The sequence below is a fragment of the Bradyrhizobium sp. UFLA05-125 genome (assembly GCF_059803515.1).
In genome coordinates this window covers 57532-113987 of sequence record NZ_JBANBJ010000003.1, presented here as the reverse complement: position 1 = coordinate 113987, position 56456 = coordinate 57532, and the positions used below count along the sequence as shown (strand labels likewise).

At 63.1% G+C, this 56456-nt stretch carries 59 protein-coding genes (1 of these 59 running past the window's edge); 9 read left to right on the top strand and 50 right to left on the bottom strand.

Going from position 1 to position 56456, the window contains the following annotated elements:
• The first annotated feature begins 168 nt into the window (after window positions 1-168).
• Window positions 169-822 (top strand): TetR/AcrR family transcriptional regulator, encoded by a 654-nt coding sequence (locus SO156_RS05705; RefSeq protein WP_458149883.1) that lies wholly within the window; start codon window positions 169-171, stop codon window positions 820-822.
• Between the two features lie 238 nt (window positions 823-1060).
• The gene (locus SO156_RS05700) at window positions 1061-4426 is read left to right on the top strand and encodes an adenylate/guanylate cyclase domain-containing protein (RefSeq protein WP_498534121.1); all 3366 of its coding nucleotides are present in this window, start codon (window positions 1061-1063) and stop codon (window positions 4424-4426) included.
• A 272-nt stretch (window positions 4427-4698) separates the two neighbouring features.
• On the opposite strand, the gene SO156_RS05695 is transcribed toward SO156_RS05700, so the two are convergent.
• From SO156_RS05695 to SO156_RS05660, 8 genes are all read right to left on the bottom strand, one after another.
• The gene (locus SO156_RS05695) at window positions 4699-4905 is read right to left on the bottom strand and encodes a hypothetical protein (protein ID WP_458149885.1); all 207 of its coding nucleotides are present in this window, start codon (window positions 4903-4905) and stop codon (window positions 4699-4701) included.
• A gap of 1 nt (window position 4906) precedes the next feature.
• Window positions 4907-6022, bottom strand: coding sequence for an ATP-grasp domain-containing protein (locus tag SO156_RS05690; RefSeq protein ID WP_458149886.1), 1116 nt, complete (start codon window positions 6020-6022; stop codon window positions 4907-4909).
• A gap of 378 nt (window positions 6023-6400) precedes the next feature.
• The gene (locus SO156_RS05685; RefSeq protein WP_498534120.1) at window positions 6401-7186 is read right to left on the bottom strand and encodes an ABC transporter permease; all 786 of its coding nucleotides are present in this window, start codon (window positions 7184-7186) and stop codon (window positions 6401-6403) included.
• Window positions 7183-7995 (bottom strand): ABC transporter permease, encoded by an 813-nt coding sequence (locus tag SO156_RS05680; protein ID WP_458149888.1) that lies wholly within the window; start codon window positions 7993-7995, stop codon window positions 7183-7185. The genes SO156_RS05685 and SO156_RS05680 overlap by 4 nt, the downstream gene beginning before the upstream one ends.
• Before the next feature lie 109 nt (window positions 7996-8104).
• Window positions 8105-9166, bottom strand: a complete 1062-nt coding sequence (locus tag SO156_RS05675; protein ID WP_498534119.1) for an ABC transporter substrate-binding protein — start codon at window positions 9164-9166, stop codon at window positions 8105-8107.
• Window positions 9167-9197: 31 nt separating this feature from the next.
• Window positions 9198-10505 (bottom strand): NAD(P)/FAD-dependent oxidoreductase, encoded by a 1308-nt coding sequence (locus SO156_RS05670; protein ID WP_498534118.1) that lies wholly within the window; start codon window positions 10503-10505, stop codon window positions 9198-9200.
• A gap of 14 nt (window positions 10506-10519) precedes the next feature.
• The gene (locus SO156_RS05665; protein ID WP_498534117.1) at window positions 10520-11233 is read right to left on the bottom strand and encodes an HAD family hydrolase; all 714 of its coding nucleotides are present in this window, start codon (window positions 11231-11233) and stop codon (window positions 10520-10522) included.
• A 34-nt stretch (window positions 11234-11267) separates the two neighbouring features.
• Window positions 11268-12347, bottom strand: a complete 1080-nt coding sequence (locus tag SO156_RS05660) for an ABC transporter ATP-binding protein (RefSeq protein ID WP_498534116.1) — start codon at window positions 12345-12347, stop codon at window positions 11268-11270.
• Window positions 12348-12558: 211 nt separating this feature from the next.
• Between SO156_RS05660 and SO156_RS05655 the strand changes: the two genes are divergently transcribed.
• Window positions 12559-13497 (top strand): LysR family transcriptional regulator, encoded by a 939-nt coding sequence (locus tag SO156_RS05655; protein WP_498534115.1) that lies wholly within the window; start codon window positions 12559-12561, stop codon window positions 13495-13497.
• Here the strand turns inward: SO156_RS05655 and uxuA are convergent.
• The 6 genes from uxuA to SO156_RS05625 all read right to left on the bottom strand — a co-directional run bounded on the left by uxuA (window position 13491) and on the right by SO156_RS05625 (window position 19707).
• Complete coding sequence (gene uxuA, locus SO156_RS05650) at window positions 13491-14681, bottom strand: mannonate dehydratase (RefSeq protein WP_498534114.1); 1191 nt, start codon at window positions 14679-14681, stop codon at window positions 13491-13493. The two genes, SO156_RS05655 and uxuA, sit on opposite strands and share 7 nt — an antisense overlap.
• Before the next feature lie 15 nt (window positions 14682-14696).
• Window positions 14697-15746: an L-idonate 5-dehydrogenase gene (locus SO156_RS05645; RefSeq protein ID WP_498534113.1), complete on the bottom strand. Its 1050-nt coding sequence runs from the start codon at window positions 15744-15746 to the stop codon at window positions 14697-14699.
• Window positions 15743-17149 (bottom strand): TRAP transporter large permease, encoded by a 1407-nt coding sequence (locus SO156_RS05640; protein ID WP_498534112.1) that lies wholly within the window; start codon window positions 17147-17149, stop codon window positions 15743-15745. The genes SO156_RS05645 and SO156_RS05640 overlap by 4 nt, the downstream gene beginning before the upstream one ends.
• A gap of 4 nt (window positions 17150-17153) precedes the next feature.
• Window positions 17154-17732, bottom strand: coding sequence for a TRAP transporter small permease (locus SO156_RS05635; protein ID WP_458148858.1), 579 nt, complete (start codon window positions 17730-17732; stop codon window positions 17154-17156).
• 117 nt (window positions 17733-17849) lie between these two features.
• Complete coding sequence (locus SO156_RS05630; RefSeq protein WP_458148931.1) at window positions 17850-18809, bottom strand: sialic acid TRAP transporter substrate-binding protein SiaP; 960 nt, start codon at window positions 18807-18809, stop codon at window positions 17850-17852.
• An 85-nt stretch (window positions 18810-18894) separates the two neighbouring features.
• Entirely contained in the window at window positions 18895-19707 is an 813-nt protein-coding gene (locus tag SO156_RS05625; RefSeq protein ID WP_458148859.1) for a FadR/GntR family transcriptional regulator, read from the bottom strand.
• 144 nt (window positions 19708-19851) lie between these two features.
• On the opposite strand from SO156_RS05625, the gene SO156_RS05620 reads away from it, so the two are divergent.
• Window positions 19852-21318: a mannitol dehydrogenase family protein gene (locus SO156_RS05620; RefSeq protein ID WP_498534111.1), complete on the top strand. Its 1467-nt coding sequence runs from the start codon at window positions 19852-19854 to the stop codon at window positions 21316-21318.
• Between the two features lie 17 nt (window positions 21319-21335).
• Here the strand turns inward: SO156_RS05620 and SO156_RS05615 are convergent, their stop codons facing one another.
• On the bottom strand, window positions 21336-21539 hold the full coding sequence (locus SO156_RS05615) for a hypothetical protein (RefSeq protein ID WP_458148861.1): 204 nt from the start codon (window positions 21537-21539) through the stop codon (window positions 21336-21338).
• A 139-nt stretch (window positions 21540-21678) separates the two neighbouring features.
• On the opposite strand from SO156_RS05615, the gene SO156_RS05610 reads away from it, so the two are divergent.
• The gene (locus SO156_RS05610) at window positions 21679-22089 is read left to right on the top strand and encodes a nuclear transport factor 2 family protein (protein ID WP_458148862.1); all 411 of its coding nucleotides are present in this window, start codon (window positions 21679-21681) and stop codon (window positions 22087-22089) included.
• Between the two features lies 1 nt (window position 22090).
• Here the strand turns inward: SO156_RS05610 and SO156_RS05605 are convergent, their stop codons facing one another.
• Both SO156_RS05605 and SO156_RS05600 read right to left on the bottom strand, forming a co-directional pair.
• Window positions 22091-22873 (bottom strand): MetQ/NlpA family ABC transporter substrate-binding protein, encoded by a 783-nt coding sequence (locus SO156_RS05605; RefSeq protein ID WP_458148863.1) that lies wholly within the window; start codon window positions 22871-22873, stop codon window positions 22091-22093.
• 275 nt (window positions 22874-23148) lie between these two features.
• On the bottom strand, window positions 23149-24213 hold the full coding sequence (locus tag SO156_RS05600; RefSeq protein ID WP_458148864.1) for a ketopantoate reductase family protein: 1065 nt from the start codon (window positions 24211-24213) through the stop codon (window positions 23149-23151).
• Between the two features lie 525 nt (window positions 24214-24738).
• On the opposite strand from SO156_RS05600, the gene SO156_RS05595 reads away from it, so the two are divergent.
• The 3 genes from SO156_RS05595 (at window position 24739) to SO156_RS05585 (ending at window position 27396) form a co-directional block, all read left to right on the top strand.
• Window positions 24739-25854 (top strand): DUF2336 domain-containing protein, encoded by a 1116-nt coding sequence (locus SO156_RS05595; RefSeq protein WP_458148865.1) that lies wholly within the window; start codon window positions 24739-24741, stop codon window positions 25852-25854.
• A 207-nt stretch (window positions 25855-26061) separates the two neighbouring features.
• A complete protein-coding gene (gene arsC / locus SO156_RS05590) occupies window positions 26062-26463 on the top strand; it encodes an arsenate reductase (glutaredoxin) (protein ID WP_458148866.1) in 402 nt (133 codons plus the stop codon).
• Window positions 26464-26811: 348 nt separating this feature from the next.
• Window positions 26812-27396 carry a MarR family winged helix-turn-helix transcriptional regulator gene (locus SO156_RS05585; protein ID WP_458148867.1) on the top strand — a complete coding sequence of 195 codons (585 nt, stop codon included), beginning with the start codon at window positions 26812-26814 and terminating at the stop codon, window positions 27394-27396.
• Window positions 27397-27402: 6 nt separating this feature from the next.
• On the opposite strand, the gene SO156_RS05580 is transcribed toward SO156_RS05585, so the two are convergent.
• Complete coding sequence (locus SO156_RS05580; protein ID WP_498534209.1) at window positions 27403-28362, bottom strand: hypothetical protein; 960 nt, start codon at window positions 28360-28362, stop codon at window positions 27403-27405.
• An 829-nt stretch (window positions 28363-29191) separates the two neighbouring features.
• Between SO156_RS05580 and SO156_RS05575 the strand changes: the two genes are divergently transcribed.
• Window positions 29192-29962: a response regulator transcription factor gene (locus SO156_RS05575; protein WP_498534110.1), complete on the top strand. Its 771-nt coding sequence runs from the start codon at window positions 29192-29194 to the stop codon at window positions 29960-29962.
• A gap of 106 nt (window positions 29963-30068) precedes the next feature.
• Here SO156_RS05575 and SO156_RS05570 read toward each other — a convergent pair whose 3' ends face one another.
• The 32 genes from SO156_RS05570 to flhB all read right to left on the bottom strand — a co-directional run.
• Window positions 30069-30524, bottom strand: a complete 456-nt coding sequence (locus SO156_RS05570) for a hypothetical protein (protein ID WP_458148869.1) — start codon at window positions 30522-30524, stop codon at window positions 30069-30071.
• Window positions 30521-31015 carry a flagellar biosynthesis protein FlgN gene (locus SO156_RS05565; RefSeq protein ID WP_458148870.1) on the bottom strand — a complete coding sequence of 165 codons (495 nt, stop codon included), beginning with the start codon at window positions 31013-31015 and terminating at the stop codon, window positions 30521-30523. Before SO156_RS05565 ends, SO156_RS05570 begins: the two co-directional genes overlap by 4 nt.
• Window positions 31016-31053: 38 nt before the next feature.
• Complete coding sequence (locus tag SO156_RS05560; protein WP_458148871.1) at window positions 31054-31539, bottom strand: rod-binding protein; 486 nt, start codon at window positions 31537-31539, stop codon at window positions 31054-31056.
• Between the two features lie 13 nt (window positions 31540-31552).
• Window positions 31553-31957, bottom strand: coding sequence for a hypothetical protein (locus tag SO156_RS05555; protein ID WP_498534109.1), 405 nt, complete (start codon window positions 31955-31957; stop codon window positions 31553-31555).
• A gap of 3 nt (window positions 31958-31960) precedes the next feature.
• Entirely contained in the window at window positions 31961-32713 is a 753-nt protein-coding gene (gene fliR / locus SO156_RS05550) for a flagellar biosynthesis protein FliR (RefSeq protein ID WP_498534108.1), read from the bottom strand.
• Window positions 32710-34791 (bottom strand): flagellar biosynthesis protein FlhA, encoded by a 2082-nt coding sequence (gene flhA / locus SO156_RS05545; RefSeq protein ID WP_458148874.1) that lies wholly within the window; start codon window positions 34789-34791, stop codon window positions 32710-32712. Before flhA ends, fliR begins: the two co-directional genes overlap by 4 nt.
• A gap of 78 nt (window positions 34792-34869) precedes the next feature.
• Window positions 34870-35136, bottom strand: coding sequence for a flagellar biosynthesis protein FliQ (fliQ, locus tag SO156_RS05540; RefSeq protein ID WP_498534107.1), 267 nt, complete (start codon window positions 35134-35136; stop codon window positions 34870-34872).
• A 3-nt stretch (window positions 35137-35139) separates the two neighbouring features.
• Window positions 35140-35556 (bottom strand): flagellar hook assembly protein FlgD, encoded by a 417-nt coding sequence (flgD, locus tag SO156_RS05535; protein ID WP_498534106.1) that lies wholly within the window; start codon window positions 35554-35556, stop codon window positions 35140-35142.
• Window positions 35557-35570: 14 nt separating this feature from the next.
• Entirely contained in the window at window positions 35571-35981 is a 411-nt protein-coding gene (gene flbT / locus SO156_RS05530) for a flagellar biosynthesis repressor FlbT (RefSeq protein ID WP_498534105.1), read from the bottom strand.
• Window positions 35981-36325, bottom strand: a complete 345-nt coding sequence (gene flaF / locus SO156_RS05525; protein WP_498534104.1) for a flagellar biosynthesis regulator FlaF — start codon at window positions 36323-36325, stop codon at window positions 35981-35983. The genes flbT and flaF overlap by 1 nt, the downstream gene beginning before the upstream one ends.
• A gap of 55 nt (window positions 36326-36380) precedes the next feature.
• A complete protein-coding gene (locus SO156_RS05520; protein WP_458148879.1) occupies window positions 36381-37427 on the bottom strand; it encodes a flagellar hook-associated family protein in 1047 nt (348 codons plus the stop codon).
• Window positions 37428-37429: 2 nt separating this feature from the next.
• The gene (flgK, locus tag SO156_RS05515; protein ID WP_498534103.1) at window positions 37430-38905 is read right to left on the bottom strand and encodes a flagellar hook-associated protein FlgK; all 1476 of its coding nucleotides are present in this window, start codon (window positions 38903-38905) and stop codon (window positions 37430-37432) included.
• A 34-nt stretch (window positions 38906-38939) separates the two neighbouring features.
• Entirely contained in the window at window positions 38940-40172 is a 1233-nt protein-coding gene (locus SO156_RS05510; protein ID WP_498534102.1) for a flagellar hook protein FlgE, read from the bottom strand.
• A gap of 104 nt (window positions 40173-40276) precedes the next feature.
• On the bottom strand, window positions 40277-40858 hold the full coding sequence (locus SO156_RS05505) for a lytic transglycosylase domain-containing protein (protein WP_458148882.1): 582 nt from the start codon (window positions 40856-40858) through the stop codon (window positions 40277-40279).
• Window positions 40809-42152, bottom strand: a complete 1344-nt coding sequence (locus SO156_RS05500) for a flagellar hook-length control protein FliK (RefSeq protein ID WP_498534101.1) — start codon at window positions 42150-42152, stop codon at window positions 40809-40811. Before SO156_RS05500 ends, SO156_RS05505 begins: the two co-directional genes overlap by 50 nt.
• Window positions 42149-43327: a chemotaxis protein gene (locus SO156_RS05495; protein ID WP_458148884.1), complete on the bottom strand. Its 1179-nt coding sequence runs from the start codon at window positions 43325-43327 to the stop codon at window positions 42149-42151. Before SO156_RS05495 ends, SO156_RS05500 begins: the two co-directional genes overlap by 4 nt.
• Complete coding sequence (locus SO156_RS05490) at window positions 43324-44649, bottom strand: MotB family protein (protein WP_498534100.1); 1326 nt, start codon at window positions 44647-44649, stop codon at window positions 43324-43326. Before SO156_RS05490 ends, SO156_RS05495 begins: the two co-directional genes overlap by 4 nt.
• A 6-nt stretch (window positions 44650-44655) precedes the next feature.
• Window positions 44656-45324: a hypothetical protein gene (locus SO156_RS05485; RefSeq protein ID WP_498534099.1), complete on the bottom strand. Its 669-nt coding sequence runs from the start codon at window positions 45322-45324 to the stop codon at window positions 44656-44658.
• Window positions 45321-46946 (bottom strand): flagellar basal-body MS-ring/collar protein FliF, encoded by a 1626-nt coding sequence (gene fliF / locus SO156_RS05480; protein ID WP_498534098.1) that lies wholly within the window; start codon window positions 46944-46946, stop codon window positions 45321-45323. Before fliF ends, SO156_RS05485 begins: the two co-directional genes overlap by 4 nt.
• A 306-nt stretch (window positions 46947-47252) precedes the next feature.
• A complete protein-coding gene (locus SO156_RS05475) occupies window positions 47253-48167 on the bottom strand; it encodes a flagellin N-terminal helical domain-containing protein (RefSeq protein WP_498534097.1) in 915 nt (304 codons plus the stop codon).
• 275 nt (window positions 48168-48442) lie between these two features.
• Window positions 48443-49348 (bottom strand): flagellin N-terminal helical domain-containing protein, encoded by a 906-nt coding sequence (locus SO156_RS05470; protein WP_458148889.1) that lies wholly within the window; start codon window positions 49346-49348, stop codon window positions 48443-48445.
• A gap of 244 nt (window positions 49349-49592) precedes the next feature.
• The gene (fliP, locus tag SO156_RS05465) at window positions 49593-50333 is read right to left on the bottom strand and encodes a flagellar type III secretion system pore protein FliP (RefSeq protein ID WP_458148890.1); all 741 of its coding nucleotides are present in this window, start codon (window positions 50331-50333) and stop codon (window positions 49593-49595) included.
• Complete coding sequence (locus SO156_RS05460; RefSeq protein WP_498534096.1) at window positions 50330-50773, bottom strand: flagellar basal body-associated FliL family protein; 444 nt, start codon at window positions 50771-50773, stop codon at window positions 50330-50332. Before SO156_RS05460 ends, fliP begins: the two co-directional genes overlap by 4 nt.
• A gap of 42 nt (window positions 50774-50815) precedes the next feature.
• Window positions 50816-51523, bottom strand: coding sequence for a flagellar basal body L-ring protein FlgH (flgH, locus tag SO156_RS05455; RefSeq protein ID WP_458148892.1), 708 nt, complete (start codon window positions 51521-51523; stop codon window positions 50816-50818).
• A complete protein-coding gene (locus SO156_RS05450; protein ID WP_458148893.1) occupies window positions 51524-52267 on the bottom strand; it encodes a MotE family protein in 744 nt (247 codons plus the stop codon).
• A 67-nt stretch (window positions 52268-52334) separates the two neighbouring features.
• The gene (flgI, locus tag SO156_RS05445) at window positions 52335-53465 is read right to left on the bottom strand and encodes a flagellar basal body P-ring protein FlgI (protein ID WP_498534095.1); all 1131 of its coding nucleotides are present in this window, start codon (window positions 53463-53465) and stop codon (window positions 52335-52337) included.
• Complete coding sequence (flgA, locus tag SO156_RS05440; RefSeq protein WP_458148895.1) at window positions 53462-53938, bottom strand: flagellar basal body P-ring formation chaperone FlgA; 477 nt, start codon at window positions 53936-53938, stop codon at window positions 53462-53464. The genes flgI and flgA overlap by 4 nt, the downstream gene beginning before the upstream one ends.
• 13 nt (window positions 53939-53951) lie before the next feature.
• On the bottom strand, window positions 53952-54743 hold the full coding sequence (gene flgG, locus SO156_RS05435) for a flagellar basal-body rod protein FlgG (protein ID WP_254098068.1): 792 nt from the start codon (window positions 54741-54743) through the stop codon (window positions 53952-53954).
• 17 nt (window positions 54744-54760) lie between these two features.
• Window positions 54761-55087 (bottom strand): flagellar hook-basal body complex protein FliE, encoded by a 327-nt coding sequence (gene fliE, locus SO156_RS05430; protein WP_458148896.1) that lies wholly within the window; start codon window positions 55085-55087, stop codon window positions 54761-54763.
• A gap of 2 nt (window positions 55088-55089) precedes the next feature.
• A complete protein-coding gene (flgC, locus tag SO156_RS05425; protein ID WP_458148897.1) occupies window positions 55090-55506 on the bottom strand; it encodes a flagellar basal body rod protein FlgC in 417 nt (138 codons plus the stop codon).
• A gap of 11 nt (window positions 55507-55517) precedes the next feature.
• Window positions 55518-55898 carry a flagellar basal body rod protein FlgB gene (flgB, locus tag SO156_RS05420; RefSeq protein WP_498534094.1) on the bottom strand — a complete coding sequence of 127 codons (381 nt, stop codon included), beginning with the start codon at window positions 55896-55898 and terminating at the stop codon, window positions 55518-55520.
• A 74-nt stretch (window positions 55899-55972) separates the two neighbouring features.
• Window positions 55973-56456 carry the final stretch of a flagellar biosynthesis protein FlhB gene (flhB, locus tag SO156_RS05415; RefSeq protein ID WP_498534093.1) on the bottom strand. It continues 602 nt past the right edge of the window, so the window shows 484 of its 1086 coding nt (coding positions 603-1086); its start codon lies beyond the right edge, outside the window; the stop codon is at window positions 55973-55975.

Below are 56456 nucleotides of genomic sequence, written 5' to 3'. Positions count from 1 at the left end.
CGACCATGCTGGGCTGCGCCGGAGCAGCGGTGACTTGCCGTCACTCTGTTTCCCTCATAATGTACGAACTAGTACGTTTACGCAAGGCCACATCGAAGCCGTGCCCGGAGTTGCGAAATTTGCCTTCACCTTCAAGGTGATCCATACAAACTGGCGGGAGAAACCGTGATGCTGAAGCGCATGCCCCCTGCCCACAAGCGCACCAACGACCCCGAGCGCACCAAGCGCGACATCATCGAAGTGGCAACGCAGGAATTCGCCTCCGAGGGCTATTCCGGCGCGCGGGTCGACGCGATTGCTGCACGCACCCGCACCTCCAAGCGGATGATCTATTACTATTTCGGCGGCAAGGAGCAGCTCTATCTCGCGGTGCTGGCGGAGGCCTATCGCAACATCCGTGCGCTGGAGGACCAGCTTGACATCGAGCGCTGCGACGCGCGCGAAGGCTTGCGGCGTCTGATCGAGGCGACCTTCGACCACGATGAGCGCAATCCGAACTTCATCCGCCTCGTCAGCATCGAGAACATTCACCACGGCAAGCATCTGAAGCAAAATCCGCAACTGCGCCAACTCAACGCCAGCGTGATCGCAACGCTCGACGGGATCCTCGCGCGCGGCCGCAAGGAAGGCGCCTTTCGCAGCGACGTCGACGCCGTCGACCTGCATCTTGCCATCAGCTCCTACTGCTTCTTCCGCGTTGCCAACCGCCACACCTTCGGCGCCCTGTTCGATCGCGATCTGAGCGAGCCGAAAATACTGGCGAAGAGCCGGACGCAGATCGTGGAGATGATTTTGGCGTGGCTGGCGAAAGCGAACGGTTAGCAATGCCGCTTGGCGGCCCGTTCGGGCGGCTTGCGTCGGAGCGGAAGAGCTTCTACATCCCAGCCGTCATTCCCCGCGAAAGTGGGAAATCCAGACACGCGGCACCAAAGCCAGCGAAGCTTTTAATTGCGTCAAATGCAGCATTCTGGGCCTTCAGGCTTAGCGGCTGGACAGAAAACTAGCTTGTTGGCAATTGAGTTCGACGGTACCGTGGGCACGGCTTTTCTTAGGAACGTAAATGATTTGCCCGAGGTGCCAGCACCTAAACGGCGCAGCGGCGAAGTTCTGCGAACAATGTGCTTTAGCGCTGACACGCGTTTGCACAAACTGCGGCACTGAGGTTTCACCGACGGCCAAGTTCTGTTCGCATTGCGGTCACTCAACGGGTCAGGGCGTCGCAAACTACCTGTCTGCGCACTCTCGGGCGGTGAGACCTCGGACTGCCCAGCTCATCCCTGACGACACTCTCACCGCCACCGCCGAACCCGCGGGTGAACGAAAGCAGGTGAGCATGCTGTTCGCAGACATCACCGGCTCACTGGCCCTGATATCCGGCCAGGATCCGGAGAGCGCGCAGGCGATCCTCAACCCTGTGCTCGAGCGGATGTGCGAGGCCGTCCACCGTTATGAGGGTACGGTCAACAGGATCCTCGGTGACGGTATCATGGCGATTTTTGGCGCGCCGCTCGCCCATGAGGATCATGCCGTGCGGGCTTGTTACGCCGCGCTGATGATGCAGGACTCCGTGGCCCAATTGGCGGACGATACCGAGCAGTCTGACCATGAGCCCCTCAAGATTCGCGTCGGGCTCAACTCGGGCGAAGTTGTCATCTGCGCAATCAGCAACGAGCTTGACATGGAATACACCATTGTCGGCGAGGCCGTGCACGTGGCTTCCCGCATGGAGCAGATGGCGCAGCCCGGCTCGATCTTGACGACGAGAAAGACCATCCGATTGGCTGAGGGATACGTCATGGCGCGGTCGCTGGGGCCGCTGCCGGTTAAGGGGCTTGCCGAGCCCGAGGAGGTCTATGAGCTCATCGGAGCGGGGCCGGCGCGCACTCGTTTGCAGGCCGCGACGCTTCGGGGCCTGACCCAGTTTATCGGCCGCGAGGCCGAGCTCGATGAGCTGCGTCGCGCACAGCAGCTGGCCGACGCGGGATCGGGTCAATCGGTGGCGATCATTGGTGAGGCGGGCGTGGGCAAGTCACGTCTCGTCTATGAGTTCACCCATGCCAATCGGCTGCTCGGTCTGCTTGGCTGGCTGGTACTCGATAGCACGTCGATCTCGCATGGCAGAGCGACCAGCTACTTGCCGGTCATCGCGCTTCTCAAGAGCTACTTTGGCATCCAGGACCGGGATGAGCTTCATGAGATGCGCCGAAAGGTGGTCGACAGGATCTTCGCCCTCGACGAAAAGCTGGAACCGACGCTTTCCGCGCTGTTGGCGCTGCTCGATATCCCGGTCGATGACCAAAGCTGGCATGCGCTCGATCCAATTCAGCGCAGACGTCGCAATATCGAGGCCGTGAAGAGTTTATTGCTGCGCGAGGCTTGCAAGCAACCGGTCCTCTTGATCTTCGAGGACCTCCACTGGGTGGATAACGAAACGCAGGAATTGCTCGATGCCTTGGTCGCTGCCCTGGGATCGGCTCGCCTCATGCTGCTTGTCAGTTATCGCCCCGACTACCAGCACAACTGGGGAAGCAAGGAAAACTACCACCAGATCCGGCTGAGCGCGTTGCCGACCCGCGACACGCGCTATCTGCTGGAGGCACTCCTCGGTGAAGATCCTGAGCTCGCGTCACTCAAGCAGCTTCTGATCGCGCGTGGCGGCAATCCCTTCTTCATCGAGGAAACAGTCCGCTCCCTGGTGGAGACCCAATACCTCGCCGGAGAACGCGGTCACTATCGGTTGTTGCGTCCGACTGGAAATGTTCAGGCTCCCCCTACCGTCCAGGCCATTTTGGCGGCGCGCATAGATCGGCTGCTTCCTGGTGACAAGAATCTGTTACAAATTGCTTCAGTTGCAGGCCGAGAAACTCCGTTGGCGGTCCTTCGCCCGATGGCCGACCTGACGGAAGGCGCACTGGACGATGCGCTGGATCGGCTGCTGGCGGCCGGCTTTCTCTACGAGTCCGGATTCTTTCCGGACGTGGAGTACTCGTTTGTGCACGCACTCACCCATGAGGTAACATATGACGGCTTGCTGCGGGCGCGACGGCGCGCGCTGCACGCGCGACTAGTCGGCACAATTGAGAATCTGTATCGGGACCGCATCGGCGAGCACATTGAGCGCCTTGCGCAACATGCGGTTCGTGGAGAGTTGCCGGACAAGGCTGTTCGATACCTGCGGCAGGCCGGACTGAAGGCGCTCTCGCGGTCGGCGCTCGAGAACGGGCGAGTCTGGTTCGAACAGGCGCTCGCGATCATCGAGAAGCTACCCGAAACCAAAGACAATATCGAACTTGCCATCGATATTCGCTTTGACCTCAGAAACGCACTTCATCCCTTGGGCCACCTTGAGAAATGCCTGGGCCAGCTTCAGAGAGTGGAGGCACAGGCGATACAACTCGAGGACAAGCGAAGGCTTGGTCAGGCATCATCGTTCATCTGCCAATACTACCGCTTGCTGGGCGAGTTGGGCCCGGCGATCGAGGCCGGCGAACGCGCGATGGCCATAGCGGACGAATTGGACGACCTGTCGCTTCGGACGATAGTCAGCGGGCATTTAGGGGCAGCTCTGACGGCACGGGGAGATCATCATCGTGCGGTACAAATATTGTCTGAGGCTGTTGGGCGCCTTCGAGGTGATCTCGCCTCCGACACGATGGGCACGACCGGGGTTCAAGCCGTTTTCAGGCGGGTCTATCTGGTGTGTTCGCTTGCCGAGCTCGGCGAGTTCGACCATGCCTTGCGCCTTGCGGAAGAGGCCATGGAAATTGCCAAAGTTGCCAACCACGTCTACAGCGTTGGGTTCTCCCTTTACGGAGCTGGCACCGTTCTGGCCCTTCGGGGCGAGGCGCCGCGAGGCATTAGCGTCCTTGAGCAGGGCCTCGAGCTCTGCCGCTCATGGATTCTGCCGCTGATGATACCGCTCATCGGCACGTCCCTTGGATATGCCTATTGCCTCTCCAATCGCCTCGACGAGGCCATCGTATTGTTGGAGGAAACCGAACGAGAATCGACCGCAATGCACCGCCTGGGCGGGCTCGCCATGACCCTGGTCCGGCTAGGCGAGGCTTACCTGCGAAAGCTTCGGACGGTCGAGGCTGAGCGGTGCGGTCAACGGGCACTGATGCTCTCACGCAAACATGGCGAGCGCGGCCACGAAGCTTATGCACTGCGATTGCTCGCTGAGCTTGGCGCGACAGACGCTGCTCACCTTGATGAATGCCAGACAAATTTTCTCGAGGCGCTGCGCAGGGCCGAGGAGCTCGGTCTGCGACCTCTTGCGGCTCAATGTCACCTCGGGCTCGGAAAACGCTACCGGTGGATCGGCCAGCAGACGAGCGCCGAACAGCACCTCAACATCGCCGCAGCCCTGTTCTCGGAACTCGGGATGCAATTCTCGCAGGAGGAGCATGCCGCGTGTGGCAGCTAGCTCAATCTTCCCGCGACTAAAGCGCGATGAGATTAGGATGAATCGTCATCGCGCTTTAGGTTGCCGTTTTTGAGCATGATCTCCGGGCAAACGCGGCCCTTCGGGTCCGGATCATCCCTTAGCGGCGGGCGGCGGTTTCGACCTCGATGCTGCTGATCTCCAGCCCACAGGATCGCGCGAGAGCTCGCAGCTCGAGCTGGATCGTCTCCAGCTGATGGCTATCGAGGTCTCGATCGATCGTGACCGTCGCGACGACCTGTTTCTCCGTTTCGCTACTTTGCAGCTTTCTTCTTTTTCTTTTTCTTGGCCTTTTGCGCATCGTGATAGGCTTTGGTCGACTTCCAATCTTTCTCAAATTCCCTGACTCCGGCCTGGAATTGACGAAGCAGTTTACGCGTCTCTGTGCTTTTGGGTGTGACTGCCACCCGGATAAACGTGCGACCCTTGTTAACTCGTTTGTAGACCTTGATATCCGCCATACTATTTGCCCCTTGCCTGCAAGCGGCCCCGACGGGGGCCTGCCCCTTGCCAAGGTTTCTTGATGTTATCTGAGAATTCGGAAGCATGGAAGATGCAGGGAGCGCCATCGATGCCTCTCAGCATGTACCAATCCGGAGCGGCGTCGTAACTGCTCTCAATATCGACCCGCACACCTTGCGCCAGCCGGACAAAGCTCGTGGCCATGTTGTGCTTTCCAACCAGGTCGAAGATGTTGGTTGCGGACGAAAACCGGCCTGCGTTGATTTCCGTGATGCAAGGAACGCCGTGTGCATTCTCTTTGAGATCGACGCTGAAAACGCCGGACACTTTTGCATCAAGCAATCGGATCGCCCGTGTACAGGTGTCGACGATCTTCGGTTCGAATACGGTCTTTGCGAGCGCTGCTACGGAAGACACCTCCGCTGGTTGGCTGCCCGTCCCGAGATAGGAAAGCCGTTCATACGTCTTGATCAGCACCAGTTCGCCATCCTTCCAAAGGCTTTGACAGCCGAAATCGCGGCCTGGCAGGTACTCTGAAAGCATAAACGAGGAGACAGGCACGCCGCGCATCTCCTTCCAGTACCGGATCCAGCTGCGCGCCTGCTCCGGCGTCCGGACCGGCAGCGCACCAAGCGCGCCGGCCCCGTCCCGAACACGGCACCATAGTGGCCTGCTGCCCCTCAATTCCTGAAAGATCCTGGTGATGTGCCTCAGATCCTTGACCTGATAGCTCGCGGGGGCGTCGACGCCGTTGTCGCGCAAGAGCGCAATGAGACGATTTTTGTCCCGGCAGATTTCGAGCACCGATGCGCGTGGCAGGAACAGGTATTCACTCAGGTGCTTACGCACGCGTGACAAGCTATCCGGGTCAGAATCAACCGTAGGAACAATTAGATCCAGGCCTTCTGTTTCGACGATCCATCGCAATGCCTTGGGCCATTCCGGATGGTCCACCGGCGGAACGAGATAGTGTCTGTCCGCGTCGGATTTCTTCAGAGTGAACTGGTCGTCATTACAACCGACTATGAAGACAGGCTCGGCCCCCCTTCGCAAGCTGCGGGCCAGATTGTTGCTCGGAGCGTGACCAGCATTCGTAAAGAGCAATCGCGCAGCCAACTAACCTCTCCTGTCTCTCACAGCGAAATGTCGTCCCCAGAAGACACTATGGATCATAAGGCATGAAATAGACATTTAATTTCCGCTGAGCCGTCGCCTCACCGGAGCGGTGTCTTCCGAACGATCCGCACAGCCACTCCTGTCATGCGGTGCGCTGAGGTTCGCGCGCCTGAACGGCTGCGATCGCCCGACGCTTCCGTGATGGCGCCACCCCATCAGCCTCACCGCATTGCCTGCGGCCAGATGCGTCTTTCGCGCCGTTCTGCCAGATGCGTCAATACCTTACGCCGCGCAAGGCACCCCCGCCGGCGAATCGCTGTTCTACTTTGCATGGGGTTGTTTTCGCAACTTTGGCTGCAAGCGCCCCGATGGGCCGCCTCACCCGCTCTTCCGCTGCCGGGCGCTCGCCAGCAGGACCAGCATGAAGGACGCCGCCGTCATCAGCGTCGAGATCGCGGCAATGGTCGGATCGATCTCGTCGCGAAGTGCGGTGAACATGCGCTTGGTCAGCGGCTGGTACTGACCACCCGAGATGAACAGCGCGATGATGGTCTCGTCCATCGCCGAGATGAAGGCGAAGATCGCGCCCGCCACCACGCTCGACTTGATCTGTGGCAGCGTCACCGCGAAGAAGCTGCGCAGGCGATTCATGCCGAGGCTGCGCGCGACCATCTCCTGCGCGGGATCGAAGCTTTGCAGGCCCGCGAGCACGGAGATGACGACGTAAGGCAGACCCAGCATCACGTTGGCGAGCACGAGGCCCGGCAGCGTCGCGACCAGCCCGACCCTTGCATAGATGAAGAAGATGCCGACCGCTGTAATGATGATCGGGACCACCAACGGCAAGAGCAGCACCATGTGGATCATGCGCATGACGCGCAGTTTCGACTGGCTGATCGCGTAGGCCGCGGCGACGCCGAGCGGCGTTGCGATCACGACCGTGAAAGCCGCAACGATCAGGGTTACCTGCGTTGCCTGCATCCAGGCAGGATTCGAAAAATATTGCTGGTACCAACGCAGCGACAGCGAAGGTGGCGGGAAGGTCAGGAAGCGCGCGCTGGAGAACGAGATCGGCACGATGATCAGCACTGGCAGGATCAGATAGATCAGTACCAGCGCGCAAGCCGCGATCAAGGCGATCCGGGTTGGCGAGATTGTTCTCATTTCTGCCCCAACACGCGATCGAGCGAGATGAAGCGGCTGACGACGAAGAAGATGAGGAGGACGCTGAGCAGAAGGACCACGGCGACCGCGCTCGCCGCACCGAACTGGTTGTAGAGCTCGACATTCCGGCTCACCAGCATCGACACCATCACCGTGCGTCCGCCGCCGAGCAGCTCCGGCGTGATGTAGAAGCCGAGGCACAGCACGAATACCATGGTCGAGCCGGCGAGCACGCCCGGCAGCGATAGCGGCAGGAAGACGCGGAAGAAGGTGAACGCCGGACTCCCACCCAGGCTCGCACCGGCCTGCATCAAATCGTTCGGAATCTTCTGCATGGTGGCGTAGAGCGGCAGCACCATGAAGGGCAAGAGGATGTGCACGGTCGCGACCACCGTGCCGAAAGTGTTGTGGACCAGCGCCAAGGGCTCACCGATCACATCGAGGTAGCGCAGGAACTGATTGATCACACCGGTGCGCTGAAGCAGCGCGAGCCAGGCATAGGCGCGCACCAGTACGCTGGTCCAGAACGGCAGCACGACCAGCGCCAGGATGACGACGCTCCACGCCCTCGGCACCGCGTTCGCGGCATAGGCCACCGGATAGCCGAGCACGAGCGCAAGCACCGTCACCAGAAGGCTGATCTCGAAGGTCAGCGCGAAGCTGCGCCAGTAGATGTCCTCGGTGAAGACGCGGCGATAGTGCTCGAGCGTAAAACCGTCGTGATAGATCGACTGCCAGGCGAGCCAGCCGACCGGCAGCACGATCAACAAGAGAATGACGAGCAGCGCGGGCGACACCAGAGCCAGCATCAGGCCGTCCTCGCGACGCTGATGTCTGAGCGAAGGATCTGGTTTTGATGTCGTCAACGCTGCCTCGCTGGTTGTTCGGCCCGGTTCGGCGGCCGCCGAACCGGCTGGCTCACTTCTGCATGAACGCCGCCCAGCGCTTCTCGGCCGCCTCGCCTGCCGGCGAGGACCACCAGGCGTAGGACATCAGCGCCTGCTTCGCGGCGTTCGCGGGCTCGCTCGGCAGTTGCGCGGCGCGCTCCGGCTTGATCACGCCGGTGTCGAACGCCTTCGGATTGCCCGGTCCGTAGTCGATGTTCAACGGCAAATTGGCCTGATGCACGGGATCGACGGCCTCGTTGAGGAACTTCACCGCCGTTTCGAGATTCGGCGCACCCTTGAGTATGCAAAGCGAGGTGCTCTGCAAAATGCCCTGGTTGTAGGTGAAAGTGACCTTGGCCCCCTCCTTCGCCACCGCGCTGACGCGGCCATTCCACGCCATCTCCATGTCGACCTCGCCGTCGTTGAGGAGTTGCGCGGACTGCGCGCCCGATGTCCACCACACCGTGATGTTCGGCTTGATCTCCTCAAGCTTCTTGAAGGCGCGGTCGACATCGAGCGGATAAAGCTTGTCGGGCGCGACGCCGTCGGCCATCAGCGCGGCCTCGAGCGTTGCAATGGGGTGATTGCGCAGCGCGCGGCGGCCGGGGAATTTCTTGACGTCCCAGAAATCGGCCCAGCTATTGGGCGCATCCTTCGGGAAGGTCTTCTGGCTGAAGGCGAGCACGCTGGAATAGAACTCGTAGGACACCGAATAGGGACTGCGATATGCCTCGGGCATCGCCGCGGCATTCGGGATCTTGGAGAAATCGAGCTTCTCGATCAGCCCCTGCTCGCCACCGCGCAGGCAATAGCCGGTCGGCGTGTCCACCACGTCCCAAATCGGCTTGCCGCTGCCGACCTGCGTCTTGATCGCGGGCCAGGCGTCGGGAATCGAGTCCTGGTTGATGGTGATGCCGAGCTTCTTGGCGGAGGGATCGAGAATCGCCACCGTCTGCGCCTGCTGATAGGCACCGCCTTGCGAGACGAAGGTGATCTGCTCGGCGGCATCGGCCGCCGTACCAGCTAGTCCAAACGCGCCGAGCGATGCGCCCAGGAGCGCGTGTCCAAACCTGAAGCCCAGTTTCGTCATCATCCTCGCCTCCTCTGTCGCCAAAAAAAGAAACTCACTGCCCGATCGCGTCCAGAAACTGGTACCAGCCGGCGACCATACGCACGGCGGGCTCGCGCAACGGATAGAACGGAATGACCTTGAGGCGGCTCGCATCGAGCAGCCCGACATTAGGCTTTTCGCCACGGACGAAGGCCGCCAGATAGCGGCCCATCAGGCTCGACATCGCAACGCCCGCGCCGTTATAGCCCATGGCGAACAGCGTGCGCTCGTCGAGCCGGCCGATATGCGGCACCGAGTCCAGCGTCATTCCGACGAGGCCCGACCATTTGAACGCGAGCGGCACATCCGCGAGATCAGGGAAGATGCCGACCATCGCCTTGCGCAGCGCGTCGAAGGCGGATTCCGAATCCTGCCTGCCGAAGGCGCCGCGGCCGCCGAAGATCACGCGGTTGTCGACCATGCGGAACCAGCGCATCATGCGCTTGGTCTCGGTGTAGGTGCGGCCCGTCGGCATCAGGCGTCCTGCGAGATTGCGCGGCAACCGATCGGTCGCGATGATCGCGCTGCGGAACGGGATCAGCGTGTGCTGCATGTGCCGCGTCGCGTCGGTCAGGTCGGAATAGCTGTTGGTGGCGATGATCGCCTGTTTTGCGCGCACCGCGCCTTGCGGGGTCTCAGCGACGATGCCGCCTTGCGCACGTCGCAGCTTGAGAACCGGCGTGTCCTGGAAGACGGCGACGCCGCGGCGCGCGACGCCGTCGGCGAGGCCGCGCACATAGTTGAGCGGATGGATGCCGCCCGACCCGGGATTGAGCACGCCGCCGACGAAGGTGTCCGAGCCGGTTTCGTCACGCACCTCGCGCTTATCGAGGATGCGGACCTCCGCATCGCCCATCTCGCGCTTCATCCAGTCGGCCTCGTCGATCGCGGCTCGGAGTGTCGTCTCATTGTGCGCGGCCTTGACCTGTCCGGTCCGCGTCAACGTCGCGCTGGTGATGCCGAACTCCGAGACCAGCTCCTCGACCATATCGGTGGATTCATGCGCGATCTCGTACATGCGCCGCGCCATCGCGCGGCCATGCGCGGCGTCGATCTCGCGGAAGGACAGGCGGAACTTTGCGGTGATCACGCCGCCATTGCGCCCGCTCGCGCCCCAACCGGGGCGGTTTGCTTCCAGCACGATCGGCGACAAGCCGCTCTTGGCGATGTGGTGCGCTGCGGAGAGGCCCGTGTAGCCCGCCCCGATGATCACCACATCGGCGTGATGCTCGCCCGACAGGACCGGAAATTCGCGAGCAGGCTCCGCCGTGCTCGCCCATAGCGAATTGGCGGATGGCTGCGCGGTCCAATTTCCTGTCATGCGTCCGCCCACGCTCACACCGCTCCGACGGCGGCATCCGCGAAGGCCTTCATGGTGGGAAAATGGAAGTCGGGCTTGGTCAGCGTCGGCACCTCCGGCGTTCCGCCGAAACCGGCGAGCCCCTGGCGCCGCTCGATCCAGCACACCTTGTAACCGAGCTTCCGCGCGATCCCGATATCGTGATACTGGCTCTGCGCAACGTGCAGGATGTCCGACTGCTTGTAGCCGAACGCCGACTGCCGCCCCTTGTTGTAGGCGAAGAATTCCGGATTGGGTTTTGCAGCGCCAGTATCGTCGGCGCAGACAGTGTCATCGAAGGGATTGCCGAGTGCATGCGCGTAGCAGGATAGCGCGACGCGATCGGCGTTGGTCATCGCGACCAGGCGGAATTTTGTGCGCAAGCGCTTCAACGCGTCGACCGAATCCGCGAACGGCGACCAACGCAGCACCGCGAGCTGGAACACGTCGCAGGATGCGTCGTCGGCCGGCAGACCCAGCTCCTTAGCGAGATAGCGATAGACGTGAAACATCACCTCGCTGGAGCGTTCGGGATGCGAATCGCGGCCGCGCTTGTACGAAGCGAAGATCTTGTCGTCGCTGAGCTCGGCCGGCGTCTTGCCCGAGATCCTGCGCACCGCTGAGAGCACGCCGGACTCGAAATCGATCAAGGTGCCGACGACGTCGAAGGTGAGGACCTTGAAATTGCTGAACGGGGCTTGGGACGACATTGGGCTTCTTCTCTTTGGTTGGAACAAGGGGGTGCTAGTCCACCCTCGGCACGACGATGGTGTCCTCGGGGTGAAGCGTGACGGTGAGGTTGCCGCCGACTGGAGGAATGCGGCGATAGGCCTCGTGATAGGTCGGCTGGCGCAGGCTGAGCGCAGAGCCGTCGGCAAGGCTGAGGAAGATGCGCAGGCTCTCACCCTGGTAGACGATATCAGTGACGGTACCGGTCAGCCGGTTACTGGCCCCATCGCCAGCGCCGTCGTCGATCAACAGCTTTTCGCTGTGCACCGCGAGCATCACCGCGTCGCCCGGTGGGATAGCTCGGGCGCTACGCAGCACGGAATTGCCGAGCGCGACGCTGCAAGCGTCGACACGGCGGACGGGCAAGAGCGTGGCTTCGCCGATAAAGCTCGCGACGAAGGAATCCGCGGGGTGATCGTGCAGGCGCGCGGGCTCGTCGATCTGGATCAGCTTGCCATCCTTCATCACGGCGACGCGATCGCTCATGGTGAGCGCCTCGCGCTGGTCATGGGTGACGTAAATGATGGTGGCGCCGATTCGCTTGTGCAGCGTGCGCAGTTCGATCTGCATGGACTCGCGGAGCTGCTTATCGAGCGCGGAGAGCGGCTCGTCCATCAGGATCAGGCTCGGCTCGAAGATCATGGCGCGCGCCAGCGCCACGCGCTGGCGCTGGCCGCCGGAGAGCTGCGCAATGCCGCGATGCTCATAGCCGGTGAGGCCCACCATGGCGAGCGCGGCACGCACCCTGTCGGGCCAGGTCGATTTCGGCAGGCGCCTGGCGCGCAAGGGAAAGGCGACGTTCTCGCCGACGCTCATATGCGGAAACAGCGCGTAGTTCTGGAAGACCACGCCGATGTCGCGCTTGTGTGGCGGCATGTAGGTGACGTCGCGGCCACCGAAATGGATCGAGCCGGAGGAAGGCAGGATGAAGCCGCCGAGGATTCCGAGCAGCGTGGTCTTGCCGGAGCCGGACGGGCCGAGCAACGACACGAACTCGCCGGCACCGACATTGAGCGACACGTCATCGAGGGCGCGAACCGCACCGTAAGCCTTGCTTGCGGACCTTATCTCGACGCTTTCCGCTCGTTTGTCCAACGATCGACCCTCGTCACACCCCTAGGTGGCGCGCCTCACTGCACGCCATAAGTTTGCTTTATACACTGACTGCAGATCAGCTTGCGATTGCAGCTTCAAGTGCACGCAATCTTCTCTCCCAAGCCTTGTCTTTAGCCTGTCATGCCAATGACACCAGAGTTGGCAAAACTCGGCAATTGCCAAATTGTTACTGGCCGCATAACATCAAGTTATGCCTGAGCTCCGCCGGATGCTGCCCTCCTCCAACGCCCTGTTCGTCTTCGACGCAGCAGCGCGCAACGGCAGCTTCACGGCGGCGGCGGCCGAATTGAACGTCACGCAGCCTGCGGTGAGCCGGATGCTCGGCCAGTTCGAGGATCATCTCGGCGTGCGCCTGTTCGACCGCAAAGCGGGGCGCGCGGTGCTCACCGAGGACGGCGAACTGCTGTATCGCCGCGTGCTCGAGGGCTTTCGCAGCATCGAGACCGGGTTGATCGAGATCGAGCGACGGCGCAAGGGCACCGAGACCGTGACGCTCTCCGTCTCTTCCGCCTTCACCACGCATTGGCTGATGCCGCGCATCGACAAGCTGCAGCGACACTTTCCGCAAGTCGACCTTCGCTTCCAGCTCATCTCCGGCGCGCTGCGCGGGCCGGTCGAGAACGTCGATCTCGGCATGCGCTTTCGCGACCGCGAGGAGCCTTACTCCGGCGGCACGCTGGTCATGAAAGAAGTCATGCTGCCGGTGTGTAGTCCCGGCTACATGAGCGAGGCAGAGCCCGCGGAGGGCAACACCGTCATCCGGCTCGCTGAGACACCGGGCGACTGGGCAGCGGATTATCCAAAGTTTCTTACCAGGCGCCGCGGCCCGGCCAAGGCGTTGAGCTTCACCGACTATGCCGTCGTGGTACAGGCCGCCCTGCTCGGCCAGGGCATCGCGCTCGGTTGGCTGACCGTCGCCTCGCATTGGCTATTGACCGGCGCGCTGGTGCCGGCGTCCGACGCCCTCACGACCACGCGTCGCATCTGCGAATTCTTGCCGCCGCGCAACCGGCCGATGCGGCCCCTTGCTGCGGAGATCCGCGACTGGATCATCGCGCAGATGCGCAGCGAGATCGCGGCAATCGACCAGCTGTATCCCAAACTCGACCTGATGGCCGCCTGCTATTGATGCGTGATCGCGCGGATTGCACCGCGCAGCTCTGCGAGGCCGCGCAGGCGGCCGATCGCGGTGTAGCCGGGATTGGTGCGCTTCGTCGCGGCGAGATCGTCGAGCATGCGATGACCGTGGTCGGGACGGAAGACGATCTGCTTGTCCGGCGCGCGCCGCGCGTTCTCCTTCAGGAGTGCCTTCAGCACGGCGACCATGTCGACGTCCCCATCGAGATGATCGGACTCGTAAAAGGACAGGCCGTCGGCCTCGCGCTTGGTCGCTCGCAAATGCGCGAATGCGATGCGCGCGCCGAAGCGTTCGGCCATCGCCGGCAGATTGTTGTCGGCGCGCACGCCGAGCGAGCCCGTGCACAGGCAGATGCCGTTGGCCTTTGAGGGCACGGCATCAAACAGCGCCTGATAATCGTCGGCCGTCGAGGCGACGCGGGGCAGGCCAAACAGCGGGCGCGGCGGATCGTCGGGGTGCAGCGTCAGCGACACGCCGAGTTGCTCCGCCACCGGCGCGACGCGCGCGAGGAATTCGGCGAGATGCTGGCGCAATATCTTTGGCGTGATGTCGCGGTACTGCTCGAGCCGGTCGCGGAATTGCGGGATGGTCATCGGCTCGGTGGTCGAACCGGGCAGCGCGCTGGCGATGGCCATGATGAGGTAATCGATGTCAGCCTGGCCCATTTTTTCGAAGAGCTTTTTCGCACGCGCTTGCGCTTCGGGCGAATATTCCTGAGGTGCAGCTGGCCGCTCCAGGATGTGCAACTCGAATGCGGCAAAGCGATCCCCGTCGAAGCGCATGGCGCGGGCGCCGTTGGGCAGCTCCCATTCCAGATCGGTGCGGCACCAGTCGACGACGGGCATGAAATTGTAGCAGATGACCTTGATGCCGGCGACAGCGACCGCCTCCAGGCTCGCAATCCACGCCTCGATCGAGCGTGTTGCCTTAGCCCCGAGCCGCTTCACGTCGTCGGGGATCGGGATCGACTCCACCACCGACCAGGTCAGTTGCGAGCGGCCAGGCTGGCCCTTCTCGATGAAATTCTTTCGCTCCTCGACGCCCTTGCGCGTCCAGGCCTCGCCGATCGGCACCTGATGCAGCGCCGAGACGATGTCCGTCGCGCCGGCCTGCCTGACATCATCGAGCGACACGGGATCATCGGGCCCGTACCAGCGCCATCCCTGCAACATCATGACATTTCTCCCGGCTTAGTTCGCGGTCAGCACGACCTTGACGCTCTGCGAGCGGTCGAGCGCGAGCCGCAAGGCATCCGGCGCGGTCGACAGCGGTCGCTCGGCCGTGACCAGCGACAGCACATCGACGCTGCCATTGGAAATCAGTTCCACTGCGGTTGCGAATTCAAATCCGAAGCGGAACGAGCCGCGCAGGTCGATCTCCTTCGCCATCACGGCATTTGCCGGCGTCGGAATCTGGCCGCCTGGCAGGTTACCGATTTGCACCACCGTGCCGCCACGGCGCACAATACCGATCGCGCTGGCAAGGCCCGCGGCCGTGCCGGAGACCTCGAAGGCGACGTCATAGGGACGCGCCGCCGCCTGTGCCTTCAGGCCCTCTTCGCCGGCCGAGACGTTCTCGACGTGAGAGGCACCGAGCCGGGTCGCGAAGGCAAGCGGCGCGGGCGCAATGTCGGCGACCGTGATGTCGGCCATGCCGGCGCGGCGCGCGGCGAGCATGGTGAGGAGCCCGATCGGGCCGGCACCGAAGATGATGCCGCGTTTGCCCTTGACGTCACCTGCGCGCGCGACGGCGTGGAGGCAGACCGCGAGCGGCTCGGCGAGCGCCGCGGCCTGATATGAGACGTGATCCGGGATCTTCACGCACTGTGCCGGGATCGCATCGAAGTAATTGGCAAAGCCGCCCTGCATGTGCGGAGTCTTCGAGGCCGAGCCCATGAAGAAGATGTTTTCGCAGAGGTTCGGCCGGCCCTCTCGGCAAGCAACGCAATGGCCGCACCAGCGCGACGGATTGACGGCCACGCGATCGCCGACCTTCAGGTTCGCCGCGGTTCCGGCGATCTCCACGACCTCGCCGGAAATCTCGTGTCCCAGCACCAGCGGGGACTTCACGACGAAATCGCCGGTACGGGCGTGGCGGAAGTAGTGCATGTCCGAACCGCAGATGCCGCCGGCGCCGAAGCGGATGCGCACCATACCTTCGCGAAGCTTCTCGAGCGGATGCTCGACCATGCGCAGGTCTTCGGGGCCAAACAGGGTTGCAGCGAGAGCGAGTGAGGTCATTTGGAGAGTCCCATATACTTAGGCAGCCAGAGCGTCAGCTCGGGAATGTAGGTGATGGCGATGAGCGCCAGGATCAGCGGCACCAGCCAGGGCAGGATCGCCATGGTGGTGCGTTCCACGGAGAGTTTTGCCACGCGGGCCAGCACGAACAGTACCATGCCGAGCGGCGGATGCAGGAGACCGATCATCAAATTCAGCGTCATGATCAGGCCGAAGTGGATCGGATCGATGCCGAGCTTGAGCACGATCGGCAGCAGGATCGGCACCAGAATCGTGATCGCCGCGATGGTATCGATGAAGCAGCCGACGAACAGGATCAGGATGTTGGCCAGCAGCAGAAACACCCATTTGTTGTGGGTAACGCTGAGCATCCAGTCGGAGAGCGTCTGTGCCGCCTGCGACACGGTCAACAGCCAGGCGAAGATCGACGCCGCAGTGACGATGAACAGCACCGACGCTGTGGTCTCGATGGTGTCGAAGGTCGCCTTCGCCACCGTCTTGAACGTCATGGTGCGATAGCGCACCATGCCAAGGAACAGCGACCAGATCACCGCTGCGACGGCCGCTTCCGTGGGCGTGAACCAGCCGAGCGTCATGCCGCCGATGAGGATCACCGGCGCCATCAGCGCCATCACGGCGGAGAAGTCGAAATACCAGTCGATCGCAAGCAGTGCGCCGAGACCGACGACGACCGCCATGTTGGTCGAGACGCCGGCGAGCGTCATCAGCCAGATCGCGAGCGGAAAGCTGAAGACGATGATGACTTCGAGTCCAGCCGAGCCGAGCTGCGGCCATGAGAACGGCGTGTCGCTGCCCCAGCGATTCCGATGGGCGAAATAAGCAACCGTCGCCATCATGAACAGCGTCATCACCACGCCCGGGATGACACCGCCCAGAAATAGCGCGCCGATCGAGACGTTGGCCATCATGCCGTAGATCACGAACGGCAGCGACGGTGGGATGATCGGACCGAGGGTGGCAGACGCGGCCGTGACACCGACGGAGAATTCGGTGGTATAGCCGTGGTCCTTCATCGCCTTGATTTCGATGGTGCCGAGGCCAGCGGCGTCCGCGATCGCGGTGCCGGACATGCCGGAAAAGATCACCGAGCCGATGATGTTGACGTGGCCAAGGCCGCCGCGCATCCAGCCGACCAGCGCCACCGCGAATTTGTAGATGCGCCCCGTCACGCCGGCGATATTCATGAGATTGCCGGCAAGGATGAAGAAGGGCACGGCGAGCAGCGGAAAACTCTCGACACCCGCAATCATGCGCTGCGCGAGCGTGACGTCGGGCGTCACGCCGCTGACGAGGATATAGAGCAGCGAGGACACTGCCATGGCGAGCGCCACGGGCAGCCCAAGCAGCATCAGGATCAGAAATCCTCCAAGCAACAGCAGCATGGCATCACCCTTCCGTTCCGTCGTAGGCGCCGGGACGTTCGAGGATCGAATAGCCCTGCCGCCAGTTTTCCACCGCCACCTGCACCGACCTGCCGAACATCAGCACGAAACCAAGCAGCGCGGCGTAGTAGACGTAGTTCTTGGGAAAATTGATCGTGGTCATCGGCTCGTCGCCGATCACCTGGATGTAGATCCAGACCAGGCGGATGGCGCAGCCGAAGAACGCGATGCGGATCAGGTCAATCACGGTCGACAGCGCCCGCGCCGCCATATGCGGCAAATAGCGGTAGACGAGATCGACCTGGATGTGGCGCGACAGCCGCACGCACATCGACGAGCCGATGAAGACCACGCCGATCAGGCAGTAGGTCGCGATCTCCTCGGTCCAGGCGTAGCTGTCATTGAGCACGTAGCGCGTGAAAAACTGGAGGAAGACGCAGAGCGCCATCACCCAGAAGATCCCGAGCGCCAGCCAGTCCTCGAAGGCGTAGACGCCCAGATCGACCTTCGCCGTCCCCTCCTCCTCGAATGTGTGAGCGATCTCGTCCGCGGTGATCTGCCGGTGCAATTCGGCGGTCGACATGTGTTTACTCCTCCCCAAGAGAACTGAACGTCGTTCCGGGGCGATGCGTGAGCATCGAACCCGGAATCTCGAGGTTCCGGGTCTGGTGCTAACGCACCATCCCGGAACGACATCTCGTCACTTCACCGCCTGGATGCGCTCCCAGTCGGCCTTGCGATAGCCCATGCTCTCGAACGAAACGTTCTTCATCACGGTATCGCGGAACTCGTTCTTGTCGACTTCGGTCAACGTGAGGCCCTTGTCCTTGAAGAAGGCGATCAGCTTGATCTCGTTCTGCTTGATTTCCTCAGTCGCCTTCGCGGCAGCTTCCTGGGCGACATCGGTGAAGATCTTCTTGTCTTCATCGCTCAGTTTCTTCCAGAGCGCGCCCGACACCACCGTGTTGAGGTGGTCGACGATGTGGCCGGTCAGCACGATGTGCTTCTGCACCTCGTAGAACTTCTTGGCCTCGATCGTGGTCAACGGATTCTCCTGCGCCTCGACGGTGCCGTTCTGGAGCGCGAGATAGACCTCGGCGAACGCAATCGGCGCGGTGTTGGCGCCGCAGGCCCGCGGCATAGCGAGATAGGCCGGCACGTCCGGGACGCGCATCTTGAGGCCCTTCATGTCGGCGCAGGTCTTGATCGGCTTGTTCGACGAGGTCTGGCGCACGCCGTAATAAGTCACCGCGATGATGTGATGGCCGCTCTTGTCCTCATAGCCCTTGGCGAGTTCCTTGAAGATGTCGCTCTTGGTGTAGGCCAGAAGATGATCGGCATCGCGGAAGGTGTAGGGATAGTAGGTCACGCCGATCGGCGGAAAACTCTTGGCGGCAAAGCTCGAGCCGGAGATGATGATGTCGACCGAGCCGAGCGAGAGGCCCTGGTTGAGATCGGTCTCCTTGCCGAGCTGGGAGGCCGGATAGACGTCGATCTGGTAACGGCCGTTGGTGCGTTTGCCGATCTCCTGCGCGGCCCAGACGGAGGCCGTATGGAACGGCTCCGAGGTCTCGTAGACATGGGCCCATTTGAGCTTGGTCTGCGCCATGCTGGCATCAGTGGCAGCCAGCATCGCCGCGACTGAAGCGGCCAGCACCATCGTCATCTTCTTGAACACTGATTTTTCCTCCATTGTCTAAGTCTGCTTCTTGTTTGCCCGGTCCGACGGTCCGAGCCGCCCAACGTCATCGCCGCCGCGTGCCGCTGCCCGCGGCCCGCTTTTTTGGCGGTCGTTTTGGTTTTGACGGAGTCGCTGTCGATCGTGCCGCCCGGTTGGGGGCAGGCGCCGGTGGCGCGCCGGCCTCGGCTCCGAAGTTTCGTGCAAAGCGCTCCTGCGAGCGCGCCAGATGATCGCGCATCGCGTCACGTGCAGTCGCGGGATCGCGCGCAGCAATCGCATTGCGCACGACGCGGTGCTCGTCGAGCGCGGCGCGCCAGGTGCGCGGGCTTTCGAAGTAATGCGCGAGTTGCGAGAAGTAGGGATTGAGGCGCTGGTCGAAGAGCTCGCCGACCACGCGCACCAGAACGGCATTGCCGAGACTGCCGGCGATCGCGACGTGGAAGGCGCGATCATGGACCATCGAGGCTTCACCGGGATGCTCGACGTTCTCCATCGCGATCAGGGAGGCGTCGATGCGTGCAATGTCATCCTTCTTCGCCACGCGCGCGGCCTGCTCGGCGATGGCGCCCTCGAGGAATTCGCGGGCACGCAGCAGCTCGAACGGGCCTTCGATCAGGGTTGCGGAAACGGACGCTGCAGGACTAGTAGGCTCGATCACGTAGATGCCGGAACCGACACGGATGCGGACACGGCCTTCGACCTCGAGCGCGATCAGGGCTTCGCGCACCGTCGGCCGCGAGACCTTGATCTGCTCGGCGAGCTCGCGCTCGGTCGGCAGCCGGCTTCCGACAGCGTACTCGCCGCTGTCGATCAGAGCCCGCAATTGATCGGCGACCTGGCGATAGAGCCGTCTCGCCTCCACAGCTTCCAGCGGCACGCTGGCCTCCCTGAGAGGGCCTGTCCGGTGTGACGGTACCCGGTGACCCGCCAATTTTGGAAAATTGGTCTTACCAATTGACCAGAGCATTGACCGACGATGGCCAGCATGTCAAGCAGCGGAAAAGCAAAGGGGGAGACAACCATGCGCATTGGCCGCGCCAATCTCGACCGGTTGCCGTCCGGCATCCGCCGCCCAACGTATGACCGTTCCCTCGTTACGCCCGGCATCGTGCATCTGGGCTTAGGGGCCTTTCACCGCGCCCATCAGGCCGTCGTCTTCGACGATTGCCTCGCCGCCGGCGCGCCCGCCTGGGGCATCATCGGCGCGAGCCTGCGCAGCCCCGACACGCGCGATGCGCTCTCCCCGCAGGATCACCTCTACACGGTCGCCGTGCGCTCGGCTGAAGGCACCGACTATCGCGTGATCGGCGCACTCGTCGGCAGCGAGGTCGCGCGTGAAGATCCTTCGCGGCTGATTGCGAAAATGGCCGATCCCGCCATCCGCATCGTCTCGCTCACGGTCACCGAGAAGGGCTATTGTCACACGCCGCAGACCGGTGATCTCGACGAGCGGCATCCAGACGTCGTGCATGATCTCAACAATTTCGACGCGCCGCGCTCGGCGCCCGGTTTCATCGTCGCCGCGCTTGCGCGGCGCAGGACACAAGGACTTGCCCCCTTCACCGTGCTCTGCTGTGACAACCTCGCCGCCAACGGTCACACCGTGCAGCGGATCGTGACGCAATTCGCGGCGCTGCGCTCGAAGGATCTCGGCAAGTGGATCTGCGAGAACGTCGCCTTTCCCTGCACCATGGTCGATCGCATCGTCCCGGAAACGACCGATGCCGATCGCGCAGCCGTCTCAACCGCGCTCGGGATGCAGGATGCATGGCCGGTGATGACCGAGCCGTTCACGCAATGGGTGGTCGAGGACCGCTTCTCCGCGGGCCGCCCCGATCTTGCCGCCGCTGGCGTCGAGCTCGTCACCGACGTCAAGCCGTTCGAGTTGATGAAGCTGCGATTGCTCAACGCCAGCCATTCGGCGCTGGCCTATCTCGGCTATCTCGCGAGCTACGAGACCATTGCCGACACCATGCTTGACCCGCACTTCGCGAGGCTGGCCGCGAGCGTGATGGAAGATGCTGCGGTGACGCTGACGATGCCGGCAGGCACGGATCTTTCCGCCTATCGCGCGTCGCTGTTGAAGCGCTTTACCAATCCGGCGCTGCGCCACCGCACCTGGCAGATCGCCATGGATGGCTCGCAAAAACTGCCGCAGCGGCTACTCGGCACGATCCAGGACCGGTTGCGCCGGGACCTTCCGATCGAGACGCATGCGCTCGCGGTTGCAGGCTGGATGCGCTACGTCACGGGAAACGACGAGCAGGGCCGCGCGATCGACGTGCGCGACCCGCTTGCGCGCGAATTCGCAAGTGTTGCGCGCGAGCAAGGCCCGGTTGCCGAGCGTCTGGCTCCGGCGTTGCTTGGTATCGGCAAGGTGTTTGGCCCGCTCGGCACTGAGCCGCGCCTGCGCGAGGCCGTGACTGACGCACTTGGCAAGCTCTATGCGCAGGGCGCGCAGCGGACGGTGGAGAGCTTTAACTCCTGATCCCAAAATCCTGACGGTCAGACGCCGAGCGCGGCTTCGCCCGGCTCACGTCCGGGGACGCTCAGATGGACCTCGTGCCCCTGACGGATAGCGAGCGAGGCTGCGGCGGCGGCCGACTCGAAGGCCGACTCCTTGGTTTCGTACTCGCCATTGATGTTGCCGTCATGCAGCACGCCCCATTGGTCGCGCACCGGCACGACCGCGTATTGAGCAAGTCCCATGGGTCCCTCTCCCGAGGCTCGATCCTGTTGCGTTCGCGGATACAACGCCGGCCATGAGCCGCTGTTCCGGCGGAACGCCACCGCCCAATCGGCGGAAATTGCTCTTGATTTTTGCCCGCGCTTGGCCCACCCGGGAGGCATGAGCAAAAGCGCGATCATCGCCGCCAACGCCGCCTTTTACGCCGCCTTCGCGGCCGGCGACGTTGCGGCCATGGAACGGCTGTGGGCGGACGAGGACGGCATCTCCTGCGTTCATCCCGGCTGGCCCGGCATCATCGGCCGCGCCACGGTGATCGGGAGCTGGCGCGACATCCTGCAAAACCCGAGCCGCCCGCAGATCGCTTGCGCGGAGCCGCATGCGATCGTCGAGGGCGACAGCGGACGGGTGCTATGTATCGAAATCGTCGACGGCACCGCGCTTGCCGCTACCAATCACTTCCGGCGCATCGGCAATGCGTGGCTGCTCGTTCATCACCAGTCGAGCCCCATCGCCCAGATCGTCGAGCAGACGCACGACGATCCACCGGGTCCGAGCCGCAGCTTCCACTAGATCACCAGCTCGGCAGCACGGCGCCCTTGAACTTGGTCAGCACGAACTCCTTGACCTCGGGCGTGTGGTAGCTGTCGACGAGGAGCTTGACCCACGGCTTGTCCTTGTCGGCGGCGCGCACGGCGATGAGGTTTACATAGGGCCCCTTCGGATCCTCGCGCAGGATCGGGTCCTTCACCGGATCAAGCCCGGCCTGTGTTGCGTAGTTGGTGTTGATCGCTGCTGCATCGACGTCGTCAAGGGCGCGCGGCGCCTGCGCCGCGTCGACCTCGATGAATTTCAGCTTGCTGGGGTTTTCGGTGATGTCGAGCACCGTCGGCTTGAAGCCGACACCGTCCTTCAGCTTGATCACGCCCTTGTCGCGCAACAGCAGCAGAACGCGCCCGCCGTTCGTCGGATCGTTTGGGATCGAGACCTTGCCGCCCTCGGGAATATCGGCCCAGTTCTTGTGCTTCTTCGAATAGACCCCGATCGGGAAATTGACGGTCAGCCCCACCGCCTCAATCTTGTAACCGCGATCGGCCTTCTGGTTGTCCAGATAAGGCTGGTTCTGAAACGAGTTGGCCTGGATGTCACCGGCGTCGAGTGCGGCGTTCGGCACGACATAGTCGGAAAATTCGACGAGCTGAATATCGAGCCCGTTCCTGGCCGCGATCGGCTTCACCGCCTCGAGGATCTGCGCATGCGGCCCCGGGGTCACGCCAATCTTGATGGTCTCCGCCGAAACTGCCGCCGACCAGGCGGCTAGCACGGTCGAAAGAATCAGAACGGAACGAAACGACATTCTTGGTCTCCAAACGGAATTCATGGTCACGGACCCCGTCATCTCCCGCTTGGCCGGCGAAAGCAATGAAATGGAAGTTCAAATTTGCCGTTGCAACAGGGCGACGCTTCTCTGCGCGCGGCCAAAAAGGAAATGGAAGCAGCCCCGCAATCGTGGGCTCGAAGGACGAAGGCCCGGCAGGTGGCCTCGCCCTTCGAGACGCGCGCAGCCGCGCGCTCCTCAGGGCGAGTGATCGTCGATACCGTCACCGACGGCTCCGCTGCCGACGATGCGTGTCAGCTCGCGCCGGAACCGCCCTGCACGATCTTCTCGTTCAGCTTCTGATCGACGGTCTCGACAGTGCGGTCGATCTCTGCATTGGGAACGCCGAGCTGATGCGAGATCAGCTTCACCAGGAGATCGACCCGCTCGATGAAGGGCGCGCCGGCGGCGACCGCACGTGCCGCAGAGGATGGCTTGAGCAGGCTCTCCGCCGCCTTGGCGTATTTCTCGAACGGCACCTGGTCCTTCGGATCGGCGCCGAGACGCCGCGCGAGCGCATCGACGTGATCGTAGATCGATTGCGAGCGCTTCAGATCAGTGTGCACGGCATCGCGGATCGACTGCGGCTCGTGCGGCGTGATGCAGCGGTAGTTGCCGGTGAGCAGCATCGACCATTTCGCAAGCGGCACGAACAGCGATTCGAACACCTTGAGCTTCACCGGAACGTCGTGGCCGTCGAGCGTGACCGCATCGATATCAGCCTCGAGCTCGCGCAGTACCTTGTTGTGCTTCTCGTCTTCGAACACCGACGCCTTGAAATTGGTGGGCAGGCCGACATGCAGAACGTTCGCCGCCTCTTCCGGCGGACGGAAGGCCTGCGGATCCGGTGAGCAGAGCGTCACCAGCCCGGGCTTGAAGCGCTCCCACACCTGCGCGTTGGTATAGGCCTCCTCGAGGTCCATGCCTGACAGCGCCGGGATGCGCTTCAGATAGGGCAAGGGCGGCATGTTCATGATCGACAGGCAGGGAAGCCCCGCTTCCGCGATCTTGATCATGAGCACGCGCACCGTGTGATTGGTGTATTGCGGCTCCTGCATCGCAAGGCCGACCAGATCATAGCGGGAGACATCGACATTGCCGGGCGTCACTGCGTCGAGCTTGCCGGGCAGGTCGCGCGAGAAGATCGCGCGGTGCACCGCCTCGTCGCGCAGCTTGATACGCACCTCGGTACCGTCGCGATTGATCAACTCAGCCGTCTTTGCCCGGCACACCAGGGTCACGTTGTGACCCGCCATCAAAAGCTTGGTCCCCAGCAAGGAGCCGTAGGAGGCCCCAAGAATCAAAATGTTGCGCGCCATGCTCTCTCTTTCACAAAAGATCTCCGGCCCAAGCGATCCCAGACCTCCTGGCGACGCGACGATGCCAAGCCTTTAGGCTCTCTGCGGTTTTGCGCCCTGCCTCATCAGGTATTTGGTATGCCAGTATTGCCCCGCGGTGTCTATCGTGAATTGGCGGGCTCGCAATCGCTCGCGGGGAGGTTCGATCCATTGCCACACTGCGCATCCGCGCCGACGCCGCCTGCGTCCACCGCAACCTGGCCCGCGCTTCGTGACGACTCTCGAAACCGTCCTTTCCCTGGACAGCGACGACCCGACGTATTCTGAAAATACGAATTATTGCAAGTATCGATATCTCGCCTCGGCGTGCGCTCGCGGCCCCTCCCGCAACAAGCTCAAATTTGAGCGATTACGTTGCACCGACCTTAAGCCAGTTCCTAAGCGCGGGCCTGGGCTTTACCGCTCGTTCAAGCATGTGATGGCGAAGTGGCGCAGTTTCCCTCGAGTTGTTTTGCTTCGAACCTTTTCAAGCCGCGAGTTGCCCCCATGGTCGAAACCACATCGCTCCTGCTCGATCTGGAAGAGACTGTCGCAAAAGGAAATCCCGCGAGCTGTCTGCGGGCGATGTGGCACGCGACCGATCTCTTGATCGCAGGAACCTATTCCGAGGATCAGATCTGGACGTTCGGCGAAATCATCGGCCGCCTCGCCCAGGAGATCGAAACGACGGCACGCGCACGGCTGGCGGGAAAACTGGCCGCCAGCAACAATGCGCCCTACAAGCTGACGAACCAGCTTGCCTCCGACGACTGCATCGACGTGGCCTGGCCTATCCTCAGGCAATCGCAGCGCCTGGATACCGAGACTCTGATCGCGTGCGCCAGGAGCAAGAGCCAGCAGCATCTGCTCGCGATCTCCCAGCGACAGTCAGTTCCGGAGGCCGTGACTGATGTCCTCGTGGTCCGCGGCGGCAACGAGGTCGTCAACTCGGTCGCAGCAAATAATGGTGCAAGCTTTTCGAATTCCGGCTTCCTGCATCTGGTGCGGCGTTCCGAAGGGGATTCGATCCTCGCTGAATCCGTCGGGCTGCGAAAGGACATCCCCCGACATCTGTTCCATCAGCTCATCGCAAAGGCTTCCGCAGAAGTGCGTGAGAAGCTCGAGCGCGAGCGGCCCGATATCGGTCCGCAGATTCACCGGGTCGTCGTCGACATCACTGGCGCGGTGCATGCCAGGTTCGGCCCCGCATCCAAGGATTATTTCACCGCCAAGCGAACGGTCGCAAAGCTGCACGAGCGCGGCGAACTGACCGAAGACAAGGTCTTTGAATTCGCTCATTCCCTCAAGTTCAACGAAACTGCCGTCGCGCTGTCCTTGCTGTGCCCGTTACCCGTCGACATCGTCGAACGCGCGTTGATCGAACGGGATCGCGAGCCTGCACTGATTTTGGCGAAATCGCTGAACTTCTGCTGGCCGACCGCGATGGCACTTTTGTTCCTCGGGGCACCCAACTATCGCATCACGGCCGGCGAGCTCGAACGGATGAAGCTCGATTTTCATCGGCTCGATGCCAAGGCCTGCCGAGGCATCATCGCCCTGTACCGATCCCGCAAGGACGAAGCCGGAAGCGGTCCCTTCCAGCGTCCCCGGAACGCGATCTAGCGGCCATCGCGCGGGCCTTCCAATGTCGACGCAGGCGTCGCGCGCGAGAAATCGCAATCGCGCACTCGCTGACGAACACGTTTTCCGCTATTGGACCGACGGACCTGCCGGATTTCATCCTCGCCGGACTGAGCGAATGCCGGAGCGTCCGGTGGACAGGCTGGTCGGCTGCGCGCCCGTGCGTGGCCCCGTCGCGGAGACATCACGATGACCGTCACCATCTACCACAACCCGGCTTGCGGCACCTCGCGCAATACGCTTGCGATGATCCGGCAGAGCGGCGTCGAGCCTATCGTCGTCGAATACCTCAAGACACCGCCGACGCGCCAACGACTCAAGGAGCTCGTGGCGGAGATGGGAATTCCGCCTCGCGCCCTCCTGCGCGAGAAGGGCACGCCCTATCGCGAGCTTGGCCTGGACGACCCAAAATGGACCGATGACGAATTGCTCGACTTCATGATGGTGCATCCCATTCTCATCAACCGTCCGGTCGTCGTGACGCCGAGGGGCACGCGACTGTGCCGGCCTTCGGAGGCCGTGATCGATCTCCTGGACAATCCTGTCGGACGTTTCGTGAAGGAGGACGGCGAGGTGGTCGAGCCGCGCTAGGCTTCGATCGCATCGCGCACGGCAGCCGCCTCATACGTGGAAGTATGTCGCGACATGGACACGCGCCTGAACGATCCGCGCCCCTCGCATTTGTCGTAAGTTTTCCGAACACTTTAGTCGACCAATTTACTCGAATTTTTGTCCTGATGCCCTAGTTCCCAACCGGGTTCCACCTGGTTCCGCAAAGCAACGTTGCGGCAACGTGGAGAGCTCTTCACGAGTAGCCTCGCCACGCGCCGATCACGCGGCGAGCTGCTCCAATGACGTCGGGCCTGATTTGTCGAGTCGGCTTGGCGAACCCTTCGCAAAACCAGGCGGGCAAGGCGGCGTTTGAATGACGAATTTGGAATGACAACGAATTTGGCACGCGAGTCGATCGAACTCTTGGAGCAGCTCGCGCGGATTTTCCTTTTTGAAGAGGTCAAGCACGGCTTGCGCGATCGGGAATGGATGGCGCTGCGCTTCCTTGCCCGCGCGAACAGATTTTCGCGGACGCCTTCGGCGCTGGCGGGCCACGTCGGCACGACCCGCGGCACGGCGTCCTACATCATCCAGGAGCTCGAGCAGAAGGGATATCTGGAGAAGACGCGATCGGCCAAGGACAAGCGTTCCGTGACGCTGAGCGTAACGCAGCAGGGCAAAAAGTTTCTGGTGCGCGACCCCGTCAATGCCCTGGTGGATGCAATTGCGCTGCTCGACGAGGGGCGCAAGACGAGCTTTCGCGACGCGCTCCGTCACGTGCTGGACCAATCGGATACCGGCCAGCAGCCGCACCGCGTCGACATTTGCAGAGGCTGCATGTTCCTGAGGGAAACGCGCGACAATCCCGAGGGCAGCACGCCCGCAGAGTTTACTTGCCGCCTGTTTCGCGCGATCATTCCAGACTTCGAGACCCAACTCTTGTGCACGAGCTTCGAGCGGCGCAGGCAATGATCCGGATCAGGGCGCAGCTCTGCGCGCCGGCAGAACCGCGCCGGCGCTGGTCAGCACGAGCAAGCGCCCATTGTCGCCCTTGATCTCCTCGATACGACCGAGGCCCGGCACCTGTTGCCCGAGAATGGCCTCGACGACGCCGTTCGGCCCCTGAAGGATCGCGATGCCTTCATAGGCCTGACGAACCGACCAGCCTTTGACCACCTTTTTCGGAGGCGTCGCGTGCTCCGACGGCGACACCGAACCAGTGATTTCGGCGCCAGGGCCTGCCGACGCCACGACCGCCATGGGCTGGGCGGCAGACGCGGTCTGGGAGGCGACGGGAGCCGGCGCTGGCGCCTGCGCCTGAGCGAGCTTCTCGAGCTTCGCGGTCGAAGCCGAATTGACGCGCTCGATGCGGTCGAGATTCTCGGCAAAGCGACCGAAGCGATCACTCGTCGTCTTGCTCGAGAGATCGACGGCGGTCCGCAAGCCGTCGAGATTCTCCGAGACACCGGAGACCTGACGGCGCAACTGCGCAACCGTTTCGCGCAGATTCCTGATCTCGGCGCTGGTCGCCGCATTGGTCTGACTGGGCTGCGTGGTGAGATAGGCGATGATGCCGGTGCAAGCGCTGACCACCAGACCAACCGCGACCGCCAGCGTCGCAAGCGGTACCACCCATGAGGGACGCGGCGCCGGCGGCTTGGAGACGATCACGGCCGGCCGCACCGCGACCGACGCGGGCTTCGGTATCGCCATCTTGTCCAGCCGGGCTTTGGCGCGAATACGCTTGAGCCCTTCAAGCGCTTCCTTTGCAATCGCTTCATCCGCCGAGACGGCCGAAGCAGTCTTGGTGCCAGCTTGAGACGCGGCAGCACGTGGCGACGGGCCCCTGCCTTTCGGATCCTGCGCGTCACGGCGCTGCGTCGCCGCCCCCGACGTGCCTGCCGGTCCATTCGGACGCGCCTGTCCATCGGACGACATTTCGAAATGCTCCATCTCAGTTCTTCTCACTATTCGCGAAGCTAGAGCGCCAAGCTTGTCCGAAACCGGTGCACGGATGGCGGTTCGTCATGCAGGATACGACACAACCGAGCGTAGCGCGCCAGCGCGGACGCACGAGAGTGCGGCATCAAAGCAACAGCGCGATCGCGATTTGCGTTTGCGGCGTTTATCTGGCGCTACCTGAGTCAAATTGGCGCACCCGCCTCGCAGGCACAGGTGTCGATGCAGGAGTCAAACTCCGTTGCCAAGGCGGGTTTACGCGAGTGCACAAAAATGCACGTGATTTCACGGGTTCGGCGACCAATCGAACAGACGCGGGGCAAATTTAGTGAGGATACCTAATCAACTGTTGCATCTGGAAATATCAAGAAGCAATCAGAAAAAACAAACAGCATCAAGCCCGCTTACCAAGAGGTTTGTTCCGCGCGCTTGATCGGAATTCGGCAATCGTTACGGTCCTACTCAAGTGATTCTCGCCAGTTGGCGAGGAGAACGACACGGTTCAGCAGCATTCGGACACAATCCGTAACTCGACGCAGCCGGACCAGGTCGTTTCTCGCTCTGATCCGCGAGGCCATCATAAGGCGCTCGCCGAGCTTCACTTCGTAAGCGTTCAGTAACAAGTGGCGTAACAGGCCTGCAAACCGCAGGCACTGAATGTGTTGGGCTGCCCGCGAATAGAATCACCGAACCACAACAATCGTTCGCGGGGGAATATCGTCAAACAGCAAGGCTGTTGGTTCGGCCGGGGCATCACAAACTCTTCCCGGCAGAATCTCGGCGAGTGCGAAACAGGGGCGAAAGACTGATGTATATAATCGTTGATGATCGCGAAAGCGTGGCGAACAGCTACATTGCAGGGCTCGTTCGTGAAGGCGTTTCGTCGATCGGCTTCTCTTCCGGTGAATTCTGGGACTGGCTGCAGTCCGCAAGCGAAGCGGATCTCGAAGCCGTCGATGCCTTCCTCTTGGGGGATGTCGATGCGCGCGAAAGCCTTCCGCGCGCGGTGCGCAAGCGATCATCGGCTCCGATCATCGCCTTGAGCGGACTGAAGATGCTCAAGAATACGTTGCAGCTGTTCGAGGCCGGTGTCGACGACGTCGTGCACGTTCCAATCCACCTGCGCGAGATCCTCGCCAGGACTGCGGCGATCGCGCGCCGCCGGATGGGCGACAGCCCGCGGCCTTGCGAGACCAGGATCCAGGTCTTCTTCAACGGTCGCGACCCGGAGATCGGCGGCCATGCTCTGACGCTCCCCCGCCGCGAGCTGCGCATCCTTGAATACATGGTCGGCAACCACGGCAAATGGATCACGAAGACGCAGATCTTCAATGCGGTCTACGGCATCTTCGAGTCGGCCTATGACGAGAGCGTAATCGAGAGCCATGTCAGCAAGCTGCGCAAGAAGCTGCGCGATCGCCTCGGCTTCGACGCCATCGTGGCGCGGCGCTACGTCGGCTACCGGCTCGACATCCCCGAGAGCGAGGCGATCGAGGAGCCGATCGGGGAACTGCAGGACGTCGGCATCCTCCTGAACAGGCCGCATGCCAGTCCAGCGGCATACACCGCCGGCGGCTAGCTGAGAGCTTAGATCAGGCACGGTCCCTGCGCTCAGGTCGCGCAGGCACCGTGTGCCTGACCCGCAATCTCCGTCATTGCAAGCAGGAGAGACGCGCTCTTTCCAACTACGGCTTGGGCTGGAATTCCTCGCGCGAGACGTAGTTGAAATCCTCGACCAGGACGTCCTGAATGACGTCGGCCTGCATACGCTCGTTGACGCGCTGCTTGACGGCGGCCGTCAGGATGGACAGGTCGTAGCGGGCAAGCTTCCTGAAATCCAGGCGATCGTCCGCGTAGATCCTGCGGAAGGCTTCATCGACGACGAACGGATCCGGCGGAACGGTGAGCTGATGCATCGTCCGCGCCTCGACCGTGTAGACGAACCGCGCGACGATGTAGCCCTGCACGCTGCCGTTCTCGATCATCGGCACGCTGAGCGCCCGCGTCTTCTGGTACTGGAGGCCGTCGAGATATTCGTCCTTGTGGATCAGGCCGCCGTTCTCCTTCCAATAGGCGACGGCGTAGCTTCCGCCCGCGGTGAGGATGCAGACCCAAAGTCCAGTCAGGATCAACCTGATCATTTGCCCTCCTGCGAGGTCCTGCCGCTATAGGTGCCGTCCGACTCGGCCTCCCTGATCGCGCGCACGATAATCTCGGCCACCTCGCGCACCGCGTCATAGTGCATCTCGAGGACCGCGCGGTTCTTCTCGAGCTTCCGCCGCAGGTTCTGGATTTCGTCGGTCACCTCAGCCTCAGCGCCGAGGTGGAGCTGCGCGCGCATCAGGCGAACGAATTCGAGCATGCTGCGGCTCTTGCGCGCGCTGAAATCATCGAAGTCGATCTTCTTGCCCGTCTGGAGTGCCAATGTTTCCTCCTCGATGACGCTCTCGAGCCGCCGGATCGCCGCGAGCAGGCCACGCACCTCGTCGGACCTGGAGGGATCGGCCGGCAGGGGCGCGGGCTCGGCTCGCACATCCGGCACATGCACGGGTAACGCCGCTGCGCCCGGGCCTCCGGTCTCCGTGTCCCACTGCTCCGCCGCCATGCTCGTTGCGCCTTCTTCCGCCTGCATCTCAAGTCACCTCCCAGCTCGTCTCAAACCCGTCCGGATCATCCGGCTTCTCCCGACTTCCCATCCGCAGCTGCCGGATGCGCCGATGCAAGCTGCCTCGCAATGCCGATCCCTTTGCCTTGCGCGAGCTGGTTGCCGAGCTGCTCCGCCAGCATCGAGCGCCAGATGCCGCCAGCAGTGCCCTTGCCGAACAGGTCCTGCGCGTTCTGCGGCAACATCGTTTCGACGAAGACCTGAAGAACGAAGGCCTCGAACTTGCGGTAGACATCGCCCGAGGACGGCGCCTTGATCACCCGCACCGGTGCTGCCGCATTCGAGGAGTCGAGCGAAGCCTCCGGCGTCTTTGCCGCCACCTGATCGCCGGCACTACTCGCCGCCCTGGTGGCCTCGGTTTCCATCGTGGCAGCAAAGTCGGCATCGGACGACTTCAGCGCGTCGAGCTTCGCAGCGGCCGCACGCTGCGTTACCGGGTCGGCAGCCTCCAGGACGTCGAAGACCACGTCGGGTGTCGGTGTCACGATCATGCATCGGCTCCGGCTAGCTGTTTATGGACGTCCAGTCGCGCACACCGGAGTGCGCGCCGGCGATCTCCTCGAGGATGCGCTTCTCCGCCTCGCGTTGCTTGCCCGCGATCACGTTTCTTGCGACCTGCTCGAGGTGTTTCACGCGTCGGCTTTGCGCATGGACCTGGCCAAGCTGCTTCTCGGCTTCGGCCTGGACCGCGCGGGCGCCGACGCTGGTTGCCGCAAGTCGCCGCGAGATCGAATAGCTCGACGAGCCGGCCGGCAACTCCGCGCCGTTGAGGGTGCCGACCAGATAGACCTCCTCGTCCTGCAAATGCTGCTCCCGCTGTCTGAGCTGCTCGAGCTGCCACTCGGAGAGTCGCAGCTGCAGCTTCATCAGCGAGACCATGCGCGTGAGCCTTTCCGCACGTAACGTCATCGATCATTCCGCCAGAAACGACGTCACGCCGATCATGAACTGCGTCAGGAGCTCATCGCTGGTCAGATAGAGCAGCAAGAGTCCGCCGAGCATGACGAACGGCACCGAGATGAAATAGACCGGGATGGACGGCGTCAGCTTGTTGACGAGGCCGACGGCCAGATTGACGATGACGGAATAGACGATGAACGGGCTGGTGATCCGTAGCGTCAGCACGAAGGCTTCGGAGAGACGATTGAGGAGCTGCGAAAGCGCAACATCGCCGCCGAGCCTGTCGCCGGGATGCCAGACGTCGTAGGAATTCATGAGCCCTCGCAACACCTGCCAGTGCTGGTCGGTCATGAAGAACAGGGTGGTCACGGCTGCCATGATCAGCGGGACCAGCGCCGGCGCCGGATCGGTATCGCCGACCGGCGTTCCCGGAATGTTGGAGAGCCCGATCGCGCCCGCCATCGCGGTCGCCATGGTCTGAAGCGCGAGGAAGAACACGCGCCCGGCGATGCCGATGATACTGCCGGTGAACAATTCCGAACCGATCAGCGAGGCCAGCGCGAGCGGCTGCGCGTCGGTCAGCAGCGGCTTGAGCGTCGCGACCAGGATCGGCGCCAGCGCAAAGGTCGTGACGATCGCGACGAACAGGCGGATCTGAACGGGAATGTTGACGCTGGAAAATCCGGGCACCAGCATCAGGCAGGCGCCGATGCGACAGAACACGATGAAGGTGGCGAGAACGCTGTCCGCAAGGCCGCTGATCACGACACCGCTCCAAGCGCCCTGATCTCGGCACTGCGCGCCACCTCGACATGCGACAGGATCGGCAGGGTCGGAAACACCCGCTCCAGAATCATGCGGACATAGGGGCGGGCTTCCGGGGTCACCGCCAGCACGACGCTCGTGCCCTTCTCGGTGATCTTTCTGACGGCGGCGCTCGCCTCGTTCGCGAATTGCTCGATCAGGCGTGGATCCGCATCGAACTCGACCACGTCGCCTTTGGCGTCGCGCTTCAGGCTCTGGTGAAAAGCGAGGTCCCAGCGATTGCCGAGACGCAGCACGTTGAGCACGCCGTTGTCGGAGAGATCGCCGCAGATCTGCTGGGCAAGCCGCATCCGCACATGCTCGGCAACCTGTTCCGAGCGGCGCACATGCGGCGCGATCTCGGCGATCGCCTCGAGGATGAGATGGAGGTTCCTGATCGAGACGCGCTCGGCCAGGAGGATTTTCAGGATCGCCAGCAGCCCGGAATAGGAGATCTGCGACGGACAGAGATCCTCGATCAGGCGCTTGTATTCAGGATCGAGCCGGTCGAGCAGGCCGCGCATGTCCTTGTACGACAGGAGCTGGGCGAGGTTTGCCCTGATGACCTCGCTCAGATGCGTGAGCAGCACCGACAAATTGTCGACAGGCTTGCAGCCCTGCCGCTTGACTTCTTCGGTGAAGGCCTCCGTCACCCACAGCGCCTTCATGCCGAAGGCCGGCTCGATCACCTCGTCTCCGGGCACGTCGGGCTTGCCATCCTTGTCCACCAGCACCATCACCTCGCCGAGCCGCAGCTCGCCATGGGCGATCCGCGTGTCGTGGATGCGGATCTGATAGCCCTTGGGCTCGATCGACAGGTTGTCGGTAAGCTTGATCTCCGGGATCACGAAGCCGTACTGTTTGGCGAACTTCTTGCGGATCTTGGCGACGCGATGGGCGAGCTCGCTGCGCGAGCCGAGCAGGTGAACCGAGAGCTGGCTTCCCAGCGAGAGTTCGATCTCCGCCGTCTTCAGTGATTCCTTGACGGATTCCTTGGCCTCGGCCTGGGCCCGCTCGTCGGCCTTGCGCGCCTCCTCCTTGCGCTGCTCGGCCGCCTGGCGCTTGGGCAGAGAATATCCGACGAAAGCCATAACCCCGCCAAGCAATACGAACGGCGCCAGCGGCAAACCGGGCATGACTGCGAGAACGAACATCATCAGCGCGGCTGCGGAGACGGCGCGCGGATAGCCACCGAGCTGCCGCAGCACGGCCTGCTCCGCCGAGCCCCTGGTGCCGCCCTTGGAGACCAGGAGGCCCGCCGACAGCGAGACGATCAGAGCCGGCATCTGCGACACCAGGCCGTCGCCGACGGACAGCTTGGTGTAGACGTCGGCGGCGCGCGCGAGCGTCAGGCCGTGATGGGTGACGCCGATGACGATTCCGCCGAAGATGTTGATCGCAGTGATGATCAGGCCCGCGATGGCGTCGCCCCGCACGAATTTCGAGGCACCGTCCATCGCACCGAAGAATGCGCTCTCCTCCTCGAGCTCGCGGCGCCGGCGCTGCGCTTCCTTGTCGTCGATCAGGCCCGCAGACAAATCGGCGTCGATCGCCATCTGCTTGCCGGGAATGGCGTCCAGGGTGAAACGGGCACCGACCTCGGCGATGCGGGTCGCGCCCTTGGTGATCACGACGAAGTTCACCGTGACCAGGATCGCGAAGATGATCAGGCCGATGACGAAATCGCCGCCCATGACGAACTTGGAGAAGCCGGCGACGACGTAGCCGGCGGCCTGCTCGCCCTCCCCGCCCCGCGACAGGATCAGGCGGGTGGTCGCGATGTTGAGCGCCAGCCGCAGGATCGTCGCGATCAGGAGTACGGTCGGGAAGGCCGAGAAGTCGAGCGGCCGCTGGATCCATAGCGCAACCATCAGGATCAGCGCCGAGAGCGCGATCGAGACCGCAAGGCCGAGATCGATCAGCATCGGCGGGATCGGCAGGAACAGGATCGTGAGCATGACCACGATGCCGCCTGCGAAGAACACGTCCGCGCCAAGTCGTCGCGGGGTCGGCAGGCTCGCAGTCAACGTATCGGCCATAGGTCACCGGCAGGAGAATTCTGCCGTGCAATCTGCCGCGCAAAGCTTACGCGAGGATGGCGGCGGCGCGCCGCCGGATCAGAATCCGTGCTCGATCCGCGAGAACACCATCTCGGTGAAGGTGGAGAGATGCGCCCCGATGAAGGATCCGGAGACGGCCACGACGAGCAGGATGACGATGATCTTCGGAACGAAGGTCAGCGTCACCTCCTGAATCTGGGTCAGGGCCTGGATGAGAGCGATGATCGTGCCGACCAGCATCGCCGCGCCGACCGCCGGCCCCGAGGCAACGATGATCGTCCAGATCGCCTGCTGGACGATGTCGAGGGCGTCCCTCTCGTTCATGGCCTAGCTGACGGTGAGCCCGGCGCCGACCGGGATCCGCGTGCCGTCCTCGAACGTGGCGACGGCGCCGTCGGTATTGATGGAGACCGAGGCGATCTTGCCGCTGACCGTCGTTCCACTGCTGTCGGTATAGCTCGCCGTGTGCCCGATCAGCCCGTCGGCCTGCGACAGCGCCGAGGAGGAGAGCAGTGAGTCGAGCTTCGAATTGGTCTGCACGGCCTGCTCCACCGTCGAGAACTGCGCGAACTGGCTCATATATTGCGAGGTATCCATCGGACTGGTCGGGTCCTGGTTCTTCATCTCGGCGACGAGGAGCTGGAGGAACGTGTTGTAGTCGACGGTATTGGTCGCCGTGTTCGTGGTGGATCCGGTCGAGGTCGACTGCGTGCTGGTCGTGTCGGTCGCGCTGGTGACGTTCATGTATCTCTCCGCTGTCAGGCCACCTCGAAGGGGACGTTGGTCGCAGGGCCGGCCAGGATCGCCTGCTCCACCGGGAACAGCGCCCGTATCCGCTTCAAGGCCTCGTAGTACCGGCTTGCTCCGACCATTTCGTCGGTCGCCGCGAGGCCCTCCAGCATCTGCTGGTTCTCGCAGACCGCTTGCAGGGCGGCGTGGTGCCGCCCGTAGAGTGCCGCGGCATCGGCGGTGTCGGTCGGGTTCATCAGCATGTGCTGGACGATGAAATAGAGCTGGCGCAGCGCCGTCGTGGCGTCAGCCGCCTGCATGACCTGGCCTTCCAGAAGGAACATCACGTCATTGACGAGCTCGAGCGAGACCTTACGGTCCACCCGCAGCACCGCCCCATTGACGTAGATCCGCTCGCCCGCCCGCAAGGATATCTTCATCAGAGCGCGTCTCGGATGACGCGGTTGATCTCGACGAGCTGCCCCACGTCGTTCGATTTCTCCGTGCGCAGGCGGTCGGACTCCTTGATGACCCACAGGCCGATCGAGATGATGTCGGCACGAAGCTGCTCGGGCAAGCCGTTCTCCGGATGCGAGAGATCCTCGATGAAGATCGCCCACAGGCGGCGGACATAGAGCAGCGTTTCGACCAGGTCCTCGGCGCTGAACAGGCCCTTGCCGAGCCGCTCGAGCCGGTCGATGCCGAGCGTCAAGGCCATTCGCTCGCGGCCCCGCGCCTCCAGGCTGCTGTCTTCCACGACCGTTTCATAAGCTTCAAAAGTCATCTGGATCACTCTGCGCAGAAAGCCGAACGACAGGGCAGAAGGCCGACATTCCGGCTCAGAGATAGTTGATGAGGCTGATCTTCTGCATCCGCGAGGTGAGCGCGAGTGCCGTCTCGATCTGGTTCTGCAATGTGTTGACGCGGACCGAGGCTTCAGTCGGGTCGACCTTCTCCATGCCGACGATCTGATTGTTCAGAATGTCCTGCTGCGTCTTGAGCTTGTCGGTTGCGGAGGTGATCCGCTGCTGGACTGTGCCGACGCTGCCGCCGAGTGCAGCGAGATCAGTGATGGCGCTACCCACGAGGCCGATGGCCTTGTCCACGACGGTCTGGAACGTCGTTTGGTTCAGGTTCACATTCCCGAGATCGGCCATCATGGTGTAGGCCTCGGCGAGCTTGCGAAAGCCTGTCTGGTTGGCGCTAACGGACGTATCGGCGATCTCGGTCGTGGAGATACGGCTTTGCATGGTCTGGTCGGTGGCCGATGACCAGTTGGTGTTCCAGGCCGGACTCGCGAACTCGGCATCGAAGGTGGTGTCGAGGAAGCTCTGCATTTGAGCCGGGGTGATGCTGCTCACGCTGGCCGAGGATTGCGAGAAGCCGAAGGTCGAAAGGAAATCGGAGTCGACTCGGTTCTTGCTGGCCGAGCCGGCGGCGTAAGCCGTGATCGGCGCGTTCTGCGTGTTGATGCCCGAGAACAGATACGAGCCGTTATAGGAGACGTTCAGCGCGCCGATCAGATCCTGGAGGTTGGAGGCCGCGGGCGGCAGGACGATCCGCCCGCCGCCGTCGGTGCTGCGGGCCGCGATCAGGTCCTTGAGGAAATCCGTTGCGGTCGAGCTGAGCTGGGTGATGCGGTCCTGGGTCACGTCCAGGCGTCCCGAGACGAGGCCATTGGTATCGACGAGCTGATCGGCGAAGCTCATGTCCGCCCGCAGGCCGACGTCGCTTCCCGTCGTGGCACCGAGCTCGAGGCCGACATCGGCGAAGCGGCCGGTGGTCGCCTCCTCCGACGCCTTGCTCAGCGCAGCCTGGTTGTTCGTGATCGAATACCTCAATGACGAGGACAACATCAGGGTGGAAATGTAGTTGGCGCTCATCATGACTAATTCCCCACGGCGGCTAGCAAGGCCTGCAACATGTCGTCGACGGTCGAAATGATCTTTGACGACGCCGAATAGGTGCGCTCGACCTGGAGCATCAACGACATCTCGTCGTCCACGTTGACGCCGTTGACGTTCGACAACGCTGACGTACTGCGGTCGAGCAACGTGCTCTGGTATTGAGAGTTGTCGTTGGCGGTCTTGCGCTGGTTTTCGATCCAGCTCGTCGACGACGACGCGAAGTCGATCAGGCTGCCGTTCGGCTTGCCTTGCGTGGTCGCATCGAACGGCTGCGACACATCCATGTTGCCGGTGAGCTGCTGAAGCCGGGTCGAGTAGCCGGCGTTGCCGGCAGTGTTGTATTGGTAGGCGGCGTTGCCGCTGATCGCACCATCGCGCAGCAGATTTGGGTTGCCGCCCTGGGCCGGATCGACCGATGCCGCAACCGAGATCGTACCGGCAAGGCCCACCGAGACAGTGGCGCTCGCCGGCATCGCCGGGGCGCCGGGGTAGGTGAAGAGACCGGGAACGTCGGGCAGCGCCGCGCCCGATTGGTCGCTTTCCTTGAAAGCATTGATCAGGCCACGGGCAATCTCGTCGAGCTGGCTCTGATAGGTGACCGTGTCGGTGTCCCGCAATTGGGCGAGACCGGCGAGCTTGCCGGACTTGAGCGGCATCACCGAATTGGTGCCGGTCACCGGGATGCCGTCGATGTAAACGGCGTTGCCCGTGGTGCTCGCCGCATAGGCGCCGGTCGGGGTAAAGCTCACCGTTCGCGCCGTCTTGTCGAACAGCACCCCACCGTTGTCGGTGTAGAGCGCGGCATCGCCGTTGGTGCGGATCGACATCGTGACGCCGACCTCCTGGGATAGCTTCGAGACGATGCTGTCGCGCTGGTCGAGATAGTCGGTCACATCGTCGCCGGCGATCGTTCCCTTCACGATCGCCGTATTGACGGTCTGGAACTGGGAGAGCAACTGATTGATGTTCTGGACCGAAATATTCATGTCAGAATCCGCGCCCTCGCGGACCGACTGAACGGTCTGGGTTGCCTGATTGAGCGCGGTCGCCATGTCCTTGGCGGACGTGACGGCAGCCTGAGCCAGCGTGGTGTTGTCCGGAGCGTTGGCATATTGCTGAAGCGCCTGCTTCAGCGCATTGAGCTGCGCCGTCGGCGACTGGTCGAGCTCCGGATCGTCCACCGTGGCAGATGCGATCTTCTGAAGACCATCATAGATCGCGCTTTGCTTGGCGGCCGCGGAGGTAGCGGTCAGGACGTTGCTGTACAGGCCCGAGGAGGCGGCGCGCTGGATCGCCGCCACATAGACGCCGGTTCCGGGAAGGTTGTCCAGCACGGTGAGCTTGCGCGAATAGCCGGTCGAACTGGCGCCGGCGATGTTGCGCGAAATGACCGACGACTGGATGCCCGACGCCATGAGCGAAGAGCGGGCGGACTCGAGAGCGGCGGTAAGGTTCATGATTTGCTCTTGCCGGGGAGGAGCGCTGAGCCAATCAGCGCTTCAGGTTGACGACGACGTCCAGCAAGTCGGCGCCGGTCTGGAACGATTTCGAGTTCGCGGTGAACCCGCGCTGTGCCTCGATCATCGAGGTCAGCTCGTTCGCGAGATCGACGTTCGAGTCTTCGAGGGCGCCGGACTGGATGGTGCCGAGCCCAGCCCTCCCGGCATTCGTGACCTGCGCGTTGCCGGAATCCATGTTGGTTGAGTAGACATTGCCCGGCTCGGGCGTGAGATTGTCGGGGCTCGCGACGTCGGCGAGCGCGATCGTGTACAGCGTCAACTGCTGCCCATTTTTGAGGGTGGCGGTCACGTGCCCTGCGGTGTCGACATTGACCGTGTCGATGTTTGAGGGAACGCTGCCGTTGACTGTCGCCTTGAAGCTGAAGTCCGTGCCGACCTGCGTCATGTTCGACAGGTCCAGGGTCACGGTCGCGCCGTTGGTAACCGGGATCGCAAGGGTCTTGGCGCTCGCTGCGGCCAACGCACCCGCTCCGGCCGTTGTCGTGTCGAAGGTATAAGTGCCGGTGGCGCCGAGCGCGGCACCCGTCGTCGAATCATAGGCCTGGATCTGCCAGGTGTCTGAGCCGGTAGCCGTCGCGGTGTGGGACATATAGAGATCGACCGTAACGGCCTGGCCGATATTGTCGTAGGCCACAATCGAACTCTTCGATGAATATGAGGTCGGACCGGGAGGACCGGCAATAACGGTCGCACTCGGATCCAGATTGCCTGTTGTCAGCGTCCCCGTCGTCGAAGCCACCGGCACTTGCGATACCTGGGCGATATTCACGATCTGCAATCCAGCCAAGGTGTTTTGCGAGATGGTGTCCTGGAGGCCTTGCTTGCCGAGCAGATAGTAGCCGGCAGCGTTGACCAGATTGCCCTGGCTATCCGGCACGAACGATCCGGCTCGCGTCAGGTACTGCTGCGTGTTGTTGGCGTTCGACACCACGAAAAAGCCGTTGCCTTGAACGGCGAGATCCGTCTTCGAGGTCGTGAACTGGGTATTGCCGGCATCGGTGATGGCATAGCGGACGTCGGTCTCGACCGCGCCGGAGTCGTAATTGCCCGAGCCGCTCTTCAGGATCAGGGAGGAGAATTCCGTCGAAGCCCGCTTGTAGCCCGTCGTGTTGACGTTCGCGATGTTGTCCGAAACTGTCGACAGCTTGTTGGACTGTGCAGACATCCCGGAAACGCCGGTGCGCATAATACCATACAGGCTCATGAATTGGGCTCCTTTGGCAGGTTGCGGTTACAATGGGGGTTCTTGCTTGCGCGGGGCTGATGATGAGGAACCGTGCACAACTTCATTTTCGTTGCGTTGGTGCTTCACGTCGTCTTGGGCTGACAGAACGAACGCGCTTTGTCGGTCCACGCGCCGAAGCCGCTCGAGACGAGATGAGCGACGATGTGGCAGACGTAGCGCTTCTGCGCGGGCTGGTTGTTTGGGCCCGCATTGTAGCGCGCAACCGCCATGGTCCAGCTTCCCTCGCGCTGCTTCAGCTCTTTCAAGAAGCGCGCGGCATAGTCGACGTTCTTGGCGGGATCGAACATCGCCCGCACCGACGCGAACTTGTCGCCATGATAGTAATGGTTGATCTGCATGCAGCCGAGATCGATCAGCTTGATGCCCCTCTGGCGCATCGCTTCGAAATTCGCGATCGCATCCTCGAGGTCCTTGGCGAACACGGTCTGGCCTTCGGCGCCGAGCGCGTAAGGATAGAGCGCACCACGGCGGCCGGTTTCGGTGAGACCGACCGCATAGAGGATACCGAGCGGAATGCCGTGCACTTGCGCCGCGCGTGCCATCTCGCGCTCACAAGAGCGCGTGCTGTCCGCGCCCGCTGCTGCGGCGATCGGACTAAAGATAGACAGGGCCGCGACGAGTGCGCTGGGCCACGTCCTGCTCATGACGCGTCTCCTGGTTGGGCTGTTGCTCGTCCCTCGCCTGCCTCGCTCCGCCATCGGACTGGCCGGACGATGCGTTCGAGCCGTCGAACGCTCCTTGCGCGTTCTGCGATTGTGGCTGGCCGGAGAGCGAGGGCTGTGGCTGGCCTGAGCCTGCCTGAAATCCATCGAGCGCGCCGTGCTGGACCGGCGCGACCTCGGCAACGTAGCCCGCCGACTGCATGAGATCGCGGATCGAGTCGCGCTGCTGGTCCAGCATCTGGCTCGTATCCTTGCGCTCCGCCGCTAGGTGGACGGACACTTCGGTGCCGACGAGACGAAGGCGTACGGTGACGTTGCCGAGCGCCGGCGGCTCGAGATTAATTGTCAGAATCTTGAGTGGCTGATCCGACGTATTGCTCTGGGCGCCCACGAGATCGGCCGCGGCGGATGCGGCCGGCGCGGGCGAGCTCTTCAACTCCGATACCACTGCGTTTGCGACCTGCTGGGTTGGGCTGAACTGCGCCACCGGAGGCAGATGCGTTTCCTGCTGAACAACCGTGACCTTGGTCGTTTCCGGCAAGGCGTCGCGCCCCGCGGACTTTGCAGCGCGCTCGACATTCGCCGCGACGGCTTCGAAGCCGGGTGTGGCGGGCACCGCTTTCGGTTGAACTTCGCTTCCCTGGAGCATCGCCTGCTCGGTCGCCGCTGCCTGTGCGCCCGCAACCGGTTGGGGGCGTGCTCCGGATGCATCGGCAGCGGAACGAGCGACAATCGATGGCGCGGCGACGGAGCGAGCGACATCTGCCGTCGCCACGCTTGCCCCGCCCGTGCTCTGAACCTCACGCTTCGCTGCGGAAGACCGCTCGTCCCGGACCGATGCCTCCTTCTTGTCGCTCGACGGCTGCGGCGTCTGTACCGTCACGACTGGCGCGGCGGAGAGCTCCTGCCCCACGATCGCCGGCAGGCACAATCCGTTCGCGACGTCCGCCTTCGCGGATTGATCGAGCGGCTCCTGCTTGTTCGACGGCTTGGTTTCCTCGGTGCGCTCGTGCACCGGCTCATCCTTCGGCGTGTCGCGCTCGGTCAGCTTTGCCAGGCGCGGGCGCACCGGAGCAGCCTTCGCGGTCGTATCGGTACTCTGATCATCCAACGCCCGCTTGGCCATGTTCGAGACGGTGTGGAGCAGGTCGTGAAACGAGGAACCGTCGGCAGTTTTCGTGCCGGTAGTTGCCGTGCCCTTCGCCGAACGGGATAGCGCGAGAGTTTCGGCGAGACCTTCGAAGAGCTGTCCGGAGGTTCCGCTAAGCTTGGTCATGGGCGGCGGTCCTTGGTCAGAAGCTCCAGTTCCTCGAGCTGCTTTTGCGCCCGCGCAAGGGTCGCGGCCGATGACGCCAGGTCCAGCCGCGCCGGCGTGGGCGGCGGCTTGTCGGCGGACGGCGCGCCGGAGATCGGCTTGCGGAGGTCGAGCGCGAGCTGGATGTTTGCATTGAGAAGAGACGCCTCGGGCTGCGGCAGCCTCGACCTGTCGACCGCCTTCAGTTCAGTGAGGCCGCCTTCATAGTCGTCGGTCAGCACGCGGGCGCTTCCCCGAAACAGATGCGCCCGCTCGCGATCCGCGCTCCCATCGGCGCTCAGCGACAGCGCCTGCTCGCCTGTAAGCCGCACCACGGCAAGCCGCCCGCGGACCAGCGCGCTTTTGGCGATCACGAGATAGAGCTTGAGACGGTTCCCGCGGTCGATCTGGTCCAGCAGTGCCGCGATCCGCGAAAAGCGGTGCTCGTCGAGCGCGAGGCTCGAACGCGTCAAGGCCGACGAAAACCGCTGCCAGAAATCCCCGGCATAGACGGACTTGCGATAGTGCCGGATATAGGCCTGCGTCAGGAACTCGAACTTGTCGAAATCCTCCGCCTGCCCGACCAGCGGAATCTCACGCCGCAGCGCCGCCTCTTCCACCAGCGTGCCCGGCAGAAGCAGCCGCGCATCGTCCAGCCGCTCGATCGCGACCGACGCATCGGAGCTTGCGAGCAGTGCGCCCTGCACCAGTGCGACCTGTCCGCTCATGCTCGAGGGGATCGTGCGCGGCTTGACATCCTTCAAAAGCTCGCGCGCTTCGTCCTGGCGGCCCTCGACATAGGCGAGCGCGCCATTGAACAGCCGCTCATCGACATTGATCCGCTCGCGCGGAAGCTTGCGCACGATCTGTGGCGCACCGCCACTGAGCATGTAGACCACGATGGCCTGGCCGTTCTGCGGGTTGCTCCACACGCCTGGATCGGCGGCAAGGAATTTTTCGCCGACCTGCCGGATCAGCGCGAGATGACCGCTTTGCGCGGCGGCATCGCCGCTGGCGATGCCGTCCTGCACGGCCTGCAACGAGCGGACCAGCGCATACGGTTCTTCCGGCGAGGGCGGCGACTCCGGCGCTGCGGCGAGCGCCCTCGCCGCAGCGAACGGCAGCAAAAGCAACGCGAAAGCTCTCGGACCGATCACGGGTGCTTCTCCCGGATCAGAATCTCGATCCGGCGGTTTTGCGCCGCGGCCGGATCGTTAGACAACTTCGGACGGCGATCCGCGTAACCCTCGACATGCTCGATCCGCTGCGCGTCCACGCCGGCACGGACCAGCATGTAATAGGCCATCTGCGCACGCGCAGTCGAAAGCCGCCAATTGTCGTAGGTGTCCGACCGGTATGGCCGGCTGTCGGTGTGGCCGCGGACGATGATCGTGCCAGGACGCTTGGTCAGCAGCGGTCCGATCTTGTCGATGACGCGGATCAGTTCGGGACGCGGCTCTGCGGAGCCGACCGCGAACATGCCAAAACTCGCATCGTCGGTGAGGCTGACGAGCAGTCCTTCCTCGACCTGGCGCACCTCCGCGACCGGCCCGGCGCCTGCCTTGATGTCCGAGAGCGCGTCGGTGATCGCGGCTTGCAGCTGCTTGGCGGTCGGTTGCTGTGTCTGCGCAGCATCGCGCGGATCATTGCCCTTCTGGGCTTCCAGCGGACGCGACTGACTCGCAGCGTTGGCCTGCGAATTCGGTTGAGGGGTGGATTGAACCTTGCCGTCGAGAGCGGCTGACGATGACGCCGGACTGGGCGGCAACAGAGGCGACGTGGCTGCGGACGTGGCCTGCGCGTCGGCAGCGACGCTGCCGCCGGCATCATCAGCCTTGCCGCGACGCGTCGGCTGCTGCTCGCCTTGATCCGCGCTGGCCGAACTTGCGCGCGCTGCCGGGCTGGGGCTGGGTTCAGTCTCGCTCGCTCGCCCGTCCTTTGCCGGTTGCGGGGCGAACTTCCAGAAGCCGGGATCGAATGGGTCACGATAGGCCTCGCCGCCCTTCAGGCCCTCTTCCTCCGCGGAGGCGAGCGCCCCGACGCGCCGCTGTCCCGCCGCCTGGCTCGAACCGGCCGCGATCTCCGCGAGCGTCGCGTAAGGGTCGCGAAACAGCACCTTCTCCTCGTAGAACGGCGGCTTCTCGGCCGTGGGCGAATCGCCGCGACGCTCCTCGCTCGGGCCCGCCGGCTTGCGCTTGCCCTCCTGCCCCTCGGACGCCGCGGGGTCCTTCTTGGCGGGATCCTTCAGCCCCTTCGGCGCCGGCGCGTTCTCTGCGAGCTCGATCGGATTGAAGTAGCTCGCCACGATCTGGCGCTGGTCCTGATTGAGCGCGTTGAGCAGCCACATCACAAGGAAGAACGCCATCATCGCGGTCATGAAGTCCGCATAGGCGATCTTCCAGACACCACCTTTCGCCGGCGCATCGTCGAACGCGCTGCGGCGGCGGATGATCACGAGCTCGGGTTGGACGTCGCTCATGGCGGATTACCGTCGCGCGTCCTTCAGACGCTCGATCCACGGCGAGATCTGCGTCTCGATCACGGTCTGGTCGGCGACGACGCGGATTTCGAAGCTGTCGGCAACCTGATAATCGATGCCGGTCCGCCGCGCCTTGTCGAGCTGCGCCTTGACCAGCTCGAGCAGATCGCTCGGCCCCGTGATATTGAACACCGGCACCGGCGACTGACAGGTCAACGCCGATATCTGCTCGACCAGGGCCGCAACGGCCTTGTCACGGACCGCATCGGCGAGGAAGGGTTGCAGGATGCGGGCAACCGAGCTTGCGACGTTGGTTTCGATCTCGCGGCAAGCGGCGGTGAAGCCGTTCACGATCGCAACCGCCTGCTGATCAGACCATTTGGCTCGCTCCTCGCCGAGCCTGATCGCGCCGCGCACGCGCTCTTCCGCCAGCTTGGCATCGCCTTCCGCGACGCCCGCGGCGTAACCGCGCCGATAGGCATCGTCCAGGAGATTGACCGGCGGGGTCTCAACCTTCGGCACGGCCGGTTGAGGCTGAGAGTGAAGCTGAGGCGGCGGCTCTCGCCTGACCTCCTTCGGCTTTGCCACCGGCTCCGGCAGCTTCGGTTTCTCGGCCGGCCTCGCCCTTCCGTTGGCGTCGAACTGCGTGAGCAGCTTTCCGATTGCCGCGTTCATGCCGCTTCCTCCCGACGCATCCAATCTTTGAGGATCGCAGCCGCCTGCGCCTGATCGAGCCGCACGATCTGCTCAAGCCGCTTCTGCGGCGTGCGCTGCATCTTGCCTTCGAGGTCTTCGACCAGGTTGAGCTCAGCCTCCTCGTTCTCCGGCAACGCCAGCGATGCGGCCTCGAACTGGGCGGCCGCCTCCGCGGTCTCGACCTGCTCCTGCTGTGCGCGATGAGTGAGGATGCCGTTGACCGCCGGACGAAGGCCGAACCAGACCAGCATCGCGGCGACGGCCAGGATCGTGACCGCGTTGATGAAGCTTCCCATCTGCCGGTTCAACATCTCGACGAAGCCGATCGGCGGCACCGGCACCAGCTCGCGCGAGCCCTCGACGAAGTCGACGGCCGTCACCTGGATCTGGTCGCCGCGCTGCTTGTCCAGTCCACCGGCGGTGGCCGCGAGCTGGCTGATCTCCGCGATCTTGCTGTCGACGATGGCCTGATTGGTCTTGTCACCGAGATCGGCGACCAGCCGCGCGCGGTTGATCAAGACCGCAATGAAGAGCTTTTTCACGGAATAGCCGTCGCTAACCGTCGTCGTCGTCTTGGACGACACCTCGAAATTGGTGACGTCCTCGCGGCGATTTTTCTCCTCGTTGGAATTCTTGGTGCCGCCGGCATTGACCTGCTGGTCCGGCAAGTTCTGTTGCACAGTGGTCGGCGTCGAGCGATCCGCGTTCTGCGACGTCTCCTTCTCACGGACGTTCCGCACCGAGCGTTCGGCGCGCGCCTCCGGATCATAGACGGTCTCGTTGATCTGCCGCTTGTCCGTCGAAAGCTGCGGCGCCACGCTAACCTCGAAATTGTCGAGGCCAAGATAAGGCGTCAGCGCCTTCCGGATGTTCTCTTGCACCATCTGGCCGACCATCTTCTGGAGGCTCGCCGCTCGGGTCGGCGCCGCGCTCGCCTCATCCTCCTCGGCGAGCAGCATCGAACCGTCGGCATCCAGCACCGTCACCTTGTCGCGCGTCATGCCGGGAATGGCGGCGGCGACGAGATGGCGGATCGATTGTGCGGTGCGCGCCTCGATCGCGCCGTCGGTGCGCAGCACGACGGAGGCGGACGGAGGCTGCTGCGTGGCGCGGAACGAGCCGCGCACGGGAAGGACGATGTGAACCCGCGCCGCCTTCACACCTTTCATCAGCTGAACGGTGCGCGCGATTTCGCCTTCGAGTGCGCGGAGCTTGGTGACCTCCTGCATGAAGGAGGTCAGACCCAGCGAACCGATCTTGTCGAACAGCTCGTATCCGGAGTTGGCGCTGGTCGGCAGCCCCTTCTCGGCCAGCAGCATGCGCGCCTGCATGGTCTGGCTCGGGCGGACCGAAATGGCGTCACCCGCCGCATTGACGTCGAAGGCAATGTTCTGCTCGCGCAGCGCGGCGCCGATCCGCGTCACATCCTCGCGAGTCAGGCCGGTGTAGAGGGTTTCGAATTCGGGCCGGCTCAGATAGTAGGCGCCGCCCACGACGGTGACGAGAACGGCAAAGCCGATCAGCCCCAATGCCATCAGGCGCCGCGGGCCAAGCTCCAGCAGATTGTTGAGCAGCTGCTGCACCTGCGCGCGACTGAGCATATGACCTCGTACCAATGCGAACGCAAAGGACACTCCGCTGCCAACCTTGTCTGAAGGTTGCGCGAGGATACGAATGTGTCGGTTCGCAGGCGAGGCGTTGCAATTTTACAAGAATCTTGGTCGACGCAATCAGTTCAGGCGCAACAAGCGGGCGCGCGGGCGCAGGGCAGCGCGATCGGCTGCGGCGTGCTGGATGAAGTCTGGTGTCAGGAGGTCGATTGCGGGCACGTCTCGTGCCGCCACATCCGCTGATCACGGCGTGGACCGTGCTCCCAGAGGGAGCACGGTCGTTTTCGAAAGCGCCGCTTAGCCGCCGCGGAACAGCGACAGGATGCTCTGGCTGTTCTGGTTGGCGATCGAGAGCGCCTGAACGCCGAGCTGCTGCTGGGTCTGGAGCGCCTGGAGGCGGGTCGATTCCGCGTTCATGTCGGCGTCGACGAGCTGGCCGACACCACGGTCAACCGAGTCCATCAAGGTCTTCACGAAATCCGTGTTGGTCGAGATGCGGTTCTTGACGGCACCGAGATTGGCAGCGGCCGAGCTCACCGAGTTGATTGAAGCAGTGACCTGCGCGATATAGCCATCGAGCGTGGTCTGGTCGGCCGTCGAATCGGTCAGCGCGGAGATGTTGATCGTGTCGACCGACGCACCGCCGCTCACCGTGTCCAGGATGCCGGTCTGGGTGCTGGTATAGAGCGCGTAGTTGGCGGTCGTCACGGCGATGGAACCGATGGTGGGCGTGCCGCCGACACGCGAGTACGACGACACGAGATTGAAGGTCGTCGGTGTGGTCGCGGTCGTGCTCAGCCAGTTGATTCCGTTGAAGGTCGCCGAGTTGGCCTTGAGCTTCATATCCTGCTGGATCTGGGTGATGTCCGACTGGATCTTGGTGCGGTCGATGCCGGCGGTCTTGGCTTCGACCAGCAGCGACTGGAGCTTGGTCAGGCCGGAGTTGCTGTCGCCGATAACCGAGGTCAGAGCGGTATATTCGGTGTCGACGGTCGCAGCCGACAGACCGAGCGAGTCGGAGACCGCGGAGAGCGCGGCATTGTCGGAGCGCATCGAGGTCGCAATCGACCAATAGGCCGAGTTGTCGGAGGCCGTCGAGACGCGCTGGCCGGTCGAGATCCGGTTTTCGGTCGTCTGCAGGCTGGCGCTGACAGACCGGAGGGTCTGGAGCGCGGTCATTGCGGAGGAGTTGGTGAGGAGACTAGAACCCATTTTTGATGTCCCTTTGAAGATTGAATTGAGCTTGGGGACATACCGGGCTTGCACCGGTACGACGGGGCGGCGTCATGCCTTTGGGCTACGGAGAAACGGGTTAAGGCCCAACCTGTCGTAACGACAAGGCTAGCGGGCGAAGCTTGTGTGAGGCTTGTGGCTGTGTGCCCCGACCGCAACAGGGCAGCCAAAAATACCGCGTGCGCGGGACGTCATGCCAACGAAAAAGGCCGCGCTTCGCGAGAAGCGCGGCCCTCCCTCCACGGGCTTGAGGCTTAGCGGAACAGCGAGAGGATGCTCTGGCTGTTCTGGTTGGCGATCGAGAGCGCCTGAACGCCGAGCTGCTGCTGGGTCTGAAGGGCCGACAGGCGGGTTGATTCCGCGTTCAGGTCGGCGTCGACGAGCTGACCGACACCGCGATCCACCGAGTCCATCAGCGACTTCACGAAGTCCGTGTTGGTCGAGATGCGGTTCTTGACGGCACCGAGATTGGCGGCGGCCGACGCCACCGAGCCGATCGCCGCGGTGACCTGCGCGATGTAGCCATCGAGCGTGGTCTGGTCAGCCGTCGAATCGGTCAGCGCGGAGATACTGATCGTGTTGACCGACGCACCGCCGCTCACCGTATCCAGGATGCCGGACTGGGTGCTGGTATAGAGAGCGTAGTTGGCGGTCGTCACGGCGATGGAACCGGTGGTGGGCGTGCCGCCGACACGCGAGTACGACGACACGAGGTTGAACGTCGCCGGTGTGGTCGCGGTCGTGCTCAGCCAGTTGATTCCGTTGAAGGTCGCCGCATTGGCGGTCGAGTTCATCTGCTGCTGGATCTGGGTGATATCCGACTGGATCTTGGTGCGGTCGATACCGGCGGTCTTGGCTTCGACCAGCAGCGACTGGAGCTTGGTCAGGCCGGAGTTGCTGTCGCCGATAACCGAGGTCAGAGCGGTGTACTGCGTGTCGACGGTCGCGGCCGACAGACCGAGCGAGTCGGAGACGGCGGAGAGCGCGGCGTTGTCGGCGCGCATCGAGGTCGCGATCGACCAATAGGCGGCGTTGTCGGAGGCGGTGGCCACGCGTTGGCCGGTGGAGATCCGGCTCTGCGTGGTGGAGAGCTGCGAGCTCACAGACCGCAGGGTCTGGAGCGCGGTCATGGCGGACGAGTTCGTAAGCAGGCTCGACATTGCGAATGTCCCTTTATGTACGCGTTACATTTTCACGAGGGGACATACCGGGCTTTCACCGGTACGGAGGGGCGGCATCATGCCTTTGGACTGATGTGGGTGGGGTCCAACCCGCCGTGACGCATTGCTAGCACGCCGAATCTTGCTTCCAGATTAAGAGCAGCTTGAATTTCGTAGCAATATCATATGGTTAATATTACCCTTCGCTAACCATAACCGGCCGGTTGGCCGATAATCGCGGCTCTTACGAGAACGACCGCACCAGGCCCGAGGCGAGCAGGTTCCAGCCGTCGATCAACACGAAAAATAGCATCTTGAACGGCAGCGCGATCACCGTGGGCGGCATCATCATCATGCCCATCGACATCGTCAGCGTCGCCACAATCATGTCGATGACGAGGAACGGCAGCATGATGAGGAATCCGATCTCGAAGGAGCGGCGAAGCTCGGAGATCATGAAAGCCGGAATAATGACGCGCAGGTCGATGCGCTTGTCGTCGAACTTCTTGCGAAAGCTTTCCGCCGCGAGCGACTCGAAGGTCTGAAGATCCTTGTCCCGGACATGGGCCAGCATGAACTCGCGGAACGGATCGGTGATCTTCAGATAGGCCTCCTCCTCCGAGATCTCGTTCTTCATCAGCGGCTGGACGCCGGTCTCCCAGGCGCGGTCGAAGGTCGGCGCCATCACGTAGAAGGTCATGAACAGCGCGAGGCTGATCAGCACGAGGTTGGCCGGCGTGGTCTGAAGGCCGAGGCCGGAGCGCAGGAACGACAGCGCCACCGCAAATCGCGTGAAGCTCGTCACCATGATCAGCAGACCCGGCGCTACCGACAGCACCGTGATCAGCGCCATCAGCTGGATGATGCGGCCGCTGGTCGAGCCGTTCCCCGGAGGCAGCAGGGAGTTGAGGTCCGGTATCTGGGCAGACGCCGCCTCGGGCAGGAGGATCAGCAGCAACGCGAGCAGCAGGACTTTCGTTCTCACTGGATCACCAATGTCTCGATAATTAATTCGCGGACCTTGCCCGAGGAGCGGACATTGGCGCGCTCGGACAAGTCATCCCGCAGATGCTGAAGTCCCCGCGCGCCCTCGAACTGGGCAGCGGTGGCTGACCTGAGATAGGCGACGATATCCTCGCTGATGTGAGCGGCCAGAATGCCCGCCTCCTCGTCGTTCATGCTGTCCGTGACCATGGAGGCTTCGACGCGGGCCCAATTGTTGGCGGGCGCCGCAAGATTGGTGACGACCGGCGACAGCTTCCGCAACCGCGCCGTCCCTGTGTAGGTAGACGCAACGGGCGGCGGGGTGACGTTCTTCCTGGCATCAACGACGCGCTCGGCCGTCACCAGCAGGTGATAGCCCGTGGCAGCGCCGGCGCCGGCCGCGAGCAGCGTCAGGATCACTATGGCCGCGATCAGGCGCATGGCGCCCCGCGGCTCCGCGATCCGGCGCGCTCGCCTTGCAAATCAGAACGGCGCCACGGTGTCATAGATCCGATGTCCCCATCCTGGCTGCTGCACGTCAGACAGATTTCCGCGACCGCCATAGGACACGCGTGCCTCGGCGATCTTCTCATAAGAGATGGTGTTTCCCCGCGAAATGTCTCGCGGACGCACGATGCCCCCGACGTTGAGCACGCGCATCTCCGTGTTGACCTTGAATTCCTGCGAGCCACTGATCATCACATTGCCGTTAGGCAACACGTCGGTGACGATGGCGGCGATCGAAAGCTTGATGTCCTCGGCACGGTCGATCTGACCATTACCCTTGATCTGGGTGTTGGTTGAGAGATTGGCGTTGGTCTGACCGGTGTCGCTCCATCCTGCGACATTCATCAACCAGTCGAGGCCGAACTTGATCTGCGAATCGCGCGAGCGGTCGGTCTTGTTGTCGAGCTTCGCTTTGTCCTGCATCGAGATGATCACCGTCACGACGTCACCGACGCGCCGCGCGCGTGGGTCGCGGTAGAGATCGGTGCCGTCGTCCCAGGTCGAGCGATAGCTCACGGGCGTGCGGACACGCGGCGTCACTGGGATTGGATCGGCCTGCGACCTCAGCCCGCTGCCGATGGGCGACACCTGCGGGCCGGTCAAGACCTCGGCGGGGTCATGGGAGCATCCGGCCAGAAGCACGGGCGACAGCAGCAGCGACAGGATAAGCATCGGCTTCTTCATTTACTTGGTCTTCCCGTCCTCCACGCGACGCATTCCGCCGAGGAGATCGGCCAGATGCGCCGCGCGTGCCGTATCCATCTCATCGAAGATCGCGCTCGAGCTCCTGGGACTAAGCTTGGCGAGCACGGCCGCAGCGGTCTCGTCCGCCATGCTGGCAATCTGGTTTGCAGCAGATTCCGGCTTCATGCGCGAGTAGATCTCGACCACGCTCGCCTCGGCCTTCTTCAGGAACTCGTCGCGAAGCGCCATCCATTTCTCATATTCGACTCGCTTGGCCTCGACCTCCGCGATCCGCTCGCGCAGCAGAGTCTCCGCCTTCTCCAGCTCCTTCAACTGCCAAGCCAGCCGGGCGTCGACGGCAGAATCGGCGACGCTGCTGCAGAACTGCGCAACGTCGTTCTCGGGCGCCGCAGCCGCAACAGGCGGCGCGGGCTTCGGCGCGTTGCCCGTCCTGGCCGGCCGCGCGAGGGGCGGCGTCTCGGGAGCTGGTACCGCGCCGGTAGTCAGAGGTGCGGCATCCTCCGCAGCCCAGGCCGTCGCCCTCACGGAATTCGTGTCGCTGGGGAGCGGCGCGAGGGGCGCACGCGGCTTCTGCGGGCCTGCCGCCCGCGATCGCGCGAAAGAGAGCAGATTCAGCGGCTTTGACTGCTTCGGCTCGTCCAGCGCCGCAGCCGGCGATGCGCTCGCCAGCACGGACACCGCGATCAAGCAGAAGAGATGCGTTTTGTAATCCAGCTTCAGCATCGGGCCGCGCGCGAATCTCGGTCGAGACGACAGACATGCGCGATCAGGCTTGCTTGGCGCTTGCGCGTCATTGGACGATCACATCCGCCTGAAGCGCGCCGGCCGTCTTGATCGCCTGGAGGATCGCGATGATTCCGGATGGCTTGAGGCCGATCTGGTTGAGACCGTGCACCAGGCGCTGCAAATCCACGCCGCTGAGGATCGCAACCTGGGCTCCAGCTTCGTTGGCCTCGACCATGGTCTGCGGAACGACCACGGTCTTGCCTTGCGAGAACGGCGCGGGCTGCGACACCACGGGAAGCTCCGTCACACGGACCGTCAGATTGCCGTGCGTCACCGCAACGGTCGATATCCGCACATCGCGCCCAATCACCACCGTGCCGGTGCGCTCGTTGATCACCACCCGTGCGGGCGTATCCGGCTCGACGGTCAACTCACCGATCTCGGCGAGAAAGCGGACCGGGCCGGCATAGCTCGGCTTCGACAGCACGATGGTCCGATAGTCGCGCTCGAAGGCAATCTGCGACCGGTAGCGGCCGCCGGCGTAACGGTTGATGGCATCGAGGATTCGCGTCGCGGTGACGAAATCGGGGTTCTTCAGCTCGAGGACGAGGAACTCCATCTCGTGAAGGCTTCCCTGCACCTCCCGCTCGACCAGCGCGCCGTTCGGAATGCGACCGGCGGTCGGCGTACCCTGACTGACATTCTGCGCCTGACCTCCGACGCTATAGCCGGCAACGGTGACGGCGCCTTGCGCCACGGCGTAGACGGCGCCATCGGCCGCGCGCAGCGACGTCATCACGAGCGTGCCGCCGAGCAGCGAGGTGGCGTCTCCGAGCGAGGACACCGTCACGTCCATGCGCTCGCCTGGCGAGATCGACGGCGGCAGGTCCGCGGTCACCATGACCGCCGCCACGTTGCGCGTGCGCAGCGTGGTCGGCCGTGCCGTGTTGTTCGTGCTCGTGGTGTCGTTCCTGACATTGATGCCCATGTTCTCGAGCATCGACTGGAGCGACTGTTCCGTGAACGGCGCGTTGCGCAGCGTGTCGCCGGTGCCGTTGAGGCCGATGACGAGGCCATAGCCGACGATCTGGTTTTCGCGCAGTCCCTTGATATCAGCGATGTCCTTGATACGGACGGCAGCCTGCGCGCTTGCCGCGGAGACGATGAGGATGAGCGCAAGCAGCAGCCTGATCATGATCCATCCATGACCTTAACGGTGCCGTCCGGCTGGACGATGCCCTTGATGATCACGCCGGTGTCGGTGTTGCGCACCGGGATGAGCGCGCCGGCCGCACCCGATTGCAGGGCCGAGCCATAGGTGACGATCGAGAGGCCACTGTCTTCGACCACGACCTTGACGATGGCCCCGCGCGCGACGGTCCAGGGATCCTCGACCGCATTGGTCGGGATCGGCTGGCCCGGCAGCAGCGTCCGCCGCGCCATGCGTCCGACCAGCACCTGACGTCCTTCGATGAACATGGCGACGCCGAGGAGGTTGGCCGCGAAGGCACGCTCCGTGATCATGTCCTCGCGGATCAGTTCGCCCGCGCGGATCGACACGGCCGGCACCGGAAGCCGCCGATCCTCGGCCGCGGCCAGGGATGCAGAAGCGAGCACCAGCAGCGCGGCGGCCAACCCGCGCATGATCAGGCCGAGCCTGTTCGACATGGATACACCGGAACTAGCGGCCAAGCCCCTTCGACACGGTCTGGGCCATCTCATCCGAGGCCGTGATGACCTTGGCATTCATCTCATAGGCGCGCTGCGCAGAGATCAGCTCGGTAATTTCCTTGACGGGATCGACGTTCGAAGCCTCGAGATATTGCTGGTTGATCTTGCCGTAGCCGGAATCGCCCGGCAGCCCGACGACCGGCGTTCCGGAAGCCGTGGTCTCACGATAGAGATTGCTGCCCAGCGGTTCGAGGCCGGCTTCGTTGGCGAAGTTCGCGAGGTTGAGCTGGCCGATCTGGCGCGGGTTCACCTCCGTGTCCAGCTTGGCAAACACCTGTCCGGTCTGGTTGACCGTGACCTGGACCGTTCCCTGCGGCACCGTGATCGCAGGATCCAGCAAATAGCCGTCCATTGTGACGAGCTGGCCGTTGGCATTGGTGTTGAACGAGCCTGCGCGGGTATATTGCACCTCGTTGTTCGGGCCCAACACCTGAAACCAGCCGCGGCCGTTGATCGCCAAATCGTAGGGATTGCCCGTCTGCGTGAGCGCACCCTGGATGTGCAGTTTGCGGATGGCCGCCGACCTGACGCCAAGACCGAGATTGGCGCCCTCGGGGATCGGCGAGGAGCCCGTCGCGTTCGGAACGCCCTGCATACGATCCATCTGGTAGAAGAGGTCGGTGAATTCCGCACGCGCCCGCTTGAACGACGTCGTGTTGATGTTGGCAATGTTGTTCGCAATAACCTCGATATTGGTCTGTTGCGCGTTCATTCCGGTGGCCGCGATGGCGAGCGATTTCACAACTTGATTCCTTCAGATCAGATCGACATGCGAACGACTTCTTGGTAGGCCTGCACGACCTTGTCGCGAACCGCGACCGCCGTTTGCAGCGTCTGCTCCGCCGACATCAGCGCTTCGACGACGCGCCGCGTGGACTCCTTGCCCTGGATCGCTGAGATCGACGCGGCCTCACCGGCCTTGAGCGTCCCGATCGCATCCGTCGTGACCTGCTTGAGCACGGAGTCGAAGCCGACCTCCCCACCCGACTGAACGGCGCCTGCCGCAGGCGCAGTCACTTGTGCTTCAATCGAGCGGGCCACCGTCTGGCCCGCGGAGATCGCGGTGGACGCAATTGCCTCTAACATCGTCAGCTCCTTAGGAGATCGATGGTCATGCCGACCATCGACCGCACCTGTTTCACGACCTGAAGATTGGCCTCATAGGATCGATTGACCTCGCGCATGTCGGCCATCTCGATCATCATGTTGACGTTGGGCAGCTTGACGTAGCCGGCCTTGTCGGCAGCCGGATGGCCCGGCTCGTATTCGACGCGGTATGGGCTGGTATCGACGCCGACTTCCTTGACTTTGACGAGCTGGCCGCCTGCGGCGCGATCCATCTCGGCATCGAAAGTCACGGTCTTGCGCTGATACGGGTCGGCACCGGCGGTGCGCCCCGTCGAATTCGCGTTCGCCAGGTTTTCCGAGACGATGCGCATCCGCGTCGACTGCGCCTCTAGTCCGGAGCTCGCGACCGCGAGCGAAGCCTGCAGGGAATCCACCATGTCAGGTCACCTCAGGCTTTCACGCCGGACAGCAGCATCCGGTTGAACGACCGCACGATCGCAGCATTCATGGAATAGTCGCGGTTGACCTCGCCGCCCTTGAGCATCTCCTGCTCAAGGCTGACGGAGTTGCCGGAGTGCACGACGTCCCAGCTGTCTTTCTTGGCGTTGGTTCGCGTATCGGTCTCGGCCGCACTCATCTGCATGTGCGATGGCGATGTCGTAGCGAGCCTGACCGGCGTGGCATCGAGGACCTTGTTGAACGGCTCGACGTCACGCGCCTTGAAGCCGGGCGTGTTGACGTTGGCTACGTTCGCTGCGATCGTCGACTGGCGCAGCTCCAGCCACCGGGCCTGCGAGGAAGCAAGTTCAAACAGATAAAGCGGTCCCACGGCAGCTCCCGATCTCGTCTATGCAGACGAACATAGGAAATTAAGCTTTTCTCAAGCTTTCGTCGCAAGACGCGTCATTGAACCTTTTCGCTTCGCGGCGTCTTCTGCGATTGCAGGAAATAGATGATCTCGGCGACCGGCCGGAAGAATTCCGGAGGGATCAGCTGGTCGACCTGCACCGCCTCGTAGAGCGCGCGCGCCAGGGCCTTGTTCTCGATCACCGGAATCCTGTTCTCTTCGGCCACCGCGCGGATCTTGAGCGCGATCGCATCCATGCCCTTGGCGAGAACCATCGGCGCCGGGCTCTCGTCGCGCTGATAGCGGAGCGCCACCGCAAAGTGCGTCGGATTCGCGATCACGAGCGAAGCGCGGGATGCAGCCGCAATCATCCGCTGGCGCGAGCGGTCGCGTGCCAGCGACCGCAGCCGCGCCTTGATCAGCGGATCGCCTTCGGCCTGCTTGTGCTCGTCCTTGAGCTCCTGCCTCGTCATGCGCAACTCGCGCCGCCAGTGAAAGCGCGCCCAGGCGAGGTCGATCGCCACCAGCACGATGGTCGCG

Coding starts and splice junctions, on each gene's coding strand:
- SO156_RS05705 (WP_458149883.1), top strand. CDS start 169: ATGCTGAAGCGCATGCCCCCTGCCCACAAGCGCACCAACGACCCCGAG.
- SO156_RS05700 (WP_498534121.1), top strand. CDS start 1,061: ATGATTTGCCCGAGGTGCCAGCACCTAAACGGCGCAGCGGCGAAGTTC.
- SO156_RS05695 (WP_458149885.1), bottom strand. CDS start 4,905: ATGGCGGATATCAAGGTCTACAAACGAGTTAACAAGGGTCGCACGTTT.
- SO156_RS05685 (WP_498534120.1), bottom strand. CDS start 7,186: ATGAGAACAATCTCGCCAACCCGGATCGCCTTGATCGCGGCTTGCGCG.
- SO156_RS05680 (WP_458149888.1), bottom strand. CDS start 7,995: ATGCTGGCTCTGGTGTCGCCCGCGCTGCTCGTCATTCTCTTGTTGATC.
- SO156_RS05675 (WP_498534119.1), bottom strand. CDS start 9,166: ATGATGACGAAACTGGGCTTCAGGTTTGGACACGCGCTCCTGGGCGCA.
- SO156_RS05670 (WP_498534118.1), bottom strand. CDS start 10,505: ATGACAGGAAATTGGACCGCGCAGCCATCCGCCAATTCGCTATGGGCG.
- SO156_RS05665 (WP_498534117.1), bottom strand. CDS start 11,233: ATGTCGTCCCAAGCCCCGTTCAGCAATTTCAAGGTCCTCACCTTCGAC.
- SO156_RS05655 (WP_498534115.1), top strand. CDS start 12,559: ATGCCTGAGCTCCGCCGGATGCTGCCCTCCTCCAACGCCCTGTTCGTC.
- uxuA (WP_498534114.1), bottom strand. CDS start 14,681: ATGATGTTGCAGGGATGGCGCTGGTACGGGCCCGATGATCCCGTGTCG.
- SO156_RS05645 (WP_498534113.1), bottom strand. CDS start 15,746: ATGACCTCACTCGCTCTCGCTGCAACCCTGTTTGGCCCCGAAGACCTG.
- SO156_RS05640 (WP_498534112.1), bottom strand. CDS start 17,149: ATGCTGCTGTTGCTTGGAGGATTTCTGATCCTGATGCTGCTTGGGCTG.
- SO156_RS05635 (WP_458148858.1), bottom strand. CDS start 17,732: ATGTCGACCGCCGAATTGCACCGGCAGATCACCGCGGACGAGATCGCT.
- SO156_RS05630 (WP_458148931.1), bottom strand. CDS start 18,809: ATGGTGCTGGCCGCTTCAGTCGCGGCGATGCTGGCTGCCACTGATGCC.
- SO156_RS05620 (WP_498534111.1), top strand. CDS start 19,852: ATGCGCATTGGCCGCGCCAATCTCGACCGGTTGCCGTCCGGCATCCGC.
- SO156_RS05615 (WP_458148861.1), bottom strand. CDS start 21,539: ATGGGACTTGCTCAATACGCGGTCGTGCCGGTGCGCGACCAATGGGGC.
- SO156_RS05610 (WP_458148862.1), top strand. CDS start 21,679: ATGAGCAAAAGCGCGATCATCGCCGCCAACGCCGCCTTTTACGCCGCC.
- SO156_RS05605 (WP_458148863.1), bottom strand. CDS start 22,873: ATGTCGTTTCGTTCCGTTCTGATTCTTTCGACCGTGCTAGCCGCCTGG.
- SO156_RS05600 (WP_458148864.1), bottom strand. CDS start 24,213: ATGGCGCGCAACATTTTGATTCTTGGGGCCTCCTACGGCTCCTTGCTG.
- SO156_RS05595 (WP_458148865.1), top strand. CDS start 24,739: ATGGTCGAAACCACATCGCTCCTGCTCGATCTGGAAGAGACTGTCGCA.
- arsC (WP_458148866.1), top strand. CDS start 26,062: ATGACCGTCACCATCTACCACAACCCGGCTTGCGGCACCTCGCGCAAT.
- SO156_RS05585 (WP_458148867.1), top strand. CDS start 26,812: ATGACAACGAATTTGGCACGCGAGTCGATCGAACTCTTGGAGCAGCTC.
- SO156_RS05580 (WP_498534209.1), bottom strand. CDS start 28,362: ATGTCGTCCGATGGACAGGCGCGTCCGAATGGACCGGCAGGCACGTCG.
- SO156_RS05575 (WP_498534110.1), top strand. CDS start 29,192: ATGTATATAATCGTTGATGATCGCGAAAGCGTGGCGAACAGCTACATT.
- SO156_RS05570 (WP_458148869.1), bottom strand. CDS start 30,524: ATGATCAGGTTGATCCTGACTGGACTTTGGGTCTGCATCCTCACCGCG.
- SO156_RS05565 (WP_458148870.1), bottom strand. CDS start 31,015: ATGCAGGCGGAAGAAGGCGCAACGAGCATGGCGGCGGAGCAGTGGGAC.
- SO156_RS05560 (WP_458148871.1), bottom strand. CDS start 31,539: ATGATCGTGACACCGACACCCGACGTGGTCTTCGACGTCCTGGAGGCT.
- SO156_RS05555 (WP_498534109.1), bottom strand. CDS start 31,957: ATGACGTTACGTGCGGAAAGGCTCACGCGCATGGTCTCGCTGATGAAG.
- flhA (WP_458148874.1), bottom strand. CDS start 34,791: ATGGCCGATACGTTGACTGCGAGCCTGCCGACCCCGCGACGACTTGGC.
- fliQ (WP_498534107.1), bottom strand. CDS start 35,136: ATGAACGAGAGGGACGCCCTCGACATCGTCCAGCAGGCGATCTGGACG.
- flgD (WP_498534106.1), bottom strand. CDS start 35,556: ATGAACGTCACCAGCGCGACCGACACGACCAGCACGCAGTCGACCTCG.
- flbT (WP_498534105.1), bottom strand. CDS start 35,981: ATGAAGATATCCTTGCGGGCGGGCGAGCGGATCTACGTCAATGGGGCG.
- flaF (WP_498534104.1), bottom strand. CDS start 36,325: ATGACTTTTGAAGCTTATGAAACGGTCGTGGAAGACAGCAGCCTGGAG.
- SO156_RS05520 (WP_458148879.1), bottom strand. CDS start 37,427: ATGATGAGCGCCAACTACATTTCCACCCTGATGTTGTCCTCGTCATTG.
- flgK (WP_498534103.1), bottom strand. CDS start 38,905: ATGAACCTTACCGCCGCTCTCGAGTCCGCCCGCTCTTCGCTCATGGCG.
- SO156_RS05510 (WP_498534102.1), bottom strand. CDS start 40,172: ATGAGCCTGTATGGTATTATGCGCACCGGCGTTTCCGGGATGTCTGCA.
- SO156_RS05505 (WP_458148882.1), bottom strand. CDS start 40,858: ATGAGCAGGACGTGGCCCAGCGCACTCGTCGCGGCCCTGTCTATCTTT.
- SO156_RS05500 (WP_498534101.1), bottom strand. CDS start 42,152: ATGACCAAGCTTAGCGGAACCTCCGGACAGCTCTTCGAAGGTCTCGCC.
- SO156_RS05490 (WP_498534100.1), bottom strand. CDS start 44,649: ATGAGCGACGTCCAACCCGAGCTCGTGATCATCCGCCGCCGCAGCGCG.
- SO156_RS05485 (WP_498534099.1), bottom strand. CDS start 45,324: ATGAACGCGGCAATCGGAAAGCTGCTCACGCAGTTCGACGCCAACGGA.
- fliF (WP_498534098.1), bottom strand. CDS start 46,946: ATGCTCAGTCGCGCGCAGGTGCAGCAGCTGCTCAACAATCTGCTGGAG.
- SO156_RS05475 (WP_498534097.1), bottom strand. CDS start 48,167: ATGGGTTCTAGTCTCCTCACCAACTCCTCCGCAATGACCGCGCTCCAG.
- SO156_RS05470 (WP_458148889.1), bottom strand. CDS start 49,348: ATGTCGAGCCTGCTTACGAACTCGTCCGCCATGACCGCGCTCCAGACC.
- SO156_RS05460 (WP_498534096.1), bottom strand. CDS start 50,773: ATGCGCCTGATCGCGGCCATAGTGATCCTGACGCTGCTCGCGGCCGGC.
- flgH (WP_458148892.1), bottom strand. CDS start 51,523: ATGAAGAAGCCGATGCTTATCCTGTCGCTGCTGCTGTCGCCCGTGCTT.
- SO156_RS05450 (WP_458148893.1), bottom strand. CDS start 52,267: ATGCTGAAGCTGGATTACAAAACGCATCTCTTCTGCTTGATCGCGGTG.
- flgI (WP_498534095.1), bottom strand. CDS start 53,465: ATGATCAGGCTGCTGCTTGCGCTCATCCTCATCGTCTCCGCGGCAAGC.
- flgA (WP_458148895.1), bottom strand. CDS start 53,938: ATGTCGAACAGGCTCGGCCTGATCATGCGCGGGTTGGCCGCCGCGCTG.
- fliE (WP_458148896.1), bottom strand. CDS start 55,087: ATGTTAGAGGCAATTGCGTCCACCGCGATCTCCGCGGGCCAGACGGTG.
- flgC (WP_458148897.1), bottom strand. CDS start 55,506: ATGGTGGATTCCCTGCAGGCTTCGCTCGCGGTCGCGAGCTCCGGACTA.